Source organism: Micrococcus sp. IITD107 (assembly GCF_041927415.1).
Taxonomy (GTDB): domain Bacteria; phylum Actinomycetota; class Actinomycetes; order Actinomycetales; family Micrococcaceae; genus Citricoccus; species Citricoccus terreus.
Genome location: NZ_JBHFFN010000001.1, coordinates 56,031 through 112,981, shown reverse-complemented (window position 1 = coordinate 112,981; position 56,951 = coordinate 56,031). Strand labels below are relative to the sequence as shown.

Genomic DNA, 56,951 nt, shown 5'->3' with positions numbered 1-56,951 from the left:
CTTCCGGGGTCGTTCCCGGCTTGGACTCGCAGCTTCCCTTCGGAGGTGAAGGCGTCGAGACGCTCCGGAGACGGCGCCTCGGCCAGCTCCGGCTCAAGGATGAGGTCCTCCTGGTTGGGGTGCACATCATTGGCCAGGACGTCGATCGTGGCCACGTCGCCCACCCGGACCACCGCGGTGTCCGGGACAGCCACTGGGGGCTCCAGCACCTCTGGCTGGGGAAGCGGGACGACGGTGACCTCGCCCAGAGAGGTGCCCTGGGCGTTGGAGACCTCGTAGGTGAAGATGATGGGGCGGGCCAGCCCACCGGTGTCCACCACCCGAATGTGGTTGAAGTCTTCGACGGCGACCTTGATGGGTGCGGCTCCACCGGAGTCGCCGGTGACCGGTCGGACGCCCTGGACGACCAGGATCCCGCCCGACGGATCGGTGTCATTGCCCAGGACGTTCACCAGCACGTCCCCTCCTGCCGGCAGCAGGGCGGTGTCACGTACGGCCACGGGGAGTCCGCTGTCCTCGTCGCTGTCCACCACGTCCACCCGGATCAGGCCCGGGGCAGAGTCCAGCTCATTGGCGGCGATGTACTCCAGGTAGTGGGTGCCCGGGGAATCCCCGGAGATCTGGACGGTCCCCCCGGACGCCGAGTAGGCGATGTCCAATGCCGGCACCTGCTGGACGAACGCCAGACGCAGCGATCCGCCGAGGGGATCCTGGTCGTTGGCCAAGGGAGTCACCGTGGCGACCTGTCCGACCTGGACGGTCACGTGGTCGGCCAAGGTGACCGGCGGCTCGACACTACCCCGTTCCAGGACCTCGATCTGCACCTTGCCGGTCGCCGTCTCCCTCCCGTCCGAGACCGTGAGCTCGACCTCACGCAGTCCAGCCTCACCGGAGTTGTCCTGGAAGGTGAACTGGCCGTCTGGGCGAGTGCGGACGGCGTCATCGTCCGGCGCTGTGGCACCGACCAGCTGCAGGTCGTCTCCGTCGGGATCGATCCAGTCCGGCAGCACCTGAGCCGAGACGGATTCTCCGGCGGGGACCCGCAGCACCGGCACCCGCTCCTGGGTCGGTGCGGAGTTCTCCGACTCTGGAACCACACGCAGCCTGACCTCGGCATCATCCACGCCGTCAGCACGACCGTCCCGAGCCTCATAGCGGATCGTCGCCGTCCCGGTCGCGTCCTCGGGCACCACGATCTGCAGTCCGACGCCGTCCAGGATGCGCTGCACGGTTCCGATGCCAGGCTGTTCGCCCACCATCCGGGCGACCAGGACATCCCCATCCGGGTCGGAGTCGTTGAAGAGCACCGGCAGCTGGGTGGTCCGCCCCGCCCGCACACCGAAGCTGTCATCGACGGCCACGGGGGGCCGGTTCTCCTCCTGGCGCTCCGGCAGAGCCGTCTGCTGGGTGACCTCGTCGGACTCCTCCTCGGTGTCCTCGCCCTTCCCCTTCGGGGGCTCCAGGTCGTCCCAGTTCGAGACCACCTTCATCTGGTCCAACACCATCCAGGTGGTTCCCTCGCCGGTGTCGTTCAGCACCACCTGGTCACGATTGACGCGAAAGACCAGGGAGCCGGATCCTGAGAGTTCTGGAATGGGAACGATCTCATCATCATGGTCGCCCGCGCAGTCCCGCAGGTAGTAGCCGGTGGACCGTGATGCCGCATGGAGACAGCCGGCGGCGAAGACCGGTGCGGTGATCGTGCGTTCGTCTGCGGATCCGCCCGGCTGAAGGGCCCCGGCGGCAGCGTCGTCCGGCGCGGACAGGGGCACCGAGGTGACCGATCCGTTCTCCAGTCGCACACTCAGCAGCTCGGCAGACGTGGCCAGTCCCACGACACCGGAGTTCGGTCCGGCCGGCTGGGGAACGGCCCCGACCAGGCGGTCGTCCTGGACCTGACCCCCAGGCCAGACCACCGTCCCGGAGTCGGCATCCACGACGACGCCGGTGTCTCCAACGGCTGTGACGACCGGGGAGGTCATCGAGGCGAGCGCTGTCAGCGACTCGCGAGAGGACTCCTCCCAGGCGTTGTCGTCCTCGGAGGCGACGAAGCTGATCAGCTCTGCGGAGGCGAGGTCAGCGACAAGCACGGTCCCCGTGGTCGTCGTCGTGCTGGCCACGGCGCCGTCGGCCTCATACAGCGGGTCCTCCGAGGACAGGACGGGAGCTGGCGTGAAGGTCCCCGCGAAGACGGTCCCGTCCTCGGCCGAGTTGGCTGAGAAGGACCCCCCGCCGAGTGCGAAGTGCTCGGTGGCCGGGAGCATGGTCTGGTCGCCTGAGGACATCAGTGAGGCGTCGATGGAGACCAGGGCACCGCTGGCCGGATCGACCATGACGGCGTGGTCGTCCTGCTGGTGCAGCGAGTAGTTCTCGAAGGGGGCGCGGAATCCTCCGTCCAGGATGTGGGAGGAATGATTCAGATGCCCAATGAACCCGTTGTCCTCCTTGGTGACCCAGATGGCTCCATCGTGGAGGTCGAGATCCGCCGTCTCCATGCCGGGATACAGGACAGATCCGGCGATGACCAGGGCTCCGACCGCTGAGAAGGCCGCCGGCTTCGATGCTCCCCGCCAGCCCCGGCCCCATGCTCCCATCGGTGTCGGTCCTCCCCCATCAGACTGATGACATACCGCACCCACGGTCGCCTCATCCAGTGTAGGTGAGTGGGGCCCCCGCCTGATCCGACCCGGATCCGCCCTCGGAGATCAGCCGAACTGCGGAACGTAGAGCAGCTGACCGGGCTGCAGCTCGCTGTCCGTCAGAGAGTTCATGGCGCCGATCTGCTCGATGGTGGTCGTCCTATCACGCTCCGGAGCGATCTCACCGGCGATCGACCACAGCGTCTCTCCGTAGCCGACGAGATGGGTCTCCACGGCAGCCGGAGCCTGATCGCCGGAGGCGGCGGCCGGGGTCAGGGCCGTGGATCCGAAGAAGACCGCGGCTGCGGTGATCAGGACGGCAAGGATCATCACCGGGAGTCCGTGCAGGAAGAAGCGGCCTCGACGGTTCAGACGGATGTCGGTCGCGGTACGGGTGGTGCTCATGGTGATCAGCCTTTCTGCCCGGAAGGTCCGGACGCATCGAACGCATGTTCGGATGACGTGTTCCTGTTCTAGCACATCCGTTCGAACGCGGACAAGACACGTTCGAACATATCTTTGAATCTGGGGCCACGCTCACGTAGCGTCAGATCCAACGGTCAGGCAGCAGTGGAACCACCGCTGGCCGACCGAGAAGCACATCACCAGGCAGCACGGACGAGATAAGGACGATCCCTATGGCAGGCCGGACCAGCGCCGAGGCACAGACCGATGGACAGGGGCCGCACCCCCTGACGGAGCGCCAGCGGGCGATCCTGGAATCGATCCGCACGGCGATCGCCCACCAGGGTTATCCACCGTCCATGCGCGAGATCGGCGACGCCGCTGGACTGGCGTCCCTGTCTTCGGTGACCCACCAGCTCTCCCAGCTCGAGAAGTGGGGCTACATCCGTCGCCACCCCGGCCGACCCCGGGCCATGGAGGTGCTGTTGGATGCCGACGGCGCACCCGTGCAGCATGGATCCACGCCTCTGGGATCCGGCTCCGTCCAGCCGGGCGATTCGACCACCGAGCACCGTGGGGCCACGGTGACCGCTCTGCACACGGCCGCCGTCGAGGGCTCGGCCGTGCCGGTCCCGTTGGTCGGCCGGATCGCCGCAGGTGGTCCGATCCTGGCCGACCAGCAGGTCGAGGACGTCATGACGCTGCCGCGTCAGCTCACCGGTGAAGGCGAGCTGTTCATGTTGAAGGTCTCGGGAGACTCCATGGTGGACGCGGCCATCTGTGATGGCGACTGGGTCGTGGTGCGGCGTCAGAGCTCAGCACAGAACGGTGAGATCGTGGCGGCCCTGCTGGACGACGAGGCCACGGTGAAGACCTTCCGCCAGAGGGACGGACACACCTGGCTGCTGCCGCAGAACAGCAGTTACGAACCCATCCTGGGCGACCACGCCACCGTGATGGGCAAGGTCGTCACGGTGCTGCGGGCCCTCTGAGCCGCTCCAGGACGCCCTTGACCACCTGAGGGTCGGTGGTCCCCCAGAAGTCGGGCAGCGTGGAGCGGAGGTAGCCGCCGTAGCGCTCGGTCGCGAGCCGGGGGTCCAGGACGGCCACCACGCCGCGGTCCTCCTGGGTGCGGATCAGACGTCCCACCCCCTGGGCCAGACGGATGGCCGCGTGCGTGGCGGACACCGCCATGAAACCGTTGCCGCCATGACGGGCGATGTCCCGCGAGCGGGCCGTGGCCAACGGATCGTCCGGGCGCGGGAACGGAATCCGGTCGATCACCACCAGTCGGCAGGCCTCACCGGGCACGTCCACGCCCTGCCACAGGCTGAGCGTGCCGAACAGGGAGGTGTCCGGTTCCGCAGCGAATTGGCGGACCAGCGCGGACAGCGTCGCGTCCCCCTGGCACAGGATCTGCGGTGATGGCCCCAGCCGGGTGCGCATCGCCTCAGCGGCATCCTCGGCGGCCCTCTTGGAGGAGAACAGGCACAGGGCCCCGCCGCGGGATGCCCGCAGCAGGGATTCGAGCTCGTCCCATGACTCCGGACTGGCGGTGCGACCGGGACGGGGCAGGTGCCGAGCCACGTAGAGCACCCCCTGACGTGGATAGTCGAAGGGGCTGCCGACATCGATTCCGGTCCACCGAGGTGCTCCCTGCCCCATCAGTCCGAGCGATCCGGCGACCGGGTCGAAGGAGGACCCCACCGCGAGTGTGGCCGAGGTCAGCACACCCGTCGCCTGTCCGAACAGTCCCTCACGCAGCTTCCCGGCCACGGACAGGGGTGCCACGTACAGCACGGGAGGCGCGGTCTCGTCCCCGGGCACCCATCCCACGCCCGGTTCGAAGTGACCGGGCCGACTGGCCCACACCACTTCAGGGTGCTCGGTGTCCGGCACCGCGGCCAGGATGCGGTCGGCAACCTCCAGGACGGTGAGCAGGCGGGCCCGGGCCATCTGTCGGCCGCTGTCCGCTCCCCCGGGGGACTCCCCGCTTCCCGACGACGCCCCTCCAGTGGGCTTGGAGTCGCTCAGTGCCTGCCGGGCGGCGTGGCTGACGGCGCGCAGGGCGTTCTGCTGCAGTTCGTTGGGCCCCTGCGGCAGCAGCCCGGTGGGCGTGGCGGCGAAGGCCGCATCCAGCGCGGCTCCGGCCTGGGACAGGTCCTCCACGGCCGCAGCCGTGTGCCGGCGCACGGAGGAGACAGCGGCCTGCACGATGGTTCCGGAGAGCTGTCCGGTCACCGCTCCGGTGACTCGGTCCTGCAGTTCGTGCGCCTCGTCCACGATCACCGCATCGAATTCAGGGAGCACCGCGAGCCCTTCGAAGGCGCTGATCGCCAGCATGGCGTGGTTGGTGACCACCACGTCGGCGTCAGCGGCCTGGGACCGCGCCCGTTCGGAGAAGCACTCCTCGGCCATCGGGCACCGTTGAGGTCCGATGCAGTCCACTGCCGAGACGGAGACCTGCCGCCAGGCCCGGTCGGAGACTCCCGGGTCCAGGTCATCCCGGTCACCCGTCTCGGTCTCCTCGGCCCATTCGCGCAGGCGCCGAACCTCACGCCCCAGCGGGGTCGTGGGATCCGTGCTCGCGGCCGCCATCCCAGTCATGGCCTCACCGTCGTCGGCCATCCCGAACAGCGTCTGACCGTCCTCGTCCGGGAATCCTCCCTCGATCTTGTGCTTGCACAGATAGTTGGCCCGCCCCTTGACCAGGGCGACGTCCAGTGGCCGCGGCAGCTCGCCCTGAAGCGCCTCCAGCAGCGCCGGCGCGTCCCGGTGCATGATCTGTGCCTGCAGCGCGAGCGTGGCGGTGGCCACCACCACCGGTTTCTCTGCGTCGACGGCATGCCGCAGGGCGGGCACCAGGTAGGCCAGCGACTTGCCGGTGCCGGTGCCGGCCTGGACCAGCAGGTGGGTGCCCGTCTCCAGGGCCCGGGCCACCTCGACCACCATGCGCCGCTGCCCGTCCCGCCGTTGCCCGCCCAGGGCCTCCACAGCGGCGTCCAACAGGCGCAGCGCCTCGCGTTCGGCGTCCGTACGGGGCTCGGTCTCCGGCGGCTGATGCGCCTCTGTGCCCTGCTGGGTCCTGCTCGAGGTCATGCGGCGGGGCCACTGCCCTGGATGTAGGGACGCAGCTCGTCGGCGATGTCCTCCCGCACCAGCACGCGCAGCCGGGTCCCCTCGGCCTCGTAGGTCTCGGAGATGATCTCCGCCTCGGGTGAGTGCAGTCGTGAGACCACCTCTCCGTGGGTGAACGGGATCAGCAGGTCCAAGGCGACGTTCGGCCGCGGGATGGCCTCGGAGATCATCTGCTCCAGCTGGTCGATCCCCTCACCGGTGCGCGCCGAGACCACCACGGAGCGCGGCTCACGCTGACGCAGGCGGGCGATCACGAACGGGTCCGCGGCATCGGCCTTGTTCAGCACGATGATCTCCGGGATCCGGCGGGCATCCACATCGGTGAACACCTGACGCACGGCGGCGATCTGGCCCTCCGGATCCGGATGGGACGCGTCCACCACGTGCAGGATGACATCCGCGTCGGCCACCTCCTCCAGAGTGGAGCGGAAAGCCTCCACCAGCTGGGTGGGCAGTGACCGGACGAAGCCGACCGTGTCCGAGAGCGTGTAGCCGATGCCGTCCGGGGTGACCGCCTTGCGGACGGTGGGGTCCAGGGTCGCGAACAGGGCGTTCTCCACCAGCACGCCAGCGTGGGTGAGGCGGTTGAGCAGAGAGGACTTGCCGGCGTTGGTGTATCCGGCGATCGCCACGGACGGCACCCGGTTGCGCCTGCGGTTGGCCCGCTTGGTCTCGCGGGCCGGCTTCATGGCGGCGATGTCCTTGCGCAGCTTGGCCATCCGGGTGCGGATCCGGCGACGGTCCAGCTCGATCTTGGTCTCACCGGGGCCACGAGAGCCGATGCCCTCACCGCCGGCGGCACGGCCACCGGCCTGACGGGACATGGACTCGCCCCAGCCGCGCAGGCGTGGCAGCAGGTACTCGAGCTGTGCCAGCTCCACCTGTGCCTTGCCCTCACGAGACTTGGCGTGCTGGGCGAAGATGTCCAGGATCAGGGCGGTCCGATCGATCACCTTGACACGGACCACATCCTCCAGAGCGCGGCGCTGGGAGGGGGCCAGCTCGGAATCGACCACCACGGTGTCCGCACCGGTCATGGCCACGATCTCACGCAGCTCCTCGGCCTTGCCCTTGCCCAGGAACGTGGCCGGGTCCGGGGTGTGGCGCCGCTGGATGACGCCGTCCAGCACCTCGGAGCCGGCGGTCTCGGCCAGGGCGGCGAGCTCGCGCAGGGAGTTCTCGGCGTCCTCGGCTGTGCCCTCGGTCCAGATGCCAGCGAGCACCACGCGCTCCAGGCGCAGCTGGCGGTACTCGACCTCGGTGACGTCCTCGAGTTCGGTGGAGAGTCCTCCCACACGGCGCAGGGCCTGGCGTGCGGCCAGGTCGTACTGTTCACCGTCCTCGGTGGTGTGTCCGTGTCCGCCCTCGGACAGGGCCAGCGCGCGGCCGGAGAGCAGTCCCTCGCTCTGGTCGGCCTCCGGCTGACGGGCGTCGGTGCTGTGTGAGGAGGCCCGGGCCGCGTCAGCGGCGAGGATCCGGTCGATCACGTCCTGGATCTGGGACTCGTTCTGGGGGTCGGATGCGTGGGTCATGGTCTCCTGGTCTGCAGTGTGCTGTTCAGCGTAGTCGGTGGGCCGGACGCGGTAGGCGTCTGGGCCATCGTCGTGGTGGTCTGGGGTGGGGTCTCGTGGGCTCACGTGATCCTCCGAAGGAATCGGCCGCAGCGGTGGACCCTGCGGAAGGTGGAACGCCAGTGGTCCTCATCGGCGAGGTCGGCGTGGAAGAAGGCGGTGACCGGACCGCGCAACCCGGTGGGGGCGGTCAGTCCAGGAGTGGTCTCATCCCAGGACTGGTAGACGTGGAGGTACTCCTGATCCAGCTCGAACCCCCGGGAGCGGTACCAGGACCGGGCCGCGGCGTCCTCTCGGGTCCAGGCGTCCAGCTCGGTCACCTGAGACGGCAGCAGCAGCATCACCTGGTCCAACAACGCGGAGGCGATCCCGTGTTCCCGCCAGTCCGGGTGGACGGCCACGGTGTCGATGGTGGCCAGGTGGGACTCGTCGGTCCCCTCCTGCCCCACCTCGACCTCCAGGATCCCGACGACGTCACTCGCCTGAGCATCCACGGCCACCCAGGAGACCGTCTCCCCCTGCTCAGGCGACGGCGCAGGATGTGCCGTGCGGACGTCGTCGTAGTACTGGGAGTCCAGGAAGGACAGGGCACGGCAGCGCAGCCAGGAGCGTTCATCCTGCGGCTCGTAGGGCCGCAGGCGCACGGCGGTGCGGTGCAGAGAAGAGGGCATGTGGATCCTCAGGTCATGATGGACGGGTGCGGGCGATCACGGACCGCTCATCAGGAGCAGGGTCCGGAGCCGTCACGGGCGGGCCAGCGAGGGCTCAGCGCAGGAAGATCCACATGGCGACCATCCTACGGCCCGTGTCAAGCCGGTAGGCTCGGGCGGTGATGGATGGCGCACACTACTTCTCGGCCGAGCCCGGGACAGAGGAACGACGACGGACGCTCACCGTGGAGCTGGCCGGTCGCCGCGTGGAGGTGGAGACCTCCAACGGCATCTTCTCCCCCGACGGGATCGACAAGGGCACCGCGGCGATGCTCTCGGTGGTGCCCGATCCTCCGCAGTCCGGACGGTTCCTGGACATCGGGTGCGGCTGGGGTCCGCTGGCGCTGACCCTGGCTCTGCGCAGTCCGGAGGCCCAGGTGCTGGGCGTGGAGGTCAACGACCGCGCCGCCCGACTGTGCCGGGACAATGCCGCCGCCCTGGGCCTGGAGAATGTGAGCGTTCAGCGCCCGGACGAGGTCCCGGACGAGCAGACCTACGATCTGATCTGGTCCAACCCGCCCATCCGGATCGGCAAGCAGGCCCTGCACGAGCTGCTGCTGCTGTGGCTGCCGCGACTGGCCCCCGGAGGGACGGCCTGGCTGGTGGTGCAGAAGAACCTCGGCGCGGATTCGCTGCTGCCGTGGATGCGCGGCGCGCTGGAGGAGATCGCCCCCGGTGAGTTCACTGCCGAGCGGGCGGACACCGTCAAGGGCTTCCGCATCCTGACTGTGACCCGTCGACCACAGAGCTGAGCCTGACAGTCCGGACCCGCCTCAGGGCATCTGGCCGTCGAACACCAGCTCGGCCGGGCCGGAGAGCACCACGTGCTCAGCGCCGTCCGGGCCGGGCACGAACTCCACGCCCACCGCGCCACCGGGAACATCAACGATCCACTGATCCGAGCCGGCGTCTCCTGCCCAGGCGCGCACGGCGGCCGCAGCCGCGCACGCACCGGTCCCGCAGGACTGGGTCTCCCCCACGCCCCGCTCGTGGACCCGCATCCGCAACCGGCCCACTCCGTCCTGCACCAGGGGTTCGGCGGGCACCACGAACTCCACGTTCGTCCCGTGCGGCGGTGCCGGATCCACGTTGGGCACCTGGTGCAGATCCAGCCCGTCCAGTTCCATGTCCTCGGCCAGAGCCACCACGGTGTGCGGGTTGCCCATGGAGATGCTCAGCGCCGGACGTGGATCCTGCAGACCGGCGGCCAGCACCAGGGAGTCAGCCGCGCGCTCCAGGGCGAGCTCCTCGTCGATGTAGGACCAGGGACCCATGTCGATCGCATAGCCGTGGGCCGTTCGCCGCACCGTGCGAGCACCGGCACGCGTGCCGATGGTGACTGCTCCGCCCTCGGCCAGCTGCACCAGCCCACGTTGGGCCAGGTAGTGCACGAACACCCGCACCCCGTTGCCACACATCTCCGCGATGGACCCGTCCCCATTGCGGTAGTCCATGAACCATTCGGCGTCAGGGGCGGTCTCGAGCAGATCGCGCCCTTCCAGCAGCTCCTGGGAGCGCACCACCCGGATCAGGCCGTCGCCGCCGATCCCCAGGTGGCGGTCGGTCAGCACGCGCACATGGTCCGGAGTCAGCTCGATGTCCCCTCGCTGGTCCTCCACGAGCACGAAGTCGTTGCCGGTGCCGTGGCCCTTGGTGAAGCGCAGCCCGGAGAGCTGCTGCTGGGCGGCGCTCTGGCGCTCGGAATCCAGGTGAGGAGAGGTCATGGCTCCAGTCTAGGTGTGCCGGAAGCCCGCTCCTCCGCCGCGGCGTGCACCACGGCCACGGCCTGGTCCACCAGGTCTGGGGCGTCCCAGTCCAGCCAGAGAACCCGCGGATCGGCCCGGAACCAGGTCTCCTGCCGCCGGGCGAACCGACGCGTGGCCACCACGGTCTCCTCGACCGCCTGCCTCAGGGTGCACCGGCCGTCCAGCACGTCCAGCATCTGCTGGTACCCGATCGCCCGCGCGGCCGTCGGCCCCTCTCGCAGCCCACGGGCGTCCAGTGCGCGGACCTCCTCCAGCAGTCCGCGCTCCACCATCAGCTCCACGCGACGCTGGATGCGCTCGTGCAGCACCTCGCGCGGGATGCGCAGCCCGATCTGCACCACGGGGCCCACGTCATGGTGATACCTGCGTTCGGGCATGAAGGAGGAGAACGGACGGCCGGTGATCCGGTGGACCTCCAGCGCCCGGATGACCCGGCGGTCATCACCCACCCGCTCCGCAGACGCCGGGTCGACGACGGCCAGTTCCGCCCGCAGGGCAGCGGTCCCCTCCTGCTGGGCGCGGGTCTCCAGCTCCTCTCGGACCTGCGGGTCGGTGGGCGGGAACTCCAGAGTGTCCACGGCCGCGCGGACGTACAGTCCTGAACCGCCGGCCAGCACGGGGAGGTGTCCGCGCGCGCGGATCTGGGCGAGGGCCTCCCGAGCCCACCCCTGGAAGTCCGCCACCGAGGCGGCCTGGTCGATCTCCAGCACGTCCAGCAGATGGTGCGGAACTCCCCCGCGCTCGTCCTCGCTGGCCTTGGCCGTGCCGATGTCCATGCCACGGTAGAACTGCAGCGCGTCGGCATTGACCACCTCACCCCTCAGCCGCTGGGCCACGGCGACGCCCAAGGCCGTCTTGCCGGACGCCGTCGGGCCCACCAGGGCGACGACGGGCAGTGCTGACGCAGACCTCTGCCGCATGGGGGGCGTCAGCTGCGCGGGCGCAGGGTGGGCATGCCGAGCAGGGTCGCTCCGCCCGGGGCGGTGCCAGCAGTGGGGACACCGCAGGAGTCGGCCTGGGCCCGATCCCAGGCGTCTCCGGCGCGGGAGCGTCGCAGCGTGTACCCGGTGCCGGTGGGGTCCAGCTCCGGGTCGGCCACCAGATGGTACGGGTGGGCCTCGGTGATGGCCACGGTCACGAAGTCCCCGGGACGGGGCTGCTCTGCGCCGGCGGGCACCGAGAAGTGCACCAGGCGGTTGTCCGGCGCCCGGCCGGAGAGCCGGCCGGTCTCGGCGCCCTTCGTACCGGCGTGGGCGGTGACCAGCAGCTCCTGGCAGGTGCCGACCAGCTTCTGGGTCTCTTCGGCGCTGATCCGGTCCTGCAGGGCGGTCAGACGCTCGAAGCGCTCCTGCACGATCGCCTTGGGCACCTGGTTCTGCATCTCTCCGGCCGGAGTGCCCGGTCGGATGGAGTACTGGAAGGTGAAGGCTGAGGAGAAGCGCGAGGCCTCCACCACGTCCAGGGTGTCCTGGAAGTCCTTCTCGGTCTCTCCCGGGAAGCCGACGATGATGTCGGTGGTGATGGCCGCGTGCGGCATCCGCTCACGCACCGAGTCCAGGATGCGCAGGAACTTGGCCGAACGGTAGGAGCGGCGCATGTCCTTGAGGATCCGGTCCGATCCGGACTGCAGCGGCATGTGCAGCTGGGGCATCACGTTGGGGGTCTCCGCCATGGCCTCGATGACGTCCTCGGTGAAAGAGGCCGGGTGCGGACTGGTGAACCGGACGCGCTCCAGCCCCTCGATCTGCCCGCAGGCGCGCAGCAGCTTGGCGAAGGCTCCCCGGTCTCCGAACTCCACTCCGTAGGTGTTCACGTTCTGACCGAGCAGGGTGACCTCCACAGCACCGCCGTCCACCAGGGCCTGGACCTCGGCCAGGATCTCCCCGGGACGACGGTCCTTCTCCTTGCCGCGCAGGGAGGGGACGATGCAGAACGTGCAGGTGTTGTTGCAGCCCACGGAGATGGAGACCCACCCGGAGTAGGTCGAGTCGCGCTTGGTGGGCAGCGTGGAGGGGAAGACCTCCAGCGCCTCGAGGATCTCCAGCTCGGCCTGCTGGTTGTGGCGGGAGCGTTCCAACAGAGCCGGCAGGGACCCGATGTTGTGGGTGCCGAAGACCACATCCACCCAGGGGGCCTTGGAGATGATCGTCTGCTGGTCCTTCTGAGCCAGGCAACCGCCCACGGCGATCTGCATGCCGGGGTGGTTGTCCTTGACCGAACGCAGATTGCCCAGGTTGCCGTAGAGACGGTTGTCGGCGTTCTCTCGGACCGCGCAGGTGTTGAACACCACCAGGTCCGGTTCCACGCCCTCCCCGGCGGGTGCATACCCTGAGGACTCGAGCAGTCCGGAGATGCGTTCGGAGTCATGGACGTTCATCTGGCAGCCGAAGGTGCGCACCAGATAGGTGCGTTCGGCACGGGGATCGGCGGTGAGAGTCACCGGACCATTCTAGTGGCCGTGCGCCGGGGCCACCGGGGAGGCGAGATCAGAGATCGCCCCGGGCCACCAGGTCGGTGTCGTCCTCACCCTGCGCGTCCAGGACCTCGCGCACCAGCCCCAGGGCCATGCCCGGGGCGTATCCCTTGCGGGCCAGCATGCCCGCCAGTCGGCGCACCTGCTTGTCCCGGTCAGCGCGGTCCTGAGATGAGGAGCCGGCCGGGACGGTGCGCCCCCGCAGCTTCTTGTGGATCAGCTCCAGGGCGGCCTGACGCTCCTGGTCCTCGGAGACCTCGTCCAGCGCCTCCTCGGCCTGGTCGCCGGTGATCCCCTTCTGCTGCAGTTCACGGCGCAGGGCGCCCCGGGCCAGTCCACGACTGCGCTGGCGGGAACGGACCCACATCTGGGCGAAGGCGGCGTCGTCCACCAGCTGGACCTCTTCGAACCGGTCCAGCACGGAGGCGGCCACCTCGTCCGGGACGTTGCGCGCGGCCAGCTTCTCCTCGAGCTGGCGGCGAGACTTGGGCGAGGCGGTGAGCTGACGCAGGACGATCGCCCGCGCCACCTCCTCCGCATCCGGCTCGGGGTCCTCCGCCAGGTGCTCGGGGACCTCGGGATCCGAGGTCCCCCTCCCCCGGGAGCGCATCAGGCTGTGGCGTTGCCGGGCACAGCGCGCAGGGTGGGCTCCCCCTCTGCGTCCTCGGCCTTGACGCCGATGCCCAGCTTCTCCAGGATCCGCCGCTCGATCTCGAAGGCCAGGTCCGGGTTGTCCTTGAGGAATCGCCGGGCGTTCTCCTTGCCCTGCCCCAGCTGATCGCCGTCATAGGTGAACCAGGCACCGGACTTCTTGACGATCCCCTCTTCCACGCCCATGTCGATCAGGCTGCCCTCACGGGAGATGCCCTCCCCGTAGAGGATGTCGAACTCGGCCTGCTTGAAGGGCGGGGCCATCTTGTTCTTGACGATCTTGGCGCGGGTGCGGTTGCCGACGGGGTTGCCGGCCTCCTTGAGCGTCTCGATCCGGCGGACGTCCACGCGCACGGAGGCGTAGAACTTCAGGGCCTTGCCGCCGGTGGTGGTCTCCGGGCTGCCGAAGAACACGCCGATCTTCTCGCGCAGCTGGTTGATGAAGATGGCGGTGGTCTTGGTCTGGGCCAGCCGACCGGTGACCTTGCGCAGGGCCTGGGACATCAGGCGGGCCTGCAGACCGACGTGGCTGTCACCCATCTCGCCCTCGATCTCCGCACGCGGAACCAGGGCGGCCACCGAGTCGATCACGATGATGTCCAGCGAGCCCGAGCCCACCAGCATGTCCATGATCTCCAGGGCCTGCTCGCCGGTGTCCGGCTGGGAGACCAGCAACGCATCGGTGTCCACGCCCAGCTTCTTGGCGTACTCCGGGTCCAGGGCGTGCTCAGCGTCGATGAACGCGGCGATGCCGCCGTTGCGCTGGGCATTGGCGACCGCATGCAGGGCCACGGTGGTCTTGCCGGAGGACTCCGGACCGTAGATCTCCACGACACGGCCGCGGGGGAATCCGCCGATGCCCAGGGCCACGTCCAGTCCGACCGAGCCGGAGGAGATGGTCTCGATGGGGGCTCGCGCGTCATCACCCAGACGCATCACCGATCCCTTGCCGTACTGCTTGTCGATCTGGGCCAGGGCGGCCTCGAGAGCCTTCTCGCGATCAGTGGCTGTCGCCATGGTTCACCTCGTGTTGCTCGTGTTGCTCGATGGGAAGGACAGTCCGGGAGATGTTCTCCCGGTGCTGGTGATGAATCTACTGGGGCGCTCGGACACGTTAGCGTCGACCGGCTCTGCGGGCCGCAGCGCTGGGGAGAACCTCGGCGGCACGGACACCTGTGCAGGAGCCGACCGGGAGGCTCCGTGGATCGAGGCCATCGCTGAGCACTCTACCGATCTTCGAACATGCTTTCGAACAGGTACGGAGGCGTGTCGTCATTCCACGCCGGTGTCACGCACGGGCCGGTCCACGCCCAGCTGGCGCTCGGGGGGCACCCCCTGCAGGCGGCAGACATCCAGCCACACCTCGCGGGGCCGTCGTCCTGACGCCAGGGCGGCGTCAGCGGTCTGGTCCAGGGTCGGCAGCACCAGGGTGGAGGCGATCACGGCAGCGTTGGCCGAGCCGAACTCGTCCTCCATCATGCGTCGGAAGTCACTGTGCTTCATCGGCATCCATCCTCTCATCGGTCCAGGCCACTCGCCGATCTCGGCGGCGAACGACGACGGCCCCCGCACCAGGGGTGCGAGGGCCGTGGAGTCGGTGGGTCGCGGAGGCGATCCGGGTCAGTGGCTGCCGGCCAGCTGATCCATCCCGTCCTGCAGCTCGAAGGAGCCGTGGCCGAAGGCGTCGGCCATCTCGGCGGGCACGGTGTCCGGGATGTGCACGCCCTCCTGCAGGGCGATGCGGTCCGAGACCTCGCGCAGCATCAGCGACAGCGGCACGTTCAGCGCCGAGCAGATGGAGGAGAGCAGCTCCGAGGAGGCCTCCTTCTGACCGCGTTCGACCTCGGAGAGGTACCCCAGGGAGACCCGGGCGTTGTGCGAGACCTCGCGCAGGGTGCGTCCCTGACGCTGGCGCACATCACGCAGCACGTCTCCGATCTCCTGACGAAGGACTGGCATGGCGTGCTCCTTGGGCTCGGCGGGGGCGGTCGGTTCTGTGTGACCGGCGTCCGTCCAGCGGGTGATGCCGTTGACGGTGACCGGTTGCCTCATCATGTCTACTACGCACTCCTGTATGGATCCTGGGGGCGGCGGGACCGGTGTGTCCGATCCGCCGGGTCCGGGCTGAGGTGGGACAGGTTCCTGTGCCACTGTTCCTTACAACCCGCCTCCTGCCTCCATTGTTCCCGCCGCCAGGGGGTCCGCACCAGTCTCTCAGCGGATTCCCAGGCTCAGGACCGTCCCTCGGAGGTCTGGGAGGTCCCCGGCGCGGTCAGATGTCCGGCGTTCTCACCGTCGGCCGTTCCGGCCGTCCCCAGGCGCCGACCATGCCGGTCGACCTCGTCCACGGGAGGCGGCTCATTGCCCTGCTCATCGGCTTCCTTCTGCTCCTGCTTGAACTGGGATCGCCGTTCGGACTCGCGCAGGGAGTAGGTCGCGTCCCGAATGGCGTCGTCGTCGTCGAAGCTGGAGCCCACCGCACCGGCCATGATCCCCATGCTGGTGGCCAGCCAGGTCAGGTCCAGGTAGTCCACCCAGCTGACCTCGTGTTCCAGCTCGCCGGCCAGATAGTGCTCCGGGATCAGGATCAGGGCTGCCACGAAGAGCATCAGGAACAGGGTGGCGTACATCATCACGGCCGCCGTCACCACGGTGACCACGGTGGCGGTGTTGTCCATGGCGGCCCAGCGCCGCCCGCCCTCACGCTTCTTGGCCCGGGTCCAGAGGCCGTTGGTGGCGATCAGCCAGGCGGTCATCAGGGCGATGGCCAGCACGGTCACGAAGATCTGCCGCGGCAGCACGATCACGTCCGAGAGCACCCAGATGGACCCGTAGAAGACACCGTAGGCACCTGCGGCAGCCGCTGCCGCACCGGACTTGGTCATGGCCAGCGGGAGCCGTCCCGGTCGGTTGGACAGCACCATGCCGGTCAGCAGCCGCAGCTTGCTCAGCGCGGTGGGCGAGTAGATCTGCTCGACCTGGGCGTGGGTGTCGCCGGCCTGCGGCTCGGCCAGCTCCTCCCGGATGGTTCCGGAGGTGGTGCCCTCCAGCGGGGTCAGCTCCTTGAGCGCATCCGGGTCATCACGATCCGAGGTGACGGTGGGGATGGCGCCGGTGGTGGCGATCTGTCCGGCGTGCAGATGTCCGACCATCCGCGCCAGGGTCTCGGTGACCCGCTTCTTCAGGTTCAGCACGCCCAGGGTGGGCAGGGAGAGCGCAGCCGCACGCTGGGCGGGGGCCACCTCGGCCACCACGGGGACGTTGTCCTCGAAGCGGGGCAGGTCGGTGATGTACAGGACCATGTCCCAGCCGTGGGAGCGCAGCAGACCCGGGGCCCGGTTGGGCAGGTCCACGTCCCCGTCCTCGTTCAGGGACAGCGCCTCGTCCACCACGTCCACCACCCAGTGGACTTCGCTGTCCACGCGTTGGGGCAGCAGATCGGGCAGGGACCGGTTGACCTTCCGCGCCATCTCGGCGGGCAGTCCGGGATCGGCCATCAGCCCGACGGTGATGGTCTGACGTTCCCCGCTCATCGGCGCTCACCTTCGGCGAGGTGATCGCCGGACAGGTCGAGGCCACGGGAGTCGGCAGGGGGGATGTGCCTGCTGAGCAGGTCCTGCAGGTGTTCGAGCATGAGCTTCACCGTAGCCCTCCGGATGGTGGGCCTGTCACCTTCCAGCCGCAGCAGCAGGGACCGGTCCTCCCCCAGCGCGCTGATCCCCAGGTGCACGGTGCCCACAGGCTTCCCCTGGTGCGGCTCCGGTCCGGCCACCCCGGTGGTGGCCAATCCCACATCGGCACCGAGCACTCGGCGGGCGCCCTGTGCCATCTGCACCGCGACGCCCCCGTCCACTGCCCCACGGCGGGCCAAGAGGTCGCCGTCCACGCCGAGCACCTGCTCCTTGACGTGGTTCTGGTATGCGACCACGCCGCCCTGCAGGGTCCCGGAGGCTCCCGGGACATCGGCCAGCGTGGCGGCCAACAGCCCGGCGGTGAGGGATTCAGCGGTCGCCACGGTCAGTCCCCGCTCCAGCAGGGCCTGCACGACGACGGCCGGCAGCTCAGCGGGCACGATCGGCCATCGCGGTGGCTCGCAGGGCGATGGCCTGACGGACGTAGTCCAGTCCGGTCACCACAGTGACCACCAGGGCCGCACCCATGGCGATCCAGCCGGCCCACGGCCACCAGTCCCCCACCACGGACCCCAGCGGCATCAGCAGCAGGCCCAGGGCCAGGGTCTGCAGCACGGTCTTGAGCTTGCCGCCACGTGAGGCCGGCATGACGCCGTAGCGCAGGACCACGAACCGCATCAGGGTGATGCCCCACTCGCGGACCAGGATGACGATGGTCACCCACCACCACAGCTCGTTCAGCAGGGAGAGCACCACCAGCGCGGAGCCGGTGAGCAGCTTGTCCGCAATGGGGTCGGCGATCTTGCCGAAGTCGGTGATCAGGCCGCGGGCCCGGGCGATGTCCCCGTCCAGCTTGTCCGTGTACATGGCCACGGCGAACACGGCGAAGGCCGCCCACCGCATGGCCAGGGAGTCCTGCCCGAAGGTCCCGCCGGCCCAGAGGAACCAGACGAAGAGCGGGACCAGCAGGATCCGCACCGAGGTGAGGATGTTGGGCAGGTTCCAGTTGGAGACCCGCTCGGGACTCACCGGCCGGTCAGCTGCCACGCGTCCTCACCGTCTTCCTCATCGCCGTAGCCGTCGTCGTACCAGTCCTGGGCCGGTCCGGCCGCCGCGGCGCGGCGGTCCAGGTCCTCGGCCACCAGGTCCCGGGGCAGGGACTGGGCCACCAGCTCCTGGTCGGTGGGCCGATGCCCACCGGCGCTGACCGGCCGAGGCGGCCGGCCGTCGTCGTGCTGGGCCTGTCCGGTGTGCCCTGCAGGGTCCGGCGTGTCCGCATCGCGGTGGACCACATCCTCCTCGTACGCCTCCGGGGCGGCCTCACTGGGCGCGGCGGCCGGCGGGGTCTCTCCCTTGATGGTGGCGAGCACTCCGGCCAGGTCGTCCGGCTTGACCAGGACGTCGCGGGCCTTGGAGCCCTCCGAGGGGCCCACCACGCCGCGGGACTCCATCAGGTCCATCAGGCGCCCGGCCTTGGCGAAGCCGACCCGCAGCTTACGCTGGAGCATGGAGGTGGAGCCGAACTGGGTGGTGACCACCAGCTCGGTGGCCTGCAGCAGCAGGTCCAGATCGTCCCCGATGTCCTCGTCGATGACCTTCTCGGTCTTCTCCGGGACCACGTCCTGGCGGTACTGCGCGGTCATCTGGGACTTCACATGCTCCACCACGGCGTGGATCTCGGACTCGTTGACCCAGGCGCCCTGGACGCGCATCGGCTTGGACTTGCCCATGGGCAGGAACAGGGCGTCACCCTGACCCAGCAGCTTCTCCGCGCCGGGCTGGTCCAGCACCACGCGGGAGTCGGTGACCGAGGAGGTGGCGAAGGCCATGCGCGAGGGCACGTTGGCCTTGATCAGACCGGTCACCACGTCCACCGAGGGACGCTGGGTGGCCAGCACCAGGTGGATGCCGGCGGCACGGGCCAGCTGGGTGATGCGCACGATCGCATCCTCCACGTCCCGCGGGGCCACCATCATCAGGTCGGCCAGCTCGTCCACGATGACCAGCAGGTACGGGTAGGGCTTGAGCACGCGCTTGGAGTCCGGCGGCAGGGTGACCTTGCCGGCCCGGACGGCCTTGTTGAAGTCGTCCACATGCTTGTACCCGAACGCGGCGAGATCGTCATACCGGGTGTCCATCTCCCGCACCACCCACTGCAGGGCCTCGGCGGCCTTCTTGGGGCTGGTGATGATGGGGGTGACCAGGTGCGGCACGCCCTCATAGGCGGTGAGCTCCACGCGCTTGGGGTCCACCATGACCATGCGCACCTCGTCCGGGGTGGAGCGCATCAGGATGGAGGTGATCATCGAGTTCACGAAGCTGGACTTGCCCGCGCCGGTGGCGCCGGCCACCAGCATGTGCGGCATCTTGGCCAGGTTGGCCACCACGTAGCCGCCCTCCACGTCCTTGCCCACGCCCATCACCATGGGGTGATCGGTCTTGCGGGCGGCGTTGGAGCGCAGCACATCACCCAGGGCCACGACCTCCTTGTCCGCATTCGGGATCTCGATGCCGATCGCGGACTTGCCCGGGATGGGCGAGAGGATGCGCACGTCCGAGGACGCCACCGCATAGGAGATGTTCTTGGACAGGGCGGTGACCTTCTCCACCTTGGTGCCCGGAGCCAGCTCGATCTCGTACCGGGTGACCGTGGGTCCTCGGGAGAACCCGGTGACCTCGGCGTCCACCTTGAACTGCTGCAGGGTCTCGCTGAGCGCCTGGACCACCTGGTCGTTGGCCTCAGAGCGCTCCTTGGGCGGAGGACCGGCCGGCAGCAGAGCCGAATCCGGCAGGGTGTAGGTGACGTCCCCGTCCAGATGCAGCTGCTCCGAGCGGGCCGGCATGGGCGGGATCCCGGCCGGGCGGGAGACCGCAGCGGCCTTCACCGCAGGTGACGGTGCCGGCACGGTGGACAGCGCCTGGGTCTCCGGTCCGGTGGGCTGGCCGGAGTCGTTCCCGGCCTCGGCCCCCTCCTGGGTGCCCAGCCCCGCCTTCTCCTTGGCCCGGGCGATCGCCAGTTCCGAGGCGGTGGGGCGGCGCACGCCGGCCGGCACCGCCGGAGCGGCAGGCGCGGCGTGCTCGGCATCGTCCTCACGCTGCTCGGCCGCGGAGGAGCCGCGTCCGGAGGAGAGGTTCGGGATGGCCTCGGTGGCCGAGCCGTGCCGGTCCTGCCCGGCGTGGTCGGTCTCGTCGATCACCGCGGTCTCGTAGGCGTCACTGTGCTCGCCGTGCTGGCCGTCCGACCGGACGGAGGCGTCCTGGGGAGCGTCCTCGGCGGCTCCGCCCAGGCCGAACAGACCCTTGCGCTTCCGGCGCTGGGGGGTGGAGGAGCCGGAGCCCCGGGAACCCGTGCTGGCCCGGGCGCCCTTCTCGTCGTCGAGGTAGGACTGGTCGTGTGGGTCCTGTCCATCCCGGTCCGCCCGGGAGCCGTCCGCGTCCTGCGAGCCGGCCCCCTGCTTCCTCGCCGCCTTGCGCTCGCGGTGGGCGTCGTCGTCGTAGTCCTGTCCCATCAGCCACGCGTAGGCCCCGCGCAGGCGGGAGCCGATCTGGGTGACGGGGGTGGCGGTGATGATCAGCACGGAGAAGAAGGCCAGGGCGATCATCAGGGCCCAGACCGGCCACGGAGTGACCAGGGTGGCCAGCGGGCTGGTGGCCAGGTAGCCCACCATGCCTCCGCTGGCGAGCATGCTCTGGAAGGACTCGTTCACACTGGGCACGCCCGCGGCCAGGTGGGCGATGCCGGCCACGGCCACGGTCAGCACGACCAGGCCGATCGAGATCCGCCCGTTGTCCCGATGCTCCGGGGCATGACGGAAGCAGCGGACCGCGCCGATCAGCAGCACGACCGGCAGGATCAGCGCGGCCCAGCCAAGGGTGCCAGCACCGATGTGGTGGACCACGGTGCCGTAGCCGGGGGTGCCGCGCAGGCCCCACCACTCCACCGAGCCGATCACCAGGGCCAGGACCACCAGCAGCAGACCGGTGCCGTCGCGTCGGTCCTCCGGGGCGATCCGGACATCGCGGCCGATCTTGCGCACACCAGCGCCGACCGGGGTTGCGAAGGTCATCCAGAACGCGCGCAGGGCGCGGACCAGGAAGGGCTGTTGAGGCGCCTCTGGCTCCACGGTCTCCTGCCGCCGCGTGCGCGGCGTGCTGCTGGAGGACCGGGAGCTGCGGGCGCCCTGCGCCGAGGAGCTCTTCGAGGCACGGGTGGGCTTCGACTCGCTCTGGCGCGCGGGGGAAGTACGGGTCGCCATGCTAGGTACCGTATCGCGGCGTGGCGTCGATCCCCCGGAGCAACACAGGACCGCCCTGGCCAGAGAGGCCGATCTCACGGTCCCCGCGCTGCGGGGCTCAGGCCTCCAGCACCACCGGGACGATCATCGGACGGCGGCGCAGCTTCCGGTTGACCCAGGTGCCGATGGTGCGGCGCACCACCTGTTGGAGCTGGTGCGTGGTGTGCTCGGCATTGGCCTGCACCGCCTCCTCCAGGGCCCGGGCGATCTTGGGCTTGACGTCCTCGAACACGGAGTCGTCCTCAGCCACCCCGCGGGCGTGGATGTCCGGGCCGGAGACGATGGTCCCGGTCTGGCGGTTCACCACGGTGATCACCGAGATGAAGCCCTCCTCCCCCAGGATCCGGCGGTCCTTCAGATCCGAGTCGGTGATGGCGCCGACCGAGGAGCCGTCCACGTAGACGTAGCCGCACTCGACCTCGCCGACCACGCGCGCGCGGCCGGCCGTGAGGTCCACCACGGAGCCGTTCTCGGTCAGCAGCACGTTCTCCGTGGGGATCCCGGTGGACTCGGCGATGCGTCCGTTGGCGATCAGGTGCCGGGTCTCGCCGTGGACCGGCATGACCTGCACGGGCCGGACGATGTTGTAGCAGTAGAGCAGTTCGCCCTGGGAGGCGTGCCCGGAGACGTGCACCTTGGCCATGCCCTTGTGCACCACATCAGCCCCGAGCTTCATCAGGCCGTTGATCACGCGGAAGACGGAGTTCTCGTTGCCCGGGATCAGGGAGGAGGCCAGCACCACCAGGTCCCCGGGGGCGATCTGGATCCGGTGGTCGCCGTTGGCCATCCGGGCCAAGGCGGCCATCGGCTCGCCCTGGGAGCCGGTGGACATCAGCACCACCTGGTCGTCCGGCAGCTGGTCCACCTGCTTCAGGTCCACCAGGATGCCCTCGGGCACGTCCAGGTAGCCCAGCCGGGCGGCGATCCCCATGTTGCGCACCATGGACCGGCCCACGAAGCAGACCTTGCGGCCGTGCATCCGAGCGGCGTCCAGCACCTGCTGCACCCGGTGGATGTGGGAGGAGAAGGAGGCCACGATGATCCGCCGCTGGGCCCGGGCGAAGAAGCCCTCCAGGACCGGGCCGATCTCCTTCTCCGTGGTGGTGAACCCGGGGACCTCGGCGTTGGTGGAGTCGGTGAGGAACAGGTCCACGCCCTCCTCGCCCAGCCGGGCGAAGGCACGCAGGTCGGTGATGCGACCGTCGAGGGGCAGCTGGTCCATCTTGAAGTCGCCCGTGTGCAGGATGGTTCCGGCCTCGGTGCGGATGGCCACGGCCAGGGCGTCCGGAATGGAGTGGTTGACGGCCACGAACTCGCACTCGAACGGTCCCAGCCGTTCGGTGTCCCCCTCTTTCACCGCGAGGGTGAGCGGGCGGATCCGGTGCTCCTCCAGCTTGGCCTCGATCAGCGCCAGGGTCAGGGTGGAGCCGATCAGCGGGATGTCCGGCTTCAGGCGCAGCAGGTAGGGCACGGCCCCGATGTGGTCCTCGTGACCGTGGGTCAGCACGATCCCGACGATGTCCTCGAGCCGGTCGCGGATGTAGTCCAGGTCCGGCAGGATCAGGTCCACGCCGGGCTGGTGCTCCTCCGGGAAGAGCACGCCACAGTCGACGATCAGGATCTTCCCGTCGATCTCGAACGTGGTCATATTCCGGCCGACCTCGCCGATCCCGCCCAGCGGGACGATCCGGCAGGTCCCCGGCTGCAGCGCCGGAGGGGTGGACAGGCCTGTGCCTGAGGACATGGGCGGTGTCCCCTTTCTGGAGTGCGGTCAGAAGGTGATGCCGGCCTCCGCCAGGTCGGCCTTGATCAGGTTCTCCTCCTCGGTGGTGGCCGCCGTCAGCGGCAGGCGCACTGTGGAGGTGGGCAGGATCCCCTGCCAGTGCAGGACGGTCTTGGCCGAGACGGCGCCCTGGATGTGGCCCATCACAGCACGTTGGATCGGATCCAGGGCAAAGTGCTTCTCCCGGGCGGTGGCCAGGTCTCCGGCCAGGGCCGCGTCCACGAGCTCGCGATACAGCCCCGGGGCCACGTGGGCGCTCACCGAGACCACACCGACGGCGCCGAGCGACATCAGGGGCAGGGTCAGTCCGTCGTCCCCGGAGTACACCGCCAGGTCGGTCTGGGCCAGCACCCGTGTGGTGGAGTCGAAGTCGGCCTTGGCGTCCTTCAGTCCCTGGATGTTCGGGTGCTCGGCCAGGGCGATCAGGGTCTGCGGGTGGATGGGCATCACAGAGCGGCCCGGGATGTCGTAGAGCATCACGGGCAGGTCCGTGGACGAGGCGATGGTCTCGAAGTGACGCCGGATGCCCTCCTGGGAGGGCTTGTTGTAGTACGGGGTGACCAGCAGCAGTCCGTCCACACCGGCCTGCTGGGCCTGCCGGGAGAGGTGCACCGAGTGCGCGGTGTCATTGGTGCCGGTGCCCGCGATGACCTGGGCCCGGTCCCCCACGGCCTCGACGACCGCGCGGAACATCTGCACGTTCTCCTCGTCGGTCAGGGTGGAGGTCTCACCGGTGGTGCCGGTGACGACCAGTCCGTCAGCGCCCTGGTCCACCAGGTGGGCGGCCAGCGCCTGCGCGGTGTCCAGGTCCAGTGCGCCCTCCTGGGTGAAGGGGGTGACCATGGCCGGGACCACGGTGCCGAAGGTGTGCTCCGAGCGAGCCGATGCCGAGGACGAAGAGGGTGCAGACATACCGAATACGTTACACGCGGGGCGCCCACTACCGTGGAGCCATGACACCTGCCGCCGCCCGCCCCCGCACCTCCTCCACCGGTGCAGCGCGGGCCCTGCGCGGGACCCGGCTGCGGGGTGTCGACGCCGCCCGGGGGATCGCCCTGCTGGGGATGATCGCCACGCACATCATGGCGCTGACGCGGGTCTCCGAGACGTCGGGGGGATTCTCGGTGGAGCCCACCTGGGTGGGGCTGCTCTTCGCCGGGAAGTCCTCAGCGCTGTTCGCCGTGGTCGCCGGCGTCGGACTGGCGCTGATGAGTTCCGCGCGCGGTGCGCCCGAGCGGGCCGGGCGTCCGCACCGGGGCCCTCGCCTGGCCTGGGACCGGCGCTATGTGGCCGTGCGCGCGGTCCTGCTGGCCGTCGTCGGGATGGCCTGTGGCCTGCTGGAGATGAACGTGGCCGTCATCCTGGTCCACTACGCCCTGCTGTTCCTGTGCGCCCTGCCGTTCCTCGGCCTGGGCGTGCGGGCGCTGGCCGGCTGGACCGTGGGCTGGGTGCTGCTCTCCCCCGTGCTGGCCGGGCTGATCGCGGTGGGAATGCGCTCGGCCGTGGGGGCAGAGGAGTACACACAGGGCTGGCGACTGTGGTCCAATCCGACCTTCACCGATCTCCTCTCCCAGCCGGCCCTGCTGGTCTGGGACGTGCTGCTGACCGGGTACTACCCGGTGCTGCAGTGGGTGGGATACGTGCTGTTCGGCCTGAGCCTGGGGCGCCTGCCCCTGGGCCGATGGGCGACCGGACTGGCCCTGGCGGTCGGCGGTGCGGTGGTGGCCGCCGGCGCGTTCGGACTCTCCTGGATGCTGCTGGCCCAGGAGGGCGTGCGTGCCGAGCTGGCCGAGCGGACCGGAGTGGCCGAGGACCAGCTCGACGCCCAGCTGCTGACCGGATCCCATCTGTCCGCCGAGGCGGTCCAGGGCGAGCCGCTGTGGTTCATGCTCGCCGCGCCGCACACCGGCACGCCGTTGGATCTGCTGCTCACGTGCGGCACCTCCGCCCTGGTGCTGGGGGTGTGCCTGGTGGTGGTGCGGGCCCTGGATGCGATGCCGGGCGGTGTGCTGAGCTGGGTGGTCCTGCCGCTGGCCGGTGCCGGTGCCCTGCCGCTGACCCTGTACGTGGGCCATCTGATCGCCCTGGACCTCTTCGAGGAGCCCACCTTCGATTGGCCTCGGGTCTCCCTGACGATCGTCTACTGGACGGCGTGCCTGGTGATCGGCGCACTGGTCCGAGGGTTCGGCCGCCGTGGGCCTCTGGAGTGGGGCATGGGCCGGGTGGCCGGGACACTGGCCGGCCCGCGCCCGTAGGTCAGACCAATCGGGGCGGCTCAGCTCGGCTCAGCCGTGGAACATCCCGGCGGCGCGGCGCATGGTGCCCCGGGCGCGGGTGCGGTCTCCGGAGGCGTCGTAGGCCAGGGCCAGGCGGTACCAGGACCGCCAGTCCTGCGGTGCGGCCTCGGCCTCGGTGCGGTAGATCTCGAACTGGGCATCGGCCGCTGCCCGGTCCACTCGCCCGCCCGGCGAGCGCGGCAGGTCATCGGCAGGCAGTGCGCCCTCGGACTCCAGGGTGCGGCCCATCCGCTCCATGGAGATCCCGAATCGGATCTCGCGGTAGAGGGTCCACAGTCCCACCGCCACGACCATGAGCACCGCCACGCCCAGGGCCTTGGCCACCGGCTGGGGCGCCTGGATGAAGCTGATCGCGGAGAGGACGGCCACCACGCTGAACAGCAGCATCAGGGCGATCACCCCGGCCACCCAGAGTTTGGTCTTCATCTCGTCCTCCCTCAGCCCAGGTCCAGGTAGCCGTCGAGCCCATAGGTCAGTCCGGGGCGTGAGGCCACCGTGCGCAGGCCCAGCAGCACACCGGGCATGTAGGCCCCGCGGTCGAAGGCGTCGTGGCGGATGACCAGCTGCTCACCGGGACCGCCGAGCATGACCTCCTGATGGGCCACCAGTCCGCGCAGCCGCACCGCGTGCACCCGCACACCGTCCACCAGCGCTCCGCGCGCGCCGTCCGGGTCATGCGTGGTGGCGTCCGGGGAGGACCCGAGACCGGCCTGCGCTCGGGAGTCGGCGATCAGTCCTGCCGTGCGCACCGCCGTGCCGGACGGGGCGTCCACCTTGTCCGGGTGGTGCATCTCCACGATCTCCACCGACTCGAAGTACCGGGCGGCCTGCGCGGCGAAGGCGCTGGCCAGCACCGACCCGACGGAGAAGTTCGGGGCGATCAGCACCCCCACCTGCGGGTGGGAGTCCAGCTGCCGGCTCAGCACGGCGCGCCGGTCATCACTCCAGCCGGAGGTCCCGACGACGACGTGCAGCCCGTGCTCGACGGCGAAGGCCACATTGTGGGGTGAGGCATCCGGGACGGTCAGGTCCAGCACATGGGTGGCCCCGGCCTCCAGGACGGTCTCCAGGGGATCGGAGGATCCGAGCTGGGCCACCAGCTCCAGATCCGCGGCGCTCTCCACCGCCTCCACTGCCGGGCGGCCCATCTTCCCGGAGGCTCCGAGGATGGCCACGCGCGGACGGGAGGGGGTCTCAGCCGAAAAGGTCATGCCCTCCAGGATAGTTCTCCTGGAGGGCATGACCTGACGTGTTCAGCGGCGCGGTCCCGGCCTGGGGACCGTCACCGGGTCAGTCGTCGTAGGGGTTGCCGGGATGGTCGTGATGACGGTCCACATGCGTGGAGTGCTTCGGGTGGTGCTGGGCCTGCTGATCGGCCTGCACGGCGGACATGCGTCCGGTGTGCGTGAGCGAGGAGCCCACCACGTTGCCGGACTTCCAGTCCTCCCAGCCCTCACGACCGCGCATGAACTCCTCGACCTCGGCCTCGGTGGCGGTCAGCTTCGGATCGTGCTTGAGGTAATGACGCGTCTCGCGGGCGATCAGCCCGGAGAGGATGATCAGGCCCAGCAGGTTCGGCAGGGCCATCAGACCGTTCATCACGTCGGAGAAGTTCCAGACCACGGCCAGCGGGACGGTGCACCCCACGAAGACGATCAGCGAGAAGATCACCCGGTAGGGCATCACCCCGCCGCGGCCGAAGAGGCGCTCGACGTTGCGCTCGCCGTAGTAGGCCCAGCCCAGGATGGTGGAGAAGGCGAACATGACCAGGCCCAGGGTGACGATCCAGTGGCCCCACTCCCCCGGCAGTCCGTGGGTGAAGGCCTCGCCGGTCATCGTCGCGGAGGCGTCCTTGCCCTGCTGCCACACACCGGTGGTGACGATGACCAGGCCGGTGCAGGTGACCACGATGATGGTGTCGATGAAGGTCTGGGTCATCGAGACCAGGCCCTGACGCACCGGGTGGGTGGTCTGGGCGGCCGCTGCGGCGATGGCGGCCGAGCCCATGCCGGACTCATTGGAGAAGATGCCTCGAGCCACGCCGTACTGGATGGCGATGATCAGCACCGAGCCGGTGAAGCCGCCCACCGCCGCCGTGCCGGTGAAGGCGTCGGTGAAGATCAGGCCCAGCGCGGCCGGGATCTCGGTGACGTTGGCCAGCAGGATGTACAGGGCGCCCAGGACGTAGAGGACGATCATGATCGGCACGAAGCCGGCGGTGACCTTGCCGATCGAGCGGATGCCGCCCACCAGCACGATCATGGTGAACACGGTCAGCACCAGGCCGGTGATCCACGGAGTGATGTTGAACGAGTTCTGCAGGTTCAGCGCGATCGCGTTGCCCTGGGTCATGTTGCCGATGCCGAACGAGGCCAGGAAGGCGAACACGGCGAAGGTCAGCGCCAGGATCTTGCCCAGCGGCCCCTTGATGCCCTTCTGCAGGTAGTACTGCGGACCGCCGGACTTCTCGCCGGCGGCGTCGGTGGTGCGGAACCGCACGCCCAGATAGGCCTCGGAGTACTTCGAGGCCATGCCGAACACGCCGGTCACCCACATCCAGAACAGGGCGCCCGGTCCACCGATGCCGATGGCCGTGGCCACGCCCACGATGTTGCCCACGCCGACCGTGGCGGCCAAGGCGGTGGTCAGCGCCTGGAACTGGGAGATGTCTCCCTCAGCGGTGTCGTCCCTGCGGCGCAGCAGACCCAGCTTCAGGGCCGGGCCGAGCTTGATCAGCTGCAGGAACCCCAGGCGGATGGTCAGGTAGATGCCGGTGCCCAGCAGCAGCGGGATCAGCAGGAAGGGACCCCAGACGAAGGAGCCGATGTCCCCCAGGGTCTTCTCTAGATTCTCCAGGAACAGGTCCATGGATGCCCTCATTCTCGAAGCCGCCGGAGATCTTCCCTCTGCCGGCGGCGTGGACGCTACGGTCCAGTGCGGAGTGGATGGGCGACAGCATAACCCGCGTCACATCTGCGGACCGACGATGACCGTGGCGCGTCGTGATGCGGCGAGCCGGCCGGCCACGTCACGCACCTGGTCCGAGGTGACGGCACGGATCCGCGCCAGGGACCCGTCCAGGTCGGTGAACTCACCGGTGACCAGCTCGGCCCGGCCCAGCCGAGCCATCCGGGAACCGGTGTCCTCCAAGGCCAGGACGGTGCCGCCGGAGAGCTGACCCCGCGCCCGGTCCAGCTCCTCCGGGGTGATCCCGTCCTGGGCGATCCGCTCCAGCTCGTCGGTCATCATGGCGGCCACCTGCTCGGCCCGGTCCGGGGTGCAGCCGGCGAACAGACCGAAGTAGCCCACATCAGAGTGCGCCGCGGAGAAGGAGTAGGTGGCGTAGGCCAGTCCACGCTTCTCCCGGATCTCCTGGAACAGCCGGGAGCTCATGCCCCCGCCCAACACGGTGTTCATCACCGAGAGGGCGAACCGGTCCGGATCCATGCTGTTCAGCGAGCGTCCGCCGACCAGCACCGAGGCCTGTTCCACCGGTCGGACCAGGTGGTGGACGCCCTCCAGCACCTCTGCCCGGGCAGGAAGGTGACTGCGCCGCTGCACCGGTGCGGCGTCGTCGGGAAGCTCCCATCCTGAGCGCTGGAGGGCCTCCAGGACCAGACGGCAGACCTCGTCATGGTCCAGGCCGCCGGCCGCCGTGATGACCAGCTCATCCGGCCGGTACCAGCGGCGGTAGTGCTCCAGGACCTGCTCACGGGTGACGGCACGGATGGTCTCCGGGGTGCCGCCGATGGGCCGGCTCAGCGCATGCCCGTCCAACACCTTCGCCGCCAGCGCCTCATGGGCCACGTCTGAGGGGTCGTCGGCGGCCATGGCCAGCTCCTCCAGGATGACTCCGCGCTCGACCTCCATCTCCGTCTCGTCCAGCAGTGCGGAGGTGACCATGTCCGTGATGACCTCGATCGCCATGGGCAGGTCCGTGTCCAGGATGTGGGCGTGGTAGCAGGTGGACTCCTTGGCGGTGGCCGCATTGGACTCCCCGCCCACCCGGTCGAAGGCCGTGGCGATGTCCATGGCGCTGCGCTGATCGGTGCCCTTGAAGAGCAGATGCTCCAGGAAGTGGGTGGAGCCGTACCCTTCGGGCGACTCGTCCCGGGAGCCCACGGCGATCCAGAAGCCGATGGTCACCGAGCGCTGCTCCGGCATGGACTCGGTCAGCACCCGCACGCCGCCGGGAAGGACGGAGCGCCGGACCTGGCCGGCACCTCCCTGGCCTGTCAGAGTGCCGGTGAAGTCTGTGGGGATGGGGATCGTCGGGCTCACCCGGGCATTCTGTCAGGGCCGACGACGCGGAGGGAAACCGAGCCTCGGAGCCCTCCGCCAGGAACGCCGAAGGGCCGGTCCCCGCAGTGCGGTGGACCGGCCCTTCGTGGTGATCAGCGGATCACCGTGCGGATCAGGCGTCCTGCTCGGTGGCGGAGCCCTCAGCGGACTCGTTGCCCTCGCCGGACTCGGTCTCCTCGACCACGGGGGCCAGGGAGAGCTTGCCGCGGTCGTCCACCTTGGTGATCTCCACCTGGATCTTCTGGCCCACGCCGACGACGTCCTCGACGTCCTCCACGCGCTTGCCGTCATTGATCTTGCGCAGCTCGGAGATGTGCAGCAGACCGTCCTTGCCCGGCGTCAGGGAGACGAAGGCGCCGAAGGTGGTCAGCTTCACCACGGTGCCGAGGTAGCGCTCGCCGACCTCGGGGACCTGCGGGTTGGCGATGGCGTTGATCGCCGAGCGGGCGGCCTCGGCGGCGGTGCCCTCGGTGGCGCCGATCAGCACGGTGCCGTCGTCCTCGATGGAGATGTCCGCGCCGGTGTCCTCCTGGATCTGGTTGATCATCTTGCCCTTGGGGCCGATGACCTCGCCGATCTTGTCCACGGGGATCTTCACCGAGATGATCCGCGGGGCGAACGGGCTCATCTCGTCCGGTCCGTCGATCGCGGCGTTGATGACGCCCAGGATGTGCAGGCGGGCCTCACGGGCCTGGGTCAGCGCGGCGGCCAGCACGGAGGCCGGGATGCCGTCCAGCTTGGTGTCCAGCTGGATGGCGGTGACGAACTCGGAGGTGCCGGCGACCTTGAAGTCCATGTCGCCGAAGGCATCCTCGGCGCCCAGGATGTCGGTCAGGGCCGCGTATCGGGTCTGACCGTCCACGGTGTCCGAGACCAGGCCCATGGCGATGCCCGCCACCGGGGCGCGCAACGGCACACCGGCGTTGAACAGCGAGAGGGTCGAGGCGCAGACCGAGCCCATGGAGGTCGAGCCGTTGGAGCCCAGGGCCTCCGAGACCTGACGGATGGCGTAGGGGAACTCCTCGCGGGAGGGCAGCACCGGCACGATGGCGCGCTCGGCGAGGGCGCCGTGGCCGATCTCGCGGCGCTTGGGCGAGCCCACGCGGCCGGTCTCGCCGGTGGAGTACGGCGGGAAGTTGTAGTGATGCAGGTACCGCTTGGAGGTCTCCGGTGCCAGCGAGTCGATCTGCTGCTCCATCTTGAGCATGTTCAGGGTGGTGACACCCATGATCTGGGTCTCGCCACGCTCGAAGATGGCCGAACCGTGCACGCGCGGCAGGACCTCGACCTCGGCGGTCAGCTTGCGGATGTCCGTCAGACCACGGCCGTCGATGCGGACCTGCTCGGTGAGGATGCGCTGGCGCACGACCTTCTTGGTCACGGCGCCGTAGGCCTTGGCGACCTCGCCGCGACGGTCCTCGAACTGGGTGCCTTCGCCGGCCAGTGCCTCCAGGACCTCCTGGTGGTAGGCGTCCGAAGCGGTCTCGCGCTCCTGCTTGTCCCCGATCGAGAAGATCTCGGTCAGGCGGGCGGTGGCGTGCTGCTCGACGGCCTGGAAGACATCGTCCTCGTAGTCGTTGAAGCGGGGCACGTCCACCGGTGCCTTGGCGGTGCGCTGGGCCAGGTCTGCCTGGGCCTCGCACAGGGCCTTGATGAAGGGCTTGGCGGCCTCCAGGCCCTCGGCCACGACCTCTTCGGTGGGAGCCGAGGCGCCCTGCTCCTTGACCAGGGTCCACACGTCCGGAGTGGCCTCGGCCTCGACCATCATCACGGCGATGTCATCCCCGGCGACCCGGCCGGCGACGGCCATGTTGAACACGGCGTCCTTGAGCTGGGAGTGCTTGGGGAAGGCCACCCACTGACGGTTGCCGGCGCCGTCGTCGATCAGGGCCATGCGCACGCCGCCGATCGGGCCGGAGAACGGCAGACCGGAGAGCTGGGTGGACATGGACGCGGCGTTGATGGCCACGGTGTCGTAGATCTCGTCCGGGGCGATCGAGGTCACGGTCACCACGACCTGGACCTCGTTGCGGATGCCCTTGGCGAAGGCCGGGCGCAGCGGACGGTCGATCAGGCGGCAGGTGAGGATGGCGTCCGTGGAGGGACGACCCTCACGGCGGAAGAAGGAGCCGGGGATGCGGCCGGCGGCGTACATCCGCTCCTCCACGTCCACGGTCAGGGGGAAGAAGTCGAAGCCTTCACGCGGGGACTTGCCCACCGTGGTGGCGGACAGCATCGACGTCTCCTCGTCGATGTAGACCATGGCCGCGCCGGCGGCCTGCTGGGCCAGGCGGCCCGTCTCGAAGCGGACAGTGCGCTTGCCGTAGGAGCCGTTGTCGATGACGGCTTCGGCGAACTTGATCTCGGGACCCTCCATGGGTGGGTGTCCTTTCATCCGGCCCGCCGCAGCCACCACCCGGTCTTCGATCGAAGCCCCCGGACCTCGGGCCGGACCGACTCGAGGGTCGGCGCGGCGCGGAGTTCCGGAAGCCACTGTCGAGGACCGCGAATGGAACGGCTCCTGGCGGGCATCTGTGGTTGTTTCAGGTGATCCTGAGGTGGTCCTCAGGCGGGCAGAACCGATGCGGTCCTCCCCTGACAAGAGTAGAGGCGGCGGCCCATCGGGGGAAAACCCGGGGACACGCCGCCTCTGCTGCGTCAGCGGCGCAGGCCGAGACGCTCGATCAGCGAGCGGTAGCGCTCGATGTCGGTGTTCTGCAGGTAGCCCAGCATGCGCCGACGACGACCGACCAGGGCCATCAGGCCGCGGCGGGTGTGGTGGTCATGCTTGTGCATCTTCAGGTGCTCGGTCAGATCGGAGATCCGACGGGAGAGCACTGCGATCTGCACCTCGGGGGAACCGGTGTCGCCCTCGTGAGTGGCGTACTCCTTGATGATGTCCTGCTTGACGGCGGGGTCCAGTGCCACGCTTAACTCCTTGCGAGTTGTACCGCGATCAGGGTGATCGGCCAGAGCCGACCGGCGCCCTGCCACCGCGGACTGCAGCGGGCGCCAACCCTCCACTGTATCAGGACCGCTCCATGCGCCAGGCACTGGTGATGTAGGGCAGTTCGATCACCGCATCCTGGGCATGTCCCAGGTGCTCGTGCAGGTACCAGTCCAGATTGGCCCGCATCCGCTCGCGCACGGCCGCGGACGCCCGCAGATGGTAGGACCGGGAGGCCATCAGCTCGTGCATGCCGGAGGGCGTCATCGGCTGGGTCCACTGCCACCACTGGCCCTCGGAATCCCCGAATCCGTCACCGAGCAGCGGAGGCCGCTGGGGTGGATGCACGTCTCCGGCATGCATGATCCGGGTCAGCCGGTGCACCCAGGGCACCGAGGTGTCCAACTGGTTGGCCACGATCCCCAGCACTCCCCTGTCCCGGCGCAGCAGGCGCCGCGCCTCAGCGGTCCCGGCCATCGGATCGATCCAGTGCCAGGCCTGAGCCACGGTCACCAGGTCCGCACAGCCCTCCGGCAGACCGGTCGACTCCCCCGTGCCCTCCACCACGCGCACCGCAGGCAGCGCTCGCGCCAGCACCTCGAGCATGCTCACGGAGGGGTCCACCGCCGTGACCTGCAGCCCGTGGTCCACCAGCATCCGGGTGAACAGCCCGGTGCCGGCTCCCACGTCCACGGCGGTCCGTGCCCCGTCAGGACACAGGAAGGGCACGACGGCGGCCGGATAGGAGGGCCTGATCGCGTCGTAGCGCTGGCCGGAGGTCCGGAACGCCTCAGCGAGCCGGCGGCGGGAGTCCGCGGTGAGTCGGGGACCGCCCTGTGGCCGGGGCGGCACCGCAGGGTGCGCGGTGCTGGGAGCCGCGGGGCCGTCGTCGTGCTCTGGCCTGTCCACCGGGGCTCAGCCCCGGCTGGCCGGATCCGCCTGGACTGCGGACTCGGCGCCCAGAAGGATCTGACGGGTACGCGCCACGTCATCGTCCATCTGCTCGATCAGCTTGGCGATCCCCTCGAAGGCCACCATGCCGCGCAGGCGCTGGACGAACTCCACAGCGACCTGCTGGCCGTAGAGGTCGAAGTCCTCGACCTGCTCCTGCGGACGGTCGATCACGTGGGCCTCCACCACACGGGCCACCCCCTCGAAGGTGGGGTTGGAGCCGACCGACACCGCTGCGGGCCAGCGCCGACCGGACTCGTCATGCAGCCACCCGGCGTACACGCCGTCGGCAGGGACCATGCCCTGGACCTCGTCGGAGAGGTTGGCCGTGGGGAAGCCCAGTTCACGCCCCCGGGCGAAGCCGTGGACCACCTCCCCGTGGACCTGGTGGTTCCGCCCCAGCACCTGAGCGGCCTCGGCCACGTCGCCGGCGCGCAGGGCATCGCGGATCCAGGTCGAGGAGCACCTCCGGTCCTCACCGAAGTCCTCGACGGCGATCACCTCGAAGCCGTATTCGGCGCCCAGCCGCTGCATGGTGGCGAAGTCTCCGGAGTTGTGCCGGCCGAAGCGGACGTCGTGGCCCACCACCACCACCGCCGCATGCAGAGCGTCCACGATCACCGAGCGCACGAACTCCTCCGGAGTCGCCTGGGCGAACTCCAGGGTGTAGTGGAGGACGACCAGCCCGTCGAGGCCGGTGTCGGCCAGCAGACGCGACTTCTCCCCGAAGGCCGTGATGGACTCGTGCCGCTCGAGCGGACGGTGCACCACGGCGGGGTGGGGATCGAAGGTGATGGCGACCGAGGTCAGCTCACGGGAGCGGGCGGCCGCGACGACCTGGTCCAGGACGTGCCGGTGCCCGCGGTGCACACCGTCGAAGTTGCCGATGGTCACCACCGTGGGACCCAGGTCCTGCGGCACGGCGGCCAGTCCATCCCAGTAGTGCACGGAGGTCCTTCTTCGTCTCGAGGTCGCCGGCCGGTGGGGCCGGTCACTGCCACCGACCATTATCCACTCTCGCGGACACTCACTCATCCGCGGTCTGTCCAGGGACCCGTTCCTGGGTGTGCGGCCTGCTGTGCATCTCCGTGGCGAGAGCCTACTCTGGTGCCAGCCCGGCCCACCGGCCGGTTCCGACCGCCGCTGCACAGGAGGCACTCATGGCGAACCCGCAGATCAACGACCTCATCTCCCGCCTGCCGATCGATCAGATCGCCCAGCGCCTGGGGACGGACCAGCAGTCCGCTCTGGCAGCCGTCCAGGCCGCAGTGCCCTCCCTGGTGGCCGGCATGCAGTCCAATGCGAGCTCCCCTCAGGGCGCGCAGTCTCTGCTCGGGGCTCTCGGGCAGCACCAGGGCCAGTTCGGTGACGTCCCGGACCTGCAGCGCGTGGACGAGGCCGATGGTCAGAAGATCGTCCAGCATGCCCTCGGACAGAACACCGAGCCGCTGGCCCAGCAGCTCAGCGCCGCCGGGCCGGCCGGCATCGATCTGGGCGCCCTGGTGAAGAAGGTCCTGCCGATCGTGGCGCCCTTCGTGCTGGCCTGGCTGGCCGATCAGGTGATGAACCGCGGTGGCGCGGGTGCACCGGGCCAGAGCGCCCCCTCCGATCAGGGGCAGGCATCCGGTGGTCTCGGCGGGCTCGTGGAGGACCTGATCAAGGGGGCCCAGCCGGGTGGAGCCGCGGGTGGCCCGGCTCAGTCGCCGGCGCCCGGCGGTCTGGGCGGGTTGGCCGGCGGCGGTCTCGGTGATCTGCTCGGGGGCATCCTGGGCGGCGGAGCGAAGGATGTCCCGCCGGTGCAGGCGCCCCAGGGCGGTCAGCTGGACCTGGGCTCCATCCTGGGCGGTCTGCTGGGTGGCCGCCGCTGAGCGGAGCGGTGCGGCCTGAGCCGGTGGTCGGCTGGTGGCCTGCGCCCGCTACGGCCCCGTCGCCCCTCAGCGCGTGGGGGCGGGGCGGTGCGTGAGCAGCCAGGCCAGGCCGATCACCGGCAGCACGGCCGGGACGTAGCCGTAGCCTGCACCGAAGTGACCCCACACGGTCTCCTCCGCGAACAGACCCGGGTCCAGCACCGTCCACAGCCCGACGCCCAGGACGCCGACCAGTTCGATCAGCACCGCCACCAGGGACACGTGCCAGGCGGTGCGTCCAGAGCGGGCCAGGGAGAACGTGGCCACGATGTAGACGGCCGCGGCGAAGGCCGAGAGCAGGTAGGCCAGGGGCGCGCTGGAGAAGTCGGTCAGGATCTGGAACAGAGACCGGGCGAACGCCGAGAGGGCGAACACCGCGTAGACCATCACCAGGATCCGTCCCAGTCCCTGATTGCGCTTCACGGGTTCAGCCATGGAACAGCACCTGCATTCTGTGGAGCATCACGAACACCGTGGGTCCCACGGCGCCCATGACGAGGTTGGACCAGCGGGTCTTGTCCGTCACCGCCCAGAAGAAGGCGATCGGCGCGATGATCAGTGCCGTGGCCACGTACCCCCAGAACTCCCAGACGGGGCCGGACATGGTCTCGCCCCCGGCGGTGCGCACCGCAGCGCTGATCCCGTAGACCACCAGGAAGAGCTCGACGGCGACCAGCGAGAGGATCGAGGCATCGTCCGGGAAGGTGCGGATCACGGTCATGACCACGCAGATGATCAGCGAGAGGGCGCAGATGACGGTTCCGGCCCAGAACCAGCCGTCCAGGATCATCAGCGGGCTCCTTCCGGTGAGGTGTCGGCTCGAGATCCGGGCCCGGTGGAGGGGGCGAAGACGATCTGCGGACGGGCCACCGGCTCCCCGGCCCGCACACCGTCCTGGATGAGCGCGATGACGGCTCCCTCCGGTGTCTGCGCGGCCACCAGGGGGGCCTCGGCCTCGCCCGGAGCGACAGACCAGTCAGTGCGCTCTGCGGTGGGACCGATCGCGCGGCCGAAGGAGAGTTCGACGGCCTCCTCATGGCTGAGGTTGCGGACCGGGAACAGACCGGCGGCCGCAGCGGAGAGCTCCGTGGCGGTGAACCGCTCGGTCAGCTGATCCACGGTCACTGCATCGGCGATCTGGAACGGGCCCACGGCGGTGCGCCGCAGCGCCGTCAGGTGGGCTCCGGTGTCCAGGGCCTCGCCCAGATCCCGGGCCAGCGCCCGAATGTAGGTGCCGGACGAGCACTCCACGGTGACGTCCAGGTCCACGATCCGACCGTCCTCGGAGCGCCGGAAGTCGGTGAGCTCGAAGCGGTGGATCGTGACGGGACGAGAGGGCAGGACCACGTCCTCGCCGGAGCGCACGCGGTCGTAGGCTCGGCGCCCCTCCACCTTGATGGCGGAGACGGCCGAGGGCACCTGCTGGATGTGGCCGGTCAGATCGGCGATGGCGTCGAGCACGCGCTGTTCGGTCACCGCATTGGCCAGGCGCTCCACGAGGATCTCGCCGTCGGCGTCCTCCGTGGTGGTGGTCTGGCCCAGCCGGACCGTGGCCAGGTAGGTCTTGGCCGTACCGGTGATGGACGTCAGCAGACGGGTGGCCTTGTTGAATCCCACCACCAGCAGGCCGGTGGCCATGGGGTCCAGGGTTCCGGCGTGGCCGACCTTGCGGGTGCCGGCCAGCCGGCGGACCTTCCCGACGACGTCGTGGGAGGTCCAGCCGGCCGGCTTGTCCACCAGGACCAGCCCGGAGGACTCGGTGCCGGGAGCGCCAGGGGGCAGCTCCCGGCTCACCGGGGCAGGTCCTCGTCCCAGCTGTCGTCGCCTGCGCGCTCCCAGGTGGGCTCGGCATGGGCGTCGCGCTGGTCGGCGCCGGCGGACCGCTGCCGCTCGTCGCCGTCGGACCAATGGGTGTCCGTCCCGGCCGCCGACGGAGCGGACGGGATCCCCGCGGCCTCCTCGGACGTCCGGTACGGGTCGGCCTCGCCGGCGAAGGCGGCGCCTTCGCGCAGTCGAGCGACCTCGGCGTCCCGCTCCTTGGTCTGGCGCAGGACCTCCTCCAGATGCGAGGCGGTCTCCGGAACGGTGTCCGGCACGAACTCGAGGGTGGGGACCAACCGGATGGTCAGGTTCCGACCGACCTCGTGGCGGATGGCGCCGCGGTTGGCCTCCAGGGCCTCCCGGGCGCCGTCCACCGCGGCGTCGTCACCGAACACGGTGTAGTACACAGTGGCGTGCTGGAGGTCGTTGGTGACCCGCACCTCGGTGACGGTCACGGCCTCCACCCGGTCGTCCTTGACCCGCTTGCGCAGGGCTTCGGCGACCAGCACCTTGATCCGCTGCGCGAGCCGGGCCGCGCGTGCCGGATCTGCCATGGTGCACCTTCCTTTCGTCGATGGGGTGATGTGTGCTGATGCTCCAGCGGGTCAGACCCGCGGCTTCTCCTGCATCTCGAAGGTCTCGATGACGTCGCCTTCCTTGATGTCGTTGAAGGAGCCCAGGCCGATGCCACACTCGTAGCCCTCGCGGACCTCGGTGGCGTCGTCCTTGAAGCGGCGCAGCGACTCGATCTTGAGGTTCTCGGCCACCACGTTGCCGTCCCGCACCAGACGGGCGGAGGCATTGCGGCGGATGAGACCGGTGCGCACCAGCGAACCGGCGATGCTGCCCCACTTGGAGGAGCGGAAGACCTCGCGGACCTCGGCCGAACCCAGCTGGACCTCTTCGTACTCGGGCTTGAGCATGCCCTTCAGAGCGGCCTCGATGTCGTCGATCGCGGCATAGATGACCGAGTAGAAGCGCATGTCCACGCCCTCCTTGTCGGCCAGATCTGCCACGCGCTCAGCCGGGCGGACGTTGAAGCCGATGATGATGGCGTTGTCCACGGTGGCGAGGTTGACGTCGTTCTGGGTGATGGCGCCGACACCGCGGTGGATGACGCGCAGCTGCACGTCGTCGCCGACCTCGATCTTCAGCAGCGAGTCCTCCAGTGCCTCCACGGCACCGGACACATCGCCCTTGATGATGAGGTTGAGGGTGTCGATCTTGCCCTCGGCCACAGCCTGGTCGAAGTCCTCCAGGGTGATCCGCTTGCGGCGCTTGGCCAGGGTGGCGTTGCGCTCGGCGGCCTCACGCTTCTCAGCGATCTGGCGAGCCGTGCGGTCATCCTCGGTGACCAGGAAGGTGTCGCCGGCCCGCGGGACGCTGGACAGGCCCAGGACCTGCACCGGACGAGACGGGGTCGCCTCCTCCACGGCATCACCGTTCTCATCGAACATGGCGCGCACACGGCCGTAGGCGGTGCCGGCGACCATGTTGTCACCGATCCGCAGGGTGCCGGACTGCACCAGGACGGTGGCCACGGCGCCGCGGCCCTTGTCCAGGTTGGCCTCGATGGCCACACCGCGTGCGTCCTTGTCCGGGTTCGCCGTCAGCTCCAGGGCGGCGTCCGCGGTCAGCAGGACGGCCTCCAGCAGCTGATCGATGTTCAGGTTGTTGCGGGCCGAGACGTCCACGAACATGGTGTCGCCGCCATACTCCTCGGGCACCAGACCGTACTCGGTGAGCTGTCCACGGATCTTGTCCGGGGACGCCTCGTCCTTGTCGATCTTGTTCACGGCCACCACGATCGGCACATTGGCCGCCTGGGCGTGGTTCAGCGCCTCGACGGTCTGCGGCATGACGCCGTCGTCCGCGGCGACCACCAGCACGGCGATGTCCGTCACCTTGGCACCACGGGCACGCATGGCGGTGAACGCCTCGTGACCCGGGGTGTCGATGAAGGTGAGGCGACGCTCACGGCCGTCATGCTCGAACGGCACCTGGTAGGCACCGATGTGCTGGGTGATGCCGCCGGCCTCGCCCTCGATCACGTTGGTGGAGCGGATGGCATCCAGCAGACGGGTCTTGCCGTGGTCGACGTGACCCATCACGGTCACGACGGCCGGACGCTTCTCGAGGTCCTCGCTCGACTCGTCGGCCAGCTCGGCCTCCAGGTCGATGTCGAAGGTCTCCAGCAGCTCCTTGTCCTCGTCCTCCGGGGACACGATCTCGATCTTGTAGCCGAGCTCCTCGGCGAGCACCGCGAAGGTGTCCTCGTCCAGGGACTGGTTGGCGTTGGCCATCTCACCGAGCTGGAACAGCACGGTCACCAGCGCAGCCGCGTTGGCATTGATCTTCTCGGCCAGGTCGGAGAGCGAGGAGCCACGGCGCAGACGCACCACGGTGCCGTCGCCCTTGGGGACCTTGACGCCGCCGATCTCGCGTGTCTGCTGCTCCAGCTCCTGGCGCTTGGCGCGCTTGGACTTGCGCTGCTTGCCACGCGGTCCGCCGCCACGACCGAAGGCACCCTGGGTGCCGCCGCGGCCGCCACGACCGCCACGAGGGCCGCCGCCGGCAGGCCCACCGGTCCCTGCACCGGGTCCGCCACCGGGACGGCCACGGCCGCCTCCGGGACGAGCACCGGCCGGGGCCGGCCGGGTGATGTGTCCCGGCATCATGTTCGGGCTGGGGCGGGCACCGCCGGGAGTGGGTGCTCCCGCACCGGCGGGACGAGGTGCACCAGGACGAGGGGCACCGGGACGCGGTCCTCCGGGACGCTCGTCAGGACGGCCCGAGCGCATGCCCTGCTTGGGTGCGAACGGGTTGTTGCCCGGACGGGGGCCGCCGGGGCGTGGTCCACCCGGGCGAGGTCCCCCCGGACGCTCGTCCCGTGCAGACTGCTTCGAGGTGAAGGGGTTGTTCCCGGGGCGCGGGGCACCGGGGCGTGCGGTCGGCGCCTTGGGTGCGGCCGGGCCGGGCGTGGGCGCCTGGGAGGCAGGGGCCTGCGGGGCCGCCGGTTTCTCGGGCTGGGGCGCAGGGGCGGACTGCTCCGGGGCCGGAGCCGCCTCAGCGGCAGGCGTCTGCTTCTTCTCGGCAGTCGGCTGGGGGCCGGGCACCGGTGCTCCGGGCTTGGCCGGGCTGGCCGGTGCGGGCTTCTTCGGGGCCGGTGCCGCGGTGCTGGACTCTGCAGACTTCTTCGGGGCTGCGTCCGCATAGGCGGAGCGCAGCTTCTTGACCACCGGGGGCTCGATGGTGGATGAGGCGGAGCGAACGAATTCGCCCATCTCCTGAAGCTTGTTCAGGGCCTCTTTGGAGGTGATGCCGAGCTCCTTGGCGAGCTCATGGACGCGGACCTTGGCCACGGTTCTCCTGTTCTGGTCCGAACCGGGGCCGTGGCTGGAGCGTCTAGCTCCTGCCGACCGCGGCGGTGGACCGTTGGGTGTGTGCTCCGGTCGCCAGCAGGCCCCTGACGGGCTGCACTGCGCGACCGATGGTCGAGCTGGGGGTGATGTTCATCGTCTGGCACTCATCGCTTGGTGCTCATCGGGTTTCCATCAGATCTCTGACCCGCTTTCGTTGTCGGTCGTCAACGCCGGTGTGTCCTGCTCCTCGGCGGTCATGGGCGGTGCACTCGTCACCGTCTGCTCGAACAGGTCGGTCAGGGAGTCGGTCTCCACGGGACCTCGGAAGGCCCGGTGGAAGGCTCGACGCCTCAACGCGACCTGCAGGCAGTCAGTGGCAGGGTGCAGCCAGGCACCACGGCCAGGGAGTCGACGGCGCAGGTCCACGGTCACGGATCGGGTCTCCGTGCTCGGGTCCAGCGCCAGACGCACCAGCAGGTTCTGATCCTCGCGGCGACGGCATCCGATGCAGGTGCGGAGGGGTGCTGACCCTTCAGTCGGAACTGAATGAGTCGGCATGGACCGTCCTGTGCAGGGGATGTGTCGTGCAGGGATCCACAGCAGTCTAGCCGCTTCCACGCCGAGTCGTCGCTTCTCGGCCCTGTGGAGGGGGCTCAACCCCTCACTGGGCAGACGCGCCGTCTCCGGTGATGTCGATGCGCCAGCCGGTCAGCTTGGCGGCCAGGCGGGCGTTCTGCCCCTCCTTGCCGATGGCCAGCGAGAGCTGATGCTCGGGCACGACCACGCGGGCCGAACGAGTGGCCTCGTCCACCACGGTGACGCTCGACACCTTGGAGGGGGACAGCGCGTGTCCGATGAAGGCGGCAGGGTCCTCAGAGTGCTCGACGATGTCGATCTTCTCGTCGTTCAGCTCGCTCATCACGGCCCGGACACGGGAGCCCATCTCGCCGATGCAGGCACCCTTGGCGTTCACGCCGGACCGCGTGGCACGCACCGCCATCTTGGTGCGATGCCCGGCCTCACGGGCCAGGGAGACGATCTCGACCGAGCCGTCGGCGATCTCCGGGACCTCCAGCTCGAACAGCTTGCGGACGAGACCGGGGTGGGAGCGGGACAGGGTGATAGAGGGGCCCTTGAGCCCGCGGTGGACATCGGTGACGTACGCGCGCAGTCGGCGGCCGTGCCCGTAGTCCTCACCGGGGACCTGCTCCGGCGGCGGCAGCACCGCCTCCACCGATCCCAGGTTGACCTGGATCATGTACGGGTTGGTGCCCTGCTGGATGACGCCGGAGATCAGCTCGCCCTCCTTGCCCTTGAACTCGCCCAGGATCTGGTCGTCCTCGGCGTCGCGCAGGCGCTGGAGGATGATCTGACGCGCGGTCGAGGCCGCGATCCGGCCGAAGCCGTTGGGCGTGTCGTCGAACTCACCGATGGCCTGGCCGTCCTCATCGGTCTCCGTGGCCCAGATGGTCACGTGTCCACTCTTGCGGTCCAGCTCGGCGCGCGCCTGGGGCAGGGCGCCCGGAGACTTGTGGTAGGCCACCACCAGGGCCTGCTCGATGGTGGGGATGAGCTTCTCGAGAGGGATCTCGCGCTCCTTCTCCAGCATCCGCAGGGCGCTCATGTCGATGTCCAACTCAGGCCTCCGTGTCCGAAACGTCGTCAGCGGCATCCTGCGGATGCCGCCCATGCTGCGCGTCCCCGTCCTGGTGGGCGGGCGCGCCGTGGGTCAACTCTACCTGGATCGTCCCTGCCCCCAGTCGGGAGAAGGGCAGGCGCTCGGGGGCGCCCTCCTTGGCCGGCATGCCCTTCTTGGCGCCGGGGCGCACCGGAGCCAGCACCACGGAGTCCGCATCGGCCTCGACCACCCGTGCGGTGATCGGGTCCGCTCCGTCCACGGAGACACTCACCGTCCGGCCCACGTTGCGCCGCCAGTGGCGCGGATCGGTGAGCGGACGCGAGACGCCCGGGGACGATACCTCCAGCTGGTAGGGAGACCTGCCCAGCTCCGGCAGGTCGTCGCCGGCCGCATCGAGCGCGGACGAGACCGCTGTGGCCACGGCGGAGACCGTGTCCAGGTCCAGCCCCTCGGTCCCCTCCGACCGGTCCACCACCACGTGCAGGGTCCGATGGTCGCCCTCGCCGGTCAGTCCACACTCCTCGAGCACCAGGCCCGAGCTCTCGACCGCGGGCGCGATGATCTCCTGCAGGCTGGACGGGGTGGTGGTCATCGTGGTCCTCCGAGACGAGTGGGCGATCAGGCTGATCCAGCCTAGTGGGTCAGGGCCCGACTCAGGCGGTCCACTCGACGAACAGGTCCCAGCCCAGCTTGGCGATCAGCACCGAGACCACGCAGAGGAACACGATCCGGATGAATCCGGCTCCCTGCCGGACCGCCATCCGGGCTCCCAGGTACCCGCCGACCATGTTGGACAGGCCCAGGATGAGCCCCAGCCCCACGAGGATGTGTCCGGAGGGCAGGAAGAAGGCGATGGCTCCCAGGTTCGTGGCCAGGTTGACGATCTTGGCCTTGGCCGAGGCCTGCAGGAAGTCGTAGCCGAGCATGGCCACCAGGCTGATCACCAGGAACGTGCCCGTGCCCGGTCCCAGCACACCGTCATAGAAGCCGATGATCAGACCGATCGCCAGGGCCGTGAGCAGGTGCCGCTGACCGGTGAAGCGCAGGGCCGCCGCACGGCCGAGCTGGGGCCGCGCGGCAGTGAACACAGCCACCCCGATCAGTGCCAGCACGATCACGGGCTTGATCACGGCGGCGGGCAGCAGCGTGGCCACGATCGCCCCGCCGAAGCTGCCGCAGAGAGCCACCACCGCCATGGGGATGGCCGTCCTCAGATCCGGACCGACCCGCCGGTAGTACGTGATGGTGCTGGTGGCCGTGCCGAAGACGGATCCCATCTTGTTGGTGGCCAGCGCCTGCACCGGGGTGATGCCGGGCACCATGAGCAGCACCGGCAGCTGCAGCAGTCCCCCGCCGCCGACCACGGCATCCACCCAGCCGGCCGCCAGGCCCGCCAGCACGACCATGACGATGGTCGCGACGGCGATGTCCTCGAGGCCGGTCACCTCAGCCGCGCACCGCGGTGAGCAGGTGGTCCACGGCCTCGTTCAGGGCGATCTCCTCGGCCTGGCCGGTGGCCCGGTCCTTGACCTCGATCTTCCCCTCCGCAAGCCCTCGACCGACCACCACGATGGTGGGTGCGCCGATCAGCTCCGCATCGGAGAACTTCACTCCGGCCGAGACCTTGGGACGGTCGTCCAGGAGCACGCTCAGGCCGCGGGCCTCGAGGTCCTCAGCCAGCTGGGCGGCTGCGGCCAGGATCTCCTCGCCCTTGCCGGTGGCGACCAGGTGGAGGTCCACCGGTGCCAGGGCCCGCGGCCAGACCAGGCCACGGTCGTCGTGGTAGGCCTCAGCCACGGCGGCCACCGCACGCGTGACGCCGATGCCATAGGAGCCCATGGTCACCACGACCTGCTTGCCGTTCTCGTTCAGCACCTTCAGGTCCAGCGCTTGAGCGTACTTGCGGCCCAACTGGAAGATGTGGCCCATCTCGATGCCGCGGCGGGCATGCAGCGGACCGGAACCGTCCGGTGCGGGGTCGCCCTCGCGCACCACGGTGGCCTCGACCACGCCGTCCCAGCTGAAGTCGCGTCCGGCCACCAGTCCGAAGACGTGACGCTGGGGCTCGTTCGCCCCGGTGATCCAGGCCGTGCCGGGGGCGATGCGGGGGTCCACGAAGAAGGGGAGCCCGGTGGCCGACTCCGTGCCGAGCACCGGCTGGCCGCCCAGTTCTCCGGGGCCGATGTAGCCCTTGACCAGGCCCGGGTGACGCTTCAGGTCCGCCTCGGTGGCCTGCTCCACCGTCGGCTCGCCGACCACGCCCAGTGCCTCTCCGATCGAGGCCTCCAGGCGCTTGAGGTCCACGTCCCGGTCCCCCGGCACGGCCACCACGAACTGCTGCCGCTCGTCGCCGTCGAGCACCGCGGTGAGCACCACGCACTTGAGCGTGTCGGCGGCCGTCCACTCCCCCTCGGTCCGAGGGGCCAGCGAGTTCGCCACCTCCACCAGAGTGGCGATCGTGGTGGAGTCCGGGGTGTCCTTGACCTCGGCTGCCGGCAGAGCGGCCATGGCCGCCTCGTCCAGGGCGGCCGGGGGCACCGTGGTGACGGCCTCCACATTGGCGCGGAAGCCGCCGTCGGACTCCACGAAGGTGTCCTCACCGATCGGTGAGGGGTGCAGGAACTCCTCGGACTTCGACCCGCCCATGGCACCGGCCTGGGCCTGCACCGGCACGACCTCCAGGCTGAGCCGCTCGAAGATGCGCAGATAGGCCTCTCGGTGGTCGGCATAGGCCTGGTCCAGTCCGGCGTCGTCCACCGAGAAGGAGTAGGAGTCCTTCATCACGAACTCGCGCCCGCGCAGCAGGCCGGCCCGGGGCCGTGCCTCGTCCCGGTACTTGGTCTGGATCTGGTAGAGCGTGGTGGGCAGGTCCTTGTAGGAGGTGTAGTGCTCCTTGACCAGCAGGGTGAACATCTCCTCGTGCGTGGGGGCCAGCAGGTAGTCGGCCTCCTTGCGGTCCTGAAGGGTGAAGAGGGTGTCTCCATACTCCTCCCAGCGGCCGGTGGCCTCGTAGGGCTCACGCGGCAGCAGTGCCGGGAAGTAGACCTCCTGGCCGCCGATCCGGTCCATCTCCTCACGCACGATCTGCTCGACCTTGGCCTTCACCCGCAGGCCCAGCGGCAGCCAGGTGTAGATGCCCGGCGCGGCCCGGCGGATGTAGCCGGCGCGCAGCAGGAGCCGGTGGCTGGCGACCTCGGCCTCGGCGGGGTCGTCTCGGAGGGTGCGGAGGAAGAGGGTGGACATGCGCAGGGGCACGGGGACTCCGTTTCGGGTGGTTCTGGTACTGGGGTGGAGGGAGATGAGAGGTGCCGCCGGTGCCGACGGCTGCAGGTCAGCGTCCCAGTTCGGCGCGCAGCTCCGCGATGGTGGTCTGCCCCTCGGTCAGGACCTCGGCGCTGTCGGCCTGGCCGGCGTGCACGTACTGGTACAGGGTGTCGTCCTTCAGGACGTAGACCGTGGTGGTGGTGCTCTGGGTGGCGCCCGGCGGCAGCGTGGCCTCCTCCATCTCCACCTCGATCGTGCTGGTGTGGGCCAGCGCGTCGTCGGCGTCCTCCGCAGTGACCTCCTCGAGGGTGACCTCCGAGGTGGCCTTGAGGCCCTGGCCCATCTCCACGGTGAAGGTGGAGCAGGTCTGGGCGAAGTCACGGGCCTGGTCCAGCAGCTCCTGCCCCTGGGCGGCGTCAGTGAAGGTGACCGTGGAGAGGACCTGGCTGGACGGGGCCGCGGGATCCGTGGTGTCGGTGACCACGCCGCCGATCATCTCCGCGTCCTCCGGGAAGGACATCCCGGACTGGTCGGTGCCGCATTCGGCAGGGGTGATGGTCACGTTCTCCGTGAGGCCCTGCATCTGCTCGTTGGCCTGGCGCAGCTGCGCGGACGTGAGGATGTCGGCGTCCTCACCCATCACCGTCTGGATGGCCTGCTCGATCTCCTCGGCACCGGATGCCGATGCCGACTGCGACGCCGGTGCGGACTCCGATGTCGATTCCGTGGGGCTGGCGCTCTCGGTGGCCGACGGAGCGGCGGAGGTGGCGGCCGGCGAGGTCCGCTCCGGGGTGGGCGAGGCAGACTCGCCTCCGTCCCCGTTCCCGCCGCAGGCGGTCAGTCCAAGGGTGAGCACGCCGATCGAGGCTGCGGCGGACAGGGACCGAGTGAAGGTGCGAGGCATGGTGCCGTTCTTTCTCGTGGCGGGAATCGACGCTGGCGCCGGACAGTGGCGGGGTGCCGCCCCTCCGGTGACTACCACGAGCATAGTGGCGTGGACCTCGCTCCGGCGCAGGTGCGGCCGATCCGGATCCGTGCCAGCTACATCAGGATCGTGGAGAAGGTGCCGACGCGGGTGAAGCCCACTCGCTCGTAGGTCCGCACTGCGGGCGTGTTGTAGGCGTTGACATACAGGCTCACCCGGGGTGCCACGGTCCGGGCATGATGCACGACGGCGGCCATCGCCGGGGCGGCCAGCCCCCGTCCTCGTTCGGCCGGGTGGACCCAGACCCCCTGGATCTGGGTGCAGTCCCGGGAGACCACGCCCAGGTCCGCCTTGAAGCGGATCCGTCCGTCCGGGGCGGTGAGCACCACGGAGTGCCCGCGCTGGATCAGCTCCTCGAGCCGCAGCCGGTACTGGACCGCGCCGTTGAGCAGGGGTGAGAACCCCAGCTCCTCCTCGAACATGGCCGCGGCGGCCGGCAGCAGGGCGGAGAACTCCTCCGGGCGGGTGGGACGCACCTCGGGGTGAGGTGGGACCTGGGGGTCGCCCTCGATCACCATCAGGGGCTGCTCGTCCCGCACGTCCCGGGCACGCTGATGGCCGGCGGACAGCTCCGACCAGATCCCCCGCACAGCCTCCTGGGGACCGTACACGGAGGCGAAGCGGCGTCGCAGCGGCAACAGGGCCTGTCCGAACAAGGCCCCGATCCCCCGGTCCGCTCCGACCGGCACCACATTGGAGCCGGCCCAACAGGCCGCGGTGAGGCTCCCGCCGGAGCCTCCGGCCGTCGTCGGGCCCGCCTGTCCGTGGGGCGCGTCCACACCCAGGAAGAGAGAACCGGACTGCCGGGTCCCGGCCAGGCGACCGCCCTGCAGCAGGGACTCGACGAAGCAGTTGGCCACCGGGTCCTGCGCGGCGAGCGCCTGGAGCGCGGGGGTGTCCTCGTCTGTCAGGATGCGGACGAGGCCGCCCGTGGCGCGGCGGACGGAGTCGTCAGCTGACCGTGACCACGGGAGACCCCTGGGCAGGATCCTGTCCATCAGCGCCCTCCTCGATGCCGGACTCGGCGGCGATCCGCCGTGCCTCCTGCAGGAGAGTCTCCACGATCTGGTCCTCGGGGACCGTCTTGATGACCTCGCCCTTCACGAAGATCTGACCCTTGCCGTTGCCGGAGGCCACCCCGAGGTCGGCCTCGCGGGCCTCGCCGGGCCCGTTGACCACACAGCCCATCACGGCCACGCGCAGCGGCACGGTCAGGTCCTTGAGCCCCTCGGTGACCTCCTCGGCCAGGGTGTACACGTCCACCTGGGCGCGGCCACAGGAGGGGCAGGAGACGATCTCGAGCTTGCGCTCACGCAGGTTCAGCGACTGCAGGATCTGCAGACCGACCTTGACCTCCTCCACGGGGGGCGCGGACAGGGAGACCCGGATGGTGTCGCCGATCCCCTGGGAGAGCAGGGCGCCGAAGGCCGTGGCGGACTTGATGGTGCCCTGGAACGCCGGTCCGGCCTCGGTGACGCCCAGGTGCAGGGGCCAGTCGCCGCGTTCGGCCAGCAGCTCGTAGGCGCGGACCATGACCACGGGGTCGTTGTGCTTGACGGAGATCTTGAAGTCCCGGAAGCCGTGCTCCTCGAACAGGGAGGCCTCCCAGACCGCGGACTCCACCAGGGCCTCCGGGGTGGCCTTGCCGTACTTCTCCAGCAGGCGGCGGTCCAGCGAGCCGGCGTTGACGCCGATCCGGATGGAGGTGCCGGCGTCGTTGGCGGCGCGGGCGATCTCGGCGACCTTGTCGTCGAACTTCTTGATGTTGCCCGGGTTCACGCGCACGGCGGCACAGCCGGCGTCGATGGCCGCGAAGACGTACTTGGGCTGGAAGTGGATGTCCGCGATCACCGGGATCTGGGACTTCTTGGCGATGATCGGCAGTGCGTCGGCATCGTCCTGGGTGGGGCAGGCCACGCGCACGATGTCACAGCCGGCGGCGGTGAGCTCGGCGATCTGCTGCAGCGTGGAATTGATGTCCGTGGTCTGCGTGGTGGTCATGGACTGCACCGAGACCTGGTGGTCCGAGCCCACGCCGACACTTCCCACCTTGATCTGCCGGGTCTTGCGGCGCGGGGCCAACACGGGCGGCGGGGCGGCGGGCATGCCGAGGCTGACGGGCACAGAGATCTCCTGACCTGATCGGGACTGGGTCGCCGTCCATCCTACGCGTGGACGGCGGACCGGAGTGGGGGTGGTGCGGCTTCGGTTCGCCCTCGGCTCACTGGTAGGACACGAACCAGGGCGTCGGGGTGACCTCGGTCATGGTCTGCTCCGGGGTGAAGGTGGGGCTGTCCTCGTCGATGAAGTTCTTCCAGCCCAGCCGCCACCCGCGCGGCAGGTCCTGCTTGAGCACGCGCCAGGTGTCCTGCTTCTGCTCCGGCGTGCCGTTGCCGTCCGCGTGCACCATGACCACCAGTCCGTCCGGGGAGGTGATCTCCTCTCGGTCCGGCAGCATCATCAGCTTGAACTGGTGCAGGATGACCAGCTTCTCCGGCAGGCGGTGCTCCTCCACCAGCCCGGCCAGCCACGCGGTGACCTGGTTGACCTCGGCGGCGCTGACCGAGCCGATCTGGCGCATGTGCCGTTGCCCGGGCTTCAACCGCCACTCCGGGTCCAGGGCCAGTCCCACATGCGGCATCACCAGCAGGTCTTCGAACATCTGCGCCTGGGTGAGGAAGTCCTGGGTGCCCGGCTGCAGGTCCAGCACCACGTAGGTGTCCGCCTCACCGGCCTTGACCACCCACTCGGTGAGCCGTTCTCGCTCCACCGGCGTGGTGTAGTCCCCCGTGGGTCCGGGGGCCGCGGTGGCGATGGTGGAGATGATCTCGAAGGCCGGAATCACCGGCTCCTCGCTGAACGGCTGGTACTCGGCGGCCAGATCGGCGGCCCGCTCCAACGCGGCGTCGATGTCCTGCTCCCCGAGCAGACCCAGGGAGGAGGTCCCCGGCGAGCCGTAGAGCGCGATCATCCGGCGCCCGGGGAACAGGGTGGTCCCTCCCCCGGGCAGCTCCGGAACGGGTTCAGGAGTGGGGCTGGGGCTCGGTGTGGGAGAGGCGCTTCCCGACGACGGCCCCTCACCCGAGCCGGCCCGCTCACCGGAGGTGGGGCCAGGGGTGCAGGCGGCCAGCAGGGCGGCCACCGAGGTGGCGCCGAGCCCGCCGAGCAGGGTGCGGCGGTCGGGGCGGGAGGAGGACGAGGGTTCGCGGCCGCTGGTCAGGACTGCTCACCACGCAGGGCTGCCGCAGCGGTGCCGATGGCGCAGCTCCATTCGTGGATGTGCGCCTCGGTGAGGATGCCGTGGACGGCGAAGGGATCCTGGGCCAGTCGCGTGCGCACGTCCTCAGCGGAGGTGCCGCGCACCAGCAGCAGGGCCTGCTCGGGGTCGTCCACGTAGGCACCGGCGGCCACCATGTCCGCACCGAGCCCCAGCAGGAACTCGCGATGGGCCGGACGGTGCTCGTCACGCGCCGCGGCGGTGTCCGGACCGTAGACGTAGAGGACGGAGTAGATCTTCTGGGCAGGCTGCTGGCTCATGCCTCCACCGTAGACCTCACCTCGCAGCCATCCCGCCGATTGTCGCCGCCGTGTCGGGCTGCGGGCGTCGGGCGCAGCTCAAAGCGACAGCATGGCGACAATCGGTTGCTGCACCACTGCACCGATCAGAACAGGCTGACCGGCTTGACGATGTCCGCGAAGATCAGCAGCACGCCCATCACCAGCAGCAGTCCGGCCACCACGTAGGTCAACGGCAGCGCCTTGGAGATGTCCGCAGGACGGGGCGTCGGCCGGCCCCGGACCGTGGCCCAGGCCCGCTTGAGCCCGTCCCACAGGGCGCCGACCACGTGCCCTCCGTCCAGCGGCAGCAGCGGGATGAGGTTGAAGACGAACAGGGCGATGTTCAGTCCGCCCACCAGGCTGATCAGCGAGGCGACCTTGGACTGGAACGGGATCTCCTCGTGCACCGAGATCTCTCCGGCCAGCCGTCCCACACCCACCACGGAGATGGGTCCGTTGGGATCGCGCGGCGCATCCGAGAACGCCGCGTTGACCACCGCCACCATGCGGGCAGGCAGATCCAGGACCACGCGGGCCACGGCCCCGACCTGCTGGCCGACCTGACCGGGGACCTCGGTGACGGGCAGGGTCATGAACCTCTGCTGGGAGCCCATGCCGATGAACCCGACCTCGGTCATCTTCAGCTGCCCGGAGATGTCCCGCACCGGCAGCCCCAGCTCGTCCACCTCGGGACGCTGGGTGAGCAACGGGGTGATCTGCGTGGTCTGCTCCTGACCGTCCCGGACGAAGGTGAGCGAGGACTCCTGGCCGGCGGTGGCCCGGATCAGACCGGTCAGCTTCAGCCAGTCCCGTTCGGCCAGCGGGGTGCCGCTGAAGGAGGTCACCACGTCCCCGGGGCGCAGACCGGCGGCGTAGGCCGGGGCCTGTGGGTCCTCGGGTTCGCACTCCTGCTGCTCGGCCGAGCCGGCCCGCTGCTGCTCCTCGGCCGCCGAGATCACGCACTGGTTCACGCTGGCCACGGTGGTGGTGGCCTGGGTGGTGCCGAACATCGTCAGCACCACCCCGATCAGCAGCGTGCCCAGGATCAGGTTCATCAGCGGGCCGCCGAGCATGATGGTGATCCGCTTCCACACGGGCAACCGATAGAACAGCCGGTCCTCGTCGCCGGGCTGGAGCCGTTCGGCCTCGGCGGCCTTGGCCTCATCGGCCAGCTGCTGGAACATGCCGGTGCGGTTGGAGCGGACGGAGCCGTCCTCGGCCGGCGGGTACATCCCGATCATCGAGATGTAGCCGCCCAGGGGGACGGCCTTGAACCCGTACTCGGTCTCGCCACGGCGCCGAGACCAGATGGTGGGTCCGAAGCCGATCATGTACTGCGGCACGCGCACACCGAACAGCTTGGCCGGCACCAGGTGGCCGACCTCGTGCAGGGCGATCGAGACGGCGATCCCCACCGCCACCACGATCACCCCCAGGACGAAGAGCAGGATCTCCATCAGGCTGCTCCCCCGGTCCACCGGGCACGGGCGGCCTGCCGTGCCCAGTCCTCAGCGGCCAGCACCGCCTCCACGGTCAGCTCACCGGAGCGGTCCATCACCTCGGCCAGCACGTGCGCGGGCTCGTAATCCTCCACCACGGCGGCCACAGTGTCCACGATCTGCAGGAATCCGATCCGCCCGTCATGGAACGCCTCCACCGCCTCCTCATTGGCCGCGTTGAACACGGCCATGTGGGTGTCCGAGGCCGCACTGGCCGCCTTGGCCAGCCGGACGGCGGGGAACGCCTCCTCATCCAGCGGCTCGAAGGTCCAGGTGGCGGCCTGGGTCCAGTCGCACGGCGCGGTGGCCCCGGGCACCCGGTGCGGCCAGCCGATGCCCAGCGCGATCGGCAGGCGCATGTCCGGCGGGGAGGCCTGGGCCAGGGTGGAGCCGTCCACGAACTCCACCATGGAGTGCACCACCGACTGCGGGTGCACCACGGGAATGATCCGCTCCAGCGGGATGTCGAAGAGCAGATGCGCCTCGATCACCTCCAGGGCCTTGTTGACCAGGGTGGCCGAGTTGGTGGTGACCACCTTGCCCATGTCCCAGGTGGGGTGGGCCAACGCCTGCTCGGGAGTGACCTCGGCCAGCTCGGACCGCGAGCGCCCGCGGAAGGGCCCTCCGGAGGCTGTGACGATCAGCCGGGCGACCTCGGCGTGGGTTCCGCCGGCCAGCGCCTGGGCCAGGGCGGAGTGCTCGGAGTCCACGGGCACCAGCTGTCCGGGCACAGCGGCATCCTTGACCAGGGCGCCGCCCACGATCAGCGACTCCTTGTTGGCCAGCGCGAGCACGTGTCCGGCGTTCAGGGCGGCCAGGGTGGGCTCCAGGCCGATCGACCCGGTGATCCCGTTGAGCACGACGTCGGCGTCCTCCCAGGCGGCGATCCTCGCCGCGGCGTCCGGTCCGGTGAAGACCTCGGAGCGTGGCGCGGGGACACCGGCCTGGTCGGCGGCGTGCACGATGGCCGCCTGAAGCTCCTCGCGTGTGCCGACGGCAGCTCCCACCGCCTGGGCTCCGGTCGCCACAGCCTGGCGGGCCAACAGCTCCAGGTTCGACCCTCCGGCCAGGGCGGCCACCGTGAATCGGTCCGGCACACCGGCGATCACGTCTAGCCCCTGGGTGCCGATCGACCCGGTGGAGCCGATCAGGGTGACGCGGCGTGGGGAGGTGCCGGAGCCGTCGTCGGGCTGATGGTGCGGTGCAGAGGGGGCAGAGAAGCTCACCGGACCATTATGTCGGAGCCTCCTCGACGGTCCCTGGGGGCGCCCTCGGCGCTCGCGCCACCGTGCCAGACATGGCGGAGGCTGGAGGTCGACGGCCCGGACGGGCGCGGCGTCGACCTCCAGCCTCTGCCTGAGGACCGGGTCAGCCGGTCAGTGCTCCACAGCCTTCTCGGCGCCCACGCCGGTCAGCGAGCGCACCTCCATCTCGGCCTGCTTGGCGGGGTCCTCCCGGCGCCGGTCCAGCACGGAACCGAGCCAGCCCAGGAAGAACGCCAGCGGGATGGAGATCAGCCCCGGGTTCTTCAGCGGGAACAGGGCGAAGTCCGCCCCCGGGATCATGGAGGTCTCGGTGCCGGACATCACCGGGGAGAACACGATGAGGATCAGCGCGGAGGCCAGGCCCCCGTACATGGACCACAGCGCGCCCTGGGTGGTGAAGCCGCGCCAGAACAGGGAGTAGAGGATGGTGGGCAGGTTGGCCGAGGCCGCCACGGCGAAGGCCAGGGCCACCAGGAACGCCACGTTCTGGCCCTGCGCGCCGATACCGCCCAGGATCGCCAGGATGCCGATCACCACCACGGTGCGGCGGGCGATCTTCACCTCCTTCTCCGGGGAAGGCTTCTCCTTGGCCAGCACGGAGGCGTAGACGTCGTGCGCGAACGAGGCCGCCGCCGTGATGGTCAGTCCGGCCACCACCGCAAGGATGGTGGCGAACGCCACAGCGGAGATCAGTCCCAGCAGCAACGAGCCGCCGAGCTCGAAGGCCAGCAACGGCGCAGCCGAGTTCACCCCGCCCGGGGCGGCCTGGATCCGTTCGGGACCGATCAGGGCGCCGGCGCCGTAGCCGAGCACCAGGGTGAACAGGTAGAACGCACCGATCAGCCAGATCGCCCACACCACGGACCGGCGAGCCTCCTTCGCGGTGGGCACCGTGTAGAACCGCATCAGCACGTGCGGCAGGCCGGCGGTCCCCAGCACCAGGGCCAGGCCCAGGGAGAGGAAATCCAGCTTGGTGGTGGCGTTGATGCCGTACTGCAGGCCCGGGTTCAGCAGGGCCTCGTTGCCGCCGGCGGTCGTCACGGCGTCCCCGAGCAGGGCGGAGAAGTTGAACCCGTAGAGGGCCAGCACCCAGACGGTCATGACGGCGGCTCCGGCGATCAGCAGGATGGCCTTGATGATCTGAACCCAGGTGGTGCCCTTCATGCCGCCGACCAGCACGTAGAGGATCATCAGGGCGCCGACGATCGCGATCACGATCGACTGTCCCAAGCGCTCGTCGATGCCCAGCAGCAGAGAGACCAGGGCGCCGGCGCCGGCCATCTGGGCCAGCAGGTAGAACAGGCAGACGGCCAGGGTGGCGATCGCCGCGGCGATCCGGACCGGGCGCTGCCGCAGGCGGAAGGAGAGCACGTCCGCCATGGTGAACTTGCCGGTGTTGCGCAGCAGCTCGGCCACGAGCAGCAGGGCCACGAGCCAGGCCACCAGGAACCCGATCGAGTACAGGAAGCCGTCGTAGCCGTTGATCGCGATCGCGCCCACAATCCCCAGGAAGGACGCAGCGGAGAGGTAGTCGCCGGCGATCGCGGTGCCATTCTGGGTGCCGGAGAAGGACCGGCCGCCGGCGTAGTAGTCCGCAGCGGTCTTGGTGTTCTTGGAGGCCCGCAGCACGATCACCAGGGTGACGGCCACGAACAGCCCGAAGATCAGCATGTTCAGCCACGGCTCGCCCACATTGGTCCCGGCGGCGGCGGTCAGGAGGGTCGTGGTGCTCACCGGACCTCCCCCTCTCGGCTGCTCGCGCCCTGGGCCAGACGGTCCTCGAGGTCCTCCCGGATGGCCACGGCCTGGGGGTCCAGGCGGCGGTTGCTGAAGGAGACGTAGGCGGCGGTGATGGCGAAGGTGGAGACGAACTGGAGCAGCCCCAACACGATCCCGACGTTGATGTTGCCCCAGACCTTGATCGCCATGAACTCCGGCGCGTAGGCGGCTAGCAGGACGTAGACGAAGTACCAGACCAGGAAGACCACGGCCATCGGGAAGGCGAAGCTGCGCTGGGTCCGGCGCAGTCGGCTGAACTCCGGCGAGGCCTGGACCTGCTGGAAGTCGATCCCCGGCGGCGGGCCGGTCTGGGCAGAGTGGGTGGATGTCATGGCTTCCCTCCTGGAACCCGGGGACTCCCAGGCGTTCGATGATGTGACGCAGATCATAGTCTCACGCGATGTGCCTCAGTCCCGGCACATCGGCGCCTCACTCCCGTGTCGGCTCCTCAGCGGCGGCCGCGTGTCGGCGCTGGATGATCCGGGCCTGCTGCAGGACCACCTCGTCCACCATCCGCCCGTCCAGCGAGAACGCCCCTGCTGCGCCCTGGGAGGCGGCCGCCTCCAGGACCCGGGTGGCCCAGTCCACCTGGCCCGACGACGGCCGGTAGGCCTGGCGGATCACCGGCACCTGAGCCGGGTGGAGACAGGCGGTGGCGGAGAACCCGCAGGCCACAGCGTCCTCGGCCTCGGCGCGCAGCCCGTCGTGGTCGGCCAAGTCCAGGTGGACGGCATCCACGGCGGCCTTGCCGGCGGCACCGGCGGCCAGCAGGATCTGGGCACGCGCGGCACGGGTCACATCCCGGTACTGACCGGCCCGGTCATGCTCCTGCGGGAACCGGCTGGAGAGTCCGCCGAGGGAGGCGATCAGGTCCTCGGCGCCCCACATCAGGGCCACCACGGGCTCGGTCTGGGCGATGTCCGCGGCCTCGCGCACTCCCAGTGCGGTCTCACACAGGGCGATCACGCGGTACCCGTGGAGGGAGTCCAGCTGCTGCGCGGACTCGGCCTTGGCCAGCATCACGGTGGTGTACTCGGTGCGGGTCAGGGCCTCGAGGTCCTCGGCGAAGTCCTCGGTCCCCACCGGGTTCACCCGCACGATCGTCCGCGCCGGGTCCAGCGGGGTCTCCACCAGCGCCTGGCGGGCGGCCGGGCGGTCCGCCGGCAGCACGGCGTCCTCGAGGTCGATGATCACCGCATCGGCTCGTTCTGCGGCCTTGGCGTAGCGGTCCGGACGGTCGGCCGGGACGAACATGATCGCCGGGCCCAGCTCGAAGCTCGGGTGAGGGGCGCTCATCAGGTGCGCTCCGTCGTCGGGCCGGACTCCTGGGAGCTCTGCTGACCGTGCTTGCGGTGCGACTCGGCGCTGGTCCACATCAGGCAGGTGCGGCTGGCCTCGGCCACCACGGTCCCGTCCTGGTTGCGGCCGGTGTGGGCCAGGGTGACGATCGACTGGCCGGGCCGGGAGGAGGAGGGCCGGATCTGCACGATCTGCGTCTCGGTGTAGAGGGTGTCCCCGGCGAAGACCGGCGCCGGGAAGCGGATGTCCCCCAAGCCCAGCTGGGCCACCAGGGTGCCCTGGGTCAGCTGGCCCACGGACTGGCCGACCATGGTGGCCAGGGTGTGCATGGAGTTCATCAGCCGCCGGCCGAAGGGCTGCCGCGCGGCCTCGGCCTCGTCCAGGTGCAGGGCCTGGGTGTTCATGGTCAGCGTGGTGAACAGGACGTTGTCCGCCTCGGTCAGGGTGCGCCCGGGGCGGTGGGCGTAGACATCGCCCTCGGTCATCTCCTGCGCGTACAGGCCGCGCTGCTCGATCCGTGCCATCGGTGTGTCTCCCTTCACAGTCCCAGATCGCGGGCGATCAGCATCAGCTGCACCTCAGTGGTGCCCTCGCCGACCTCCAGGATCTTGGAGTCACGGTAGTGGCGGGCCACCAGCGACTCGTTGATGAAGCCGTACCCGCCGAACACCTGGGTGGCGTCGCGGGCGTTGTCCATGGCGGCCTCGCCGGCCACCAGCTTGGCGATCGCCGCCTCGGTCTTGAACGGCTGGCCGGCCAGCATCTTCGCCGCCGCCGCGTAGTACGCCAGGCGGGCGGTGTGCACGCGGGTCTGCATGCGGGCGATCTTGAACTGGATGGCCTGGTAGGAGCCGATGTTCCGGCCGAAGGCCTGACGCTCCTTCGCATACCGCACCGAGGCCTCCACGCAGCCCTGCGCGGCACCGGTGGCCAGGGCGGTGATCGCGATCCTGCCCTCGTCCAGGATGGACAGGAAGTTGGCGTAGCCGCGGCCCCGCTCGCCCAGCAGGTTC

At 69.7% G+C, this 56,951-nt stretch carries 52 protein-coding genes (2 of these 52 cut by a window edge); 4 read left to right on the top strand and 48 right to left on the bottom strand.

Features of this window, described 5'->3' with window-relative positions:
- Positions 1 to 2,594: the 5' end (the start) of an Ig-like domain-containing protein gene (locus ACEXHE_RS00525; RefSeq protein WP_374784352.1), read on the bottom strand. Its footprint begins 3,565 nt before the window's first position; the window shows 2,594 of its 6,159 coding nt (coding positions 1-2,594); its start codon is at positions 2,592 to 2,594; the stop codon falls past the left edge of the window.
- Between the two features lie 111 nt (positions 2,595 to 2,705).
- Positions 2,706 to 3,044, bottom strand: coding sequence for a LysM peptidoglycan-binding domain-containing protein (locus tag ACEXHE_RS00520; protein ID WP_091694951.1), 339 nt, complete (start codon positions 3,042 to 3,044; stop codon positions 2,706 to 2,708).
- A gap of 233 nt (positions 3,045 to 3,277) precedes the next feature.
- On the opposite strand from ACEXHE_RS00520, the gene lexA reads away from it, so the two are divergent.
- Positions 3,278 to 4,036 (top strand): transcriptional repressor LexA, encoded by a 759-nt coding sequence (lexA, locus tag ACEXHE_RS00515; protein WP_091694954.1) that lies wholly within the window; start codon positions 3,278 to 3,280, stop codon positions 4,034 to 4,036.
- On the opposite strand, the gene ACEXHE_RS00510 is transcribed toward lexA, so the two are convergent.
- From ACEXHE_RS00510 to ACEXHE_RS00500, 3 genes are all read right to left on the bottom strand, one after another.
- Entirely contained in the window at positions 4,014 to 6,143 is a 2,130-nt protein-coding gene (locus tag ACEXHE_RS00510) for an ATP-dependent DNA helicase (RefSeq protein WP_374784351.1), read from the bottom strand. The two genes, lexA and ACEXHE_RS00510, sit on opposite strands and share 23 nt — an antisense overlap.
- Positions 6,140 to 7,714 (bottom strand): GTPase HflX, encoded by a 1,575-nt coding sequence (hflX, locus tag ACEXHE_RS00505; RefSeq protein ID WP_374784828.1) that lies wholly within the window; start codon positions 7,712 to 7,714, stop codon positions 6,140 to 6,142. The genes ACEXHE_RS00510 and hflX overlap by 4 nt, the downstream gene beginning before the upstream one ends.
- 101 nt (positions 7,715 to 7,815) lie before the next feature.
- Positions 7,816 to 8,424, bottom strand: coding sequence for a GNAT family N-acetyltransferase (locus ACEXHE_RS00500; RefSeq protein ID WP_374784350.1), 609 nt, complete (start codon positions 8,422 to 8,424; stop codon positions 7,816 to 7,818).
- Between the two features lie 161 nt (positions 8,425 to 8,585).
- On the opposite strand from ACEXHE_RS00500, the gene ACEXHE_RS00495 reads away from it, so the two are divergent.
- Positions 8,586 to 9,215, top strand: a complete 630-nt coding sequence (locus ACEXHE_RS00495; RefSeq protein WP_374784349.1) for a class I SAM-dependent methyltransferase — start codon at positions 8,586 to 8,588, stop codon at positions 9,213 to 9,215.
- A 21-nt stretch (positions 9,216 to 9,236) separates the two neighbouring features.
- On the opposite strand, the gene dapF is transcribed toward ACEXHE_RS00495, so the two are convergent.
- The 13 genes from dapF to dapA all read right to left on the bottom strand — a co-directional run bounded on the left by dapF (position 9,237) and on the right by dapA (position 23,975).
- Positions 9,237 to 10,187 (bottom strand): diaminopimelate epimerase, encoded by a 951-nt coding sequence (gene dapF, locus ACEXHE_RS00490; protein ID WP_374784348.1) that lies wholly within the window; start codon positions 10,185 to 10,187, stop codon positions 9,237 to 9,239.
- Entirely contained in the window at positions 10,184 to 11,149 is a 966-nt protein-coding gene (gene miaA / locus ACEXHE_RS00485) for a tRNA (adenosine(37)-N6)-dimethylallyltransferase MiaA (protein WP_374784347.1), read from the bottom strand. The genes dapF and miaA overlap by 4 nt, the downstream gene beginning before the upstream one ends.
- Before the next feature lie 8 nt (positions 11,150 to 11,157).
- On the bottom strand, positions 11,158 to 12,669 hold the full coding sequence (gene miaB, locus ACEXHE_RS00480) for a tRNA (N6-isopentenyl adenosine(37)-C2)-methylthiotransferase MiaB (RefSeq protein ID WP_374784346.1): 1,512 nt from the start codon (positions 12,667 to 12,669) through the stop codon (positions 11,158 to 11,160).
- Positions 12,670 to 12,715: 46 nt separating this feature from the next.
- A complete protein-coding gene (locus tag ACEXHE_RS00475) occupies positions 12,716 to 13,312 on the bottom strand; it encodes a regulatory protein RecX (protein WP_285179469.1) in 597 nt (198 codons plus the stop codon).
- Positions 13,312 to 14,370: a recombinase RecA gene (recA, locus tag ACEXHE_RS00470; RefSeq protein WP_374784345.1), complete on the bottom strand. Its 1,059-nt coding sequence runs from the start codon at positions 14,368 to 14,370 to the stop codon at positions 13,312 to 13,314. Before recA ends, ACEXHE_RS00475 begins: the two co-directional genes overlap by 1 nt.
- 255 nt (positions 14,371 to 14,625) lie before the next feature.
- Positions 14,626 to 14,862, bottom strand: coding sequence for a DUF3046 domain-containing protein (locus ACEXHE_RS00465; RefSeq protein WP_317726660.1), 237 nt, complete (start codon positions 14,860 to 14,862; stop codon positions 14,626 to 14,628).
- 111 nt (positions 14,863 to 14,973) lie between these two features.
- Positions 14,974 to 15,408, bottom strand: a complete 435-nt coding sequence (locus tag ACEXHE_RS00460) for a helix-turn-helix domain-containing protein (protein ID WP_091694993.1) — start codon at positions 15,406 to 15,408, stop codon at positions 14,974 to 14,976.
- A gap of 176 nt (positions 15,409 to 15,584) precedes the next feature.
- Positions 15,585 to 16,886, bottom strand: a complete 1,302-nt coding sequence (locus ACEXHE_RS00455; RefSeq protein ID WP_374784344.1) for a hypothetical protein — start codon at positions 16,884 to 16,886, stop codon at positions 15,585 to 15,587.
- Complete coding sequence (locus tag ACEXHE_RS00450) at positions 16,883 to 17,428, bottom strand: CinA family protein (protein ID WP_374784827.1); 546 nt, start codon at positions 17,426 to 17,428, stop codon at positions 16,883 to 16,885. Before ACEXHE_RS00450 ends, ACEXHE_RS00455 begins: the two co-directional genes overlap by 4 nt.
- Entirely contained in the window at positions 17,415 to 18,032 is a 618-nt protein-coding gene (locus ACEXHE_RS00445) for a CDP-alcohol phosphatidyltransferase family protein (RefSeq protein ID WP_374784343.1), read from the bottom strand. The genes ACEXHE_RS00450 and ACEXHE_RS00445 overlap by 14 nt, the downstream gene beginning before the upstream one ends.
- Positions 18,011 to 21,241 carry a DNA translocase FtsK 4TM domain-containing protein gene (locus ACEXHE_RS00440; RefSeq protein WP_374784342.1) on the bottom strand — a complete coding sequence of 1,077 codons (3,231 nt, stop codon included), beginning with the start codon at positions 21,239 to 21,241 and terminating at the stop codon, positions 18,011 to 18,013. The genes ACEXHE_RS00445 and ACEXHE_RS00440 overlap by 22 nt, the downstream gene beginning before the upstream one ends.
- A 97-nt stretch (positions 21,242 to 21,338) precedes the next feature.
- Positions 21,339 to 23,024 (bottom strand): ribonuclease J, encoded by a 1,686-nt coding sequence (locus ACEXHE_RS00435; RefSeq protein WP_356965771.1) that lies wholly within the window; start codon positions 23,022 to 23,024, stop codon positions 21,339 to 21,341.
- Positions 23,025 to 23,051: 27 nt separating this feature from the next.
- Positions 23,052 to 23,975, bottom strand: a complete 924-nt coding sequence (gene dapA / locus ACEXHE_RS00430) for a 4-hydroxy-tetrahydrodipicolinate synthase (protein WP_374784341.1) — start codon at positions 23,973 to 23,975, stop codon at positions 23,052 to 23,054.
- A gap of 41 nt (positions 23,976 to 24,016) precedes the next feature.
- On the opposite strand from dapA, the gene ACEXHE_RS00425 reads away from it, so the two are divergent.
- Positions 24,017 to 25,318, top strand: a complete 1,302-nt coding sequence (locus ACEXHE_RS00425) for a heparan-alpha-glucosaminide N-acetyltransferase domain-containing protein (protein WP_374784340.1) — start codon at positions 24,017 to 24,019, stop codon at positions 25,316 to 25,318.
- 30 nt (positions 25,319 to 25,348) lie between these two features.
- On the opposite strand, the gene ACEXHE_RS00420 is transcribed toward ACEXHE_RS00425, so the two are convergent.
- From ACEXHE_RS00420 to ACEXHE_RS00385, 8 genes are all read right to left on the bottom strand, one after another.
- Positions 25,349 to 25,786 (bottom strand): hypothetical protein, encoded by a 438-nt coding sequence (locus ACEXHE_RS00420; RefSeq protein WP_374784339.1) that lies wholly within the window; start codon positions 25,784 to 25,786, stop codon positions 25,349 to 25,351.
- A gap of 11 nt (positions 25,787 to 25,797) precedes the next feature.
- Positions 25,798 to 26,571: a 4-hydroxy-tetrahydrodipicolinate reductase gene (dapB, locus tag ACEXHE_RS00415; RefSeq protein WP_374784338.1), complete on the bottom strand. Its 774-nt coding sequence runs from the start codon at positions 26,569 to 26,571 to the stop codon at positions 25,798 to 25,800.
- Between the two features lie 79 nt (positions 26,572 to 26,650).
- Positions 26,651 to 28,228 carry a sodium:alanine symporter family protein gene (locus tag ACEXHE_RS00410; RefSeq protein ID WP_091695026.1) on the bottom strand — a complete coding sequence of 526 codons (1,578 nt, stop codon included), beginning with the start codon at positions 28,226 to 28,228 and terminating at the stop codon, positions 26,651 to 26,653.
- Positions 28,229 to 28,327: 99 nt separating this feature from the next.
- Complete coding sequence (locus tag ACEXHE_RS00405; RefSeq protein ID WP_091695029.1) at positions 28,328 to 29,641, bottom strand: pitrilysin family protein; 1,314 nt, start codon at positions 29,639 to 29,641, stop codon at positions 28,328 to 28,330.
- Between the two features lie 133 nt (positions 29,642 to 29,774).
- Complete coding sequence (locus ACEXHE_RS00400) at positions 29,775 to 32,039, bottom strand: polyribonucleotide nucleotidyltransferase (RefSeq protein WP_260061028.1); 2,265 nt, start codon at positions 32,037 to 32,039, stop codon at positions 29,775 to 29,777.
- A 281-nt stretch (positions 32,040 to 32,320) separates the two neighbouring features.
- Positions 32,321 to 32,590: a 30S ribosomal protein S15 gene (gene rpsO, locus ACEXHE_RS00395; RefSeq protein WP_091695035.1), complete on the bottom strand. Its 270-nt coding sequence runs from the start codon at positions 32,588 to 32,590 to the stop codon at positions 32,321 to 32,323.
- Between the two features lie 100 nt (positions 32,591 to 32,690).
- Positions 32,691 to 33,518 carry a class I SAM-dependent methyltransferase gene (locus ACEXHE_RS00390; RefSeq protein WP_374784337.1) on the bottom strand — a complete coding sequence of 276 codons (828 nt, stop codon included), beginning with the start codon at positions 33,516 to 33,518 and terminating at the stop codon, positions 32,691 to 32,693.
- Positions 33,519 to 33,524: 6 nt separating this feature from the next.
- Entirely contained in the window at positions 33,525 to 34,508 is a 984-nt protein-coding gene (locus ACEXHE_RS00385) for a bifunctional riboflavin kinase/FAD synthetase (RefSeq protein WP_374784336.1), read from the bottom strand.
- A gap of 212 nt (positions 34,509 to 34,720) precedes the next feature.
- Between ACEXHE_RS00385 and ACEXHE_RS00380 the strand changes: the two genes are divergently transcribed.
- Positions 34,721 to 35,428, top strand: a complete 708-nt coding sequence (locus tag ACEXHE_RS00380) for a DUF937 domain-containing protein (protein WP_091695045.1) — start codon at positions 34,721 to 34,723, stop codon at positions 35,426 to 35,428.
- A 66-nt stretch (positions 35,429 to 35,494) separates the two neighbouring features.
- Here ACEXHE_RS00380 and ACEXHE_RS00375 read toward each other — a convergent pair whose 3' ends face one another.
- The 22 genes from ACEXHE_RS00375 to ACEXHE_RS00270 form a co-directional block, all read right to left on the bottom strand.
- A complete protein-coding gene (locus ACEXHE_RS00375) occupies positions 35,495 to 35,902 on the bottom strand; it encodes a hypothetical protein (protein ID WP_356965754.1) in 408 nt (135 codons plus the stop codon).
- Positions 35,895 to 36,257 (bottom strand): hypothetical protein, encoded by a 363-nt coding sequence (locus tag ACEXHE_RS00370; RefSeq protein ID WP_374784335.1) that lies wholly within the window; start codon positions 36,255 to 36,257, stop codon positions 35,895 to 35,897. The genes ACEXHE_RS00375 and ACEXHE_RS00370 overlap by 8 nt, the downstream gene beginning before the upstream one ends.
- Positions 36,257 to 37,261 (bottom strand): tRNA pseudouridine(55) synthase TruB, encoded by a 1,005-nt coding sequence (truB, locus tag ACEXHE_RS00365; RefSeq protein ID WP_374784334.1) that lies wholly within the window; start codon positions 37,259 to 37,261, stop codon positions 36,257 to 36,259. Before truB ends, ACEXHE_RS00370 begins: the two co-directional genes overlap by 1 nt.
- Complete coding sequence (rbfA, locus tag ACEXHE_RS00360) at positions 37,258 to 37,842, bottom strand: 30S ribosome-binding factor RbfA (protein ID WP_374784333.1); 585 nt, start codon at positions 37,840 to 37,842, stop codon at positions 37,258 to 37,260. Before rbfA ends, truB begins: the two co-directional genes overlap by 4 nt.
- A 51-nt stretch (positions 37,843 to 37,893) precedes the next feature.
- Positions 37,894 to 40,650 carry a translation initiation factor IF-2 gene (gene infB / locus ACEXHE_RS00355; protein WP_374784332.1) on the bottom strand — a complete coding sequence of 919 codons (2,757 nt, stop codon included), beginning with the start codon at positions 40,648 to 40,650 and terminating at the stop codon, positions 37,894 to 37,896.
- Between the two features lie 192 nt (positions 40,651 to 40,842).
- Positions 40,843 to 41,208 (bottom strand): YlxR family protein, encoded by a 366-nt coding sequence (locus tag ACEXHE_RS00350; RefSeq protein WP_091695065.1) that lies wholly within the window; start codon positions 41,206 to 41,208, stop codon positions 40,843 to 40,845.
- Between the two features lie 103 nt (positions 41,209 to 41,311).
- Positions 41,312 to 42,286 (bottom strand): transcription termination factor NusA, encoded by a 975-nt coding sequence (nusA, locus tag ACEXHE_RS00345; RefSeq protein WP_285179481.1) that lies wholly within the window; start codon positions 42,284 to 42,286, stop codon positions 41,312 to 41,314.
- A 1-nt stretch (position 42,287) separates the two neighbouring features.
- Positions 42,288 to 42,881, bottom strand: a complete 594-nt coding sequence (rimP, locus tag ACEXHE_RS00340) for a ribosome maturation factor RimP (RefSeq protein WP_091695071.1) — start codon at positions 42,879 to 42,881, stop codon at positions 42,288 to 42,290.
- Between the two features lie 61 nt (positions 42,882 to 42,942).
- Positions 42,943 to 43,695 carry a TSUP family transporter gene (locus ACEXHE_RS00335; RefSeq protein WP_091695413.1) on the bottom strand — a complete coding sequence of 251 codons (753 nt, stop codon included), beginning with the start codon at positions 43,693 to 43,695 and terminating at the stop codon, positions 42,943 to 42,945.
- Between the two features lie 40 nt (positions 43,696 to 43,735).
- Positions 43,736 to 45,544, bottom strand: a complete 1,809-nt coding sequence (locus ACEXHE_RS00330; protein ID WP_374784331.1) for a proline--tRNA ligase — start codon at positions 45,542 to 45,544, stop codon at positions 43,736 to 43,738.
- A 76-nt stretch (positions 45,545 to 45,620) separates the two neighbouring features.
- Positions 45,621 to 46,457, bottom strand: coding sequence for a hypothetical protein (locus ACEXHE_RS00325; RefSeq protein ID WP_374784330.1), 837 nt, complete (start codon positions 46,455 to 46,457; stop codon positions 45,621 to 45,623).
- Positions 46,458 to 46,594: 137 nt separating this feature from the next.
- Entirely contained in the window at positions 46,595 to 47,536 is a 942-nt protein-coding gene (locus ACEXHE_RS00320) for a GNAT family N-acetyltransferase (protein ID WP_374784329.1), read from the bottom strand.
- Positions 47,490 to 48,644: a flavodoxin-dependent (E)-4-hydroxy-3-methylbut-2-enyl-diphosphate synthase gene (ispG, locus tag ACEXHE_RS00315; protein ID WP_091695417.1), complete on the bottom strand. Its 1,155-nt coding sequence runs from the start codon at positions 48,642 to 48,644 to the stop codon at positions 47,490 to 47,492. Before ispG ends, ACEXHE_RS00320 begins: the two co-directional genes overlap by 47 nt.
- Before the next feature lie 115 nt (positions 48,645 to 48,759).
- Complete coding sequence (locus ACEXHE_RS00310) at positions 48,760 to 49,680, bottom strand: hypothetical protein (protein ID WP_374784328.1); 921 nt, start codon at positions 49,678 to 49,680, stop codon at positions 48,760 to 48,762.
- A 74-nt stretch (positions 49,681 to 49,754) separates the two neighbouring features.
- Positions 49,755 to 50,075, bottom strand: coding sequence for a YciI family protein (locus ACEXHE_RS00305; RefSeq protein WP_177227828.1), 321 nt, complete (start codon positions 50,073 to 50,075; stop codon positions 49,755 to 49,757).
- A 125-nt stretch (positions 50,076 to 50,200) separates the two neighbouring features.
- The gene (locus ACEXHE_RS00300) at positions 50,201 to 51,556 is read right to left on the bottom strand and encodes a site-2 protease family protein (protein WP_356966712.1); all 1,356 of its coding nucleotides are present in this window, start codon (positions 51,554 to 51,556) and stop codon (positions 50,201 to 50,203) included.
- Complete coding sequence (dxr, locus tag ACEXHE_RS00295) at positions 51,553 to 52,821, bottom strand: 1-deoxy-D-xylulose-5-phosphate reductoisomerase (RefSeq protein ID WP_374784327.1); 1,269 nt, start codon at positions 52,819 to 52,821, stop codon at positions 51,553 to 51,555. The genes ACEXHE_RS00300 and dxr overlap by 4 nt, the downstream gene beginning before the upstream one ends.
- 150 nt (positions 52,822 to 52,971) lie before the next feature.
- On the bottom strand, positions 52,972 to 54,531 hold the full coding sequence (locus ACEXHE_RS00290) for a cation acetate symporter (RefSeq protein ID WP_374784826.1): 1,560 nt from the start codon (positions 54,529 to 54,531) through the stop codon (positions 52,972 to 52,974).
- A gap of 59 nt (positions 54,532 to 54,590) precedes the next feature.
- On the bottom strand, positions 54,591 to 54,971 hold the full coding sequence (locus ACEXHE_RS00285) for a DUF485 domain-containing protein (protein ID WP_374784326.1): 381 nt from the start codon (positions 54,969 to 54,971) through the stop codon (positions 54,591 to 54,593).
- A 97-nt stretch (positions 54,972 to 55,068) separates the two neighbouring features.
- Entirely contained in the window at positions 55,069 to 55,935 is an 867-nt protein-coding gene (locus tag ACEXHE_RS00280) for an HpcH/HpaI aldolase/citrate lyase family protein (protein WP_374784325.1), read from the bottom strand.
- Positions 55,935 to 56,462: a MaoC family dehydratase gene (locus ACEXHE_RS00275; protein ID WP_091695098.1), complete on the bottom strand. Its 528-nt coding sequence runs from the start codon at positions 56,460 to 56,462 to the stop codon at positions 55,935 to 55,937. The genes ACEXHE_RS00280 and ACEXHE_RS00275 overlap by 1 nt, the downstream gene beginning before the upstream one ends.
- A gap of 14 nt (positions 56,463 to 56,476) precedes the next feature.
- On the bottom strand, positions 56,477 to 56,951 hold the final stretch of the coding sequence (locus ACEXHE_RS00270; RefSeq protein ID WP_374784324.1) for an acyl-CoA dehydrogenase family protein. 686 nt of this gene lie beyond the right edge of the window; only the last 475 of its 1,161 coding nucleotides appear in the window; its start codon lies beyond the right edge, outside the window; it ends in the stop codon at positions 56,477 to 56,479.

Bases quoted from the DNA above. Each gene is read 5' to 3' on its own strand.
- ACEXHE_RS00520 (WP_091694951.1), bottom strand. From the start codon at position 3,044: ATGAGCACCACCCGTACCGCGACCGACATCCGTCTGAACCGTCGAGGC.
- lexA (WP_091694954.1), top strand. From the start codon at position 3,278: ATGGCAGGCCGGACCAGCGCCGAGGCACAGACCGATGGACAGGGGCCG.
- ACEXHE_RS00510 (WP_374784351.1), bottom strand. From the start codon at position 6,143: ATGACCTCGAGCAGGACCCAGCAGGGCACAGAGGCGCATCAGCCGCCG.
- hflX (WP_374784828.1), bottom strand. From the start codon at position 7,714: ATGACCCACGCATCCGACCCCCAGAACGAGTCCCAGATCCAGGACGTG.
- ACEXHE_RS00500 (WP_374784350.1), bottom strand. From the start codon at position 8,424: ATGCCCTCTTCTCTGCACCGCACCGCCGTGCGCCTGCGGCCCTACGAG.
- ACEXHE_RS00495 (WP_374784349.1), top strand. From the start codon at position 8,586: ATGGATGGCGCACACTACTTCTCGGCCGAGCCCGGGACAGAGGAACGA.
- dapF (WP_374784348.1), bottom strand. From the start codon at position 10,187: ATGACCTCTCCTCACCTGGATTCCGAGCGCCAGAGCGCCGCCCAGCAG.
- miaA (WP_374784347.1), bottom strand. From the start codon at position 11,149: ATGCGGCAGAGGTCTGCGTCAGCACTGCCCGTCGTCGCCCTGGTGGGC.
- ACEXHE_RS00475 (WP_285179469.1), bottom strand. From the start codon at position 13,312: ATGCGCTCCCGGGGGAGGGGGACCTCGGATCCCGAGGTCCCCGAGCAC.
- recA (WP_374784345.1), bottom strand. From the start codon at position 14,370: ATGGCGACAGCCACTGATCGCGAGAAGGCTCTCGAGGCCGCCCTGGCC.
- ACEXHE_RS00465 (WP_317726660.1), bottom strand. From the start codon at position 14,862: ATGCCGATGAAGCACAGTGACTTCCGACGCATGATGGAGGACGAGTTC.
- ACEXHE_RS00460 (WP_091694993.1), bottom strand. From the start codon at position 15,408: ATGATGAGGCAACCGGTCACCGTCAACGGCATCACCCGCTGGACGGAC.
- ACEXHE_RS00455 (WP_374784344.1), bottom strand. From the start codon at position 16,886: ATGAGCGGGGAACGTCAGACCATCACCGTCGGGCTGATGGCCGATCCC.
- ACEXHE_RS00440 (WP_374784342.1), bottom strand. From the start codon at position 21,241: ATGGCGACCCGTACTTCCCCCGCGCGCCAGAGCGAGTCGAAGCCCACC.
- ACEXHE_RS00435 (WP_356965771.1), bottom strand. From the start codon at position 23,024: ATGTCCTCAGGCACAGGCCTGTCCACCCCTCCGGCGCTGCAGCCGGGG.
- dapA (WP_374784341.1), bottom strand. From the start codon at position 23,975: ATGTCTGCACCCTCTTCGTCCTCGGCATCGGCTCGCTCGGAGCACACC.
- ACEXHE_RS00425 (WP_374784340.1), top strand. From the start codon at position 24,017: ATGACACCTGCCGCCGCCCGCCCCCGCACCTCCTCCACCGGTGCAGCG.
- ACEXHE_RS00420 (WP_374784339.1), bottom strand. From the start codon at position 25,786: ATGAAGACCAAACTCTGGGTGGCCGGGGTGATCGCCCTGATGCTGCTG.
- dapB (WP_374784338.1), bottom strand. From the start codon at position 26,571: ATGACCTTTTCGGCTGAGACCCCCTCCCGTCCGCGCGTGGCCATCCTC.
- ACEXHE_RS00410 (WP_091695026.1), bottom strand. From the start codon at position 28,228: ATGGACCTGTTCCTGGAGAATCTAGAGAAGACCCTGGGGGACATCGGC.
- ACEXHE_RS00400 (WP_260061028.1), bottom strand. From the start codon at position 32,039: ATGGAGGGTCCCGAGATCAAGTTCGCCGAAGCCGTCATCGACAACGGC.
- ACEXHE_RS00380 (WP_091695045.1), top strand. From the start codon at position 34,721: ATGGCGAACCCGCAGATCAACGACCTCATCTCCCGCCTGCCGATCGAT.
- ACEXHE_RS00375 (WP_356965754.1), bottom strand. From the start codon at position 35,902: ATGGCTGAACCCGTGAAGCGCAATCAGGGACTGGGACGGATCCTGGTG.
- ACEXHE_RS00370 (WP_374784335.1), bottom strand. From the start codon at position 36,257: ATGATCCTGGACGGCTGGTTCTGGGCCGGAACCGTCATCTGCGCCCTC.
- rbfA (WP_374784333.1), bottom strand. From the start codon at position 37,842: ATGGCAGATCCGGCACGCGCGGCCCGGCTCGCGCAGCGGATCAAGGTG.
- ACEXHE_RS00350 (WP_091695065.1), bottom strand. From the start codon at position 41,208: ATGCCGACTCATTCAGTTCCGACTGAAGGGTCAGCACCCCTCCGCACC.
- rimP (WP_091695071.1), bottom strand. From the start codon at position 42,881: ATGACCACCACCCCGTCCAGCCTGCAGGAGATCATCGCGCCCGCGGTC.
- ACEXHE_RS00335 (WP_091695413.1), bottom strand. From the start codon at position 43,695: ATGGTCGTGCTGGCGGGCCTGGCGGCCGGCTGGGTGGATGCCGTGGTC.
- ACEXHE_RS00325 (WP_374784330.1), bottom strand. From the start codon at position 46,457: ATGCCTCGCACCTTCACTCGGTCCCTGTCCGCCGCAGCCTCGATCGGC.
- ACEXHE_RS00320 (WP_374784329.1), bottom strand. From the start codon at position 47,536: ATGGACAGGATCCTGCCCAGGGGTCTCCCGTGGTCACGGTCAGCTGAC.
- ispG (WP_091695417.1), bottom strand. From the start codon at position 48,644: ATGCCCGCCGCCCCGCCGCCCGTGTTGGCCCCGCGCCGCAAGACCCGG.
- ACEXHE_RS00305 (WP_177227828.1), bottom strand. From the start codon at position 50,075: ATGAGCCAGCAGCCTGCCCAGAAGATCTACTCCGTCCTCTACGTCTAC.
- ACEXHE_RS00290 (WP_374784826.1), bottom strand. From the start codon at position 54,531: ATGCTGATCTTCGGGCTGTTCGTGGCCGTCACCCTGGTGATCGTGCTG.
- ACEXHE_RS00285 (WP_374784326.1), bottom strand. From the start codon at position 54,971: ATGACATCCACCCACTCTGCCCAGACCGGCCCGCCGCCGGGGATCGAC.
- ACEXHE_RS00280 (WP_374784325.1), bottom strand. From the start codon at position 55,935: ATGAGCGCCCCTCACCCGAGCTTCGAGCTGGGCCCGGCGATCATGTTC.
- ACEXHE_RS00275 (WP_091695098.1), bottom strand. From the start codon at position 56,462: ATGGCACGGATCGAGCAGCGCGGCCTGTACGCGCAGGAGATGACCGAG.